The sequence below is a fragment of the Collinsella sp. TF12-2AT genome, assembly GCF_003436735.1.
In the GTDB taxonomy this organism is placed as follows: Bacteria; Actinomycetota; Coriobacteriia; order Coriobacteriales; family Coriobacteriaceae; genus Collinsella.
This window is the reverse complement of record NZ_QSQK01000001.1, coordinates 401,843-450,953: the sequence shown is the minus strand read 5'-3', so window position 1 is coordinate 450,953 and position 49,111 is coordinate 401,843. Positions and strand designations below refer to the sequence as shown.

Below are 49,111 nucleotides of genomic sequence, written 5' to 3'. Positions count from 1 at the left end.
CGGGCTGACAATTTCGACTGTAATGGACGTTCTTAAACGACTAGTCATTCAAGAACGTCCCCAATGACTACCCATGTCGTGGCTGGCCGCCGTGCGGCGCTGGTCCGTGTGGCGGCGTATAATCGGCGGCAGATGACTTGGACGTTAGGAAACCATGACCGATAGCATGCAGCAGATGGCGCTCGACACGCTCGGCGCCTATTTTGGCTACACCTCGTTTCGCCCGGGACAGGACCGCATGGTCGATGCGATTCTTGCCGGCCGCGATGCGCTGGGCGTTATGCCCACGGGTGCCGGCAAGTCCATTTGCTACCAGGTGCCCGCGCTCATGCTTCCCGGCATCACCTTTGTGGTGAGTCCGTTGCTGTCGCTTATGGAGGACCAGACCCGCGCGCTGCTCGCGGCGGGTGCGCGCCCCAGTTATCTCAACTCCAGCCTTACTCCGGCCCAGCAAAACACCGTGCTCAAGCGGGCGCGCGAGGGCCGCTACCAGCTTATGTACGTGGCGCCCGAGCGCTTGCTCGAGCCACGCTTTTTGGCCTTTGCGCAGGAGGCCGCGGCGGACGGCGGCATTGGCGTGCCGCTCGTGGCCATTGACGAGGCCCACTGCGTGAGCCAATGGGGCCAGGATTTCCGTCCCGCCTACCTGCAGATTCGTGAGTTCATCGATTCCCTGCCGCAGCGCCCCATCGTGGCGGCCTTTACCGCTACGGCGACTGAGCGTGTGCGCGCGGACATTCAGCAGATGCTCGGCCTGCAAAATCCCGCGACGGTGGTGACGGGCTTCGATCGCAAGAACCTCTACTTTGGCTGCGAGGAGATGGGCGACAAGGCCAAGGCAGCGTGGGTGCGCGACTATGTGATTGCGCATTCGGGCGAGAGCGGCATCGTGTATTGCTCGACCCGCAAGACGGTCGATGCGCTGGCAGGCGAGCTTGCCGAGGCGCTGGGCCCCAGCGGCATTCGCGTTGGCCGCTACCATGCCGGCATGGGCAATGACGCCCGCCGCCAAAGCCAGCGTGCCTTTATTGACGACGATCTTCAGGTGATGGTTGCCACCAACGCCTTTGGCATGGGCATCGACAAGCCCAACGTGCGCTACGTGATCCACAACAATGTGCCCGAGAGCATCGAGGCCTACTACCAGGAGGCGGGCCGCGCCGGCCGCGATGGCGATCCGGCCAGCTGCCACTTACTGTGGAACGGCAACGATTTTCGCATGCGCCGCTTTTTAATCGACCGCGGCGATGCGGCCGACGAGGCGCTCGACGACGAGCAACGCGCGTGGGCGCTCCAAAATCGATATCGTCTGCTCAGCCAGATGGAGGGCTACTGCAATACCACCGGCTGCCTGCGCGAATATATGCTGCGCTACTTTGGCGACGAGGCCGCGGCCGAGCATGCTGCTGCGGCTGGTGCGGGCGCCACCGCCACGGACGAAGCCGAGGGCTGCGGCAACTGCAGCAACTGCCTCACGCAGTTCGAGGTCGAGGACGTCACCGATATGGCCCGCGCTGCCGTGCGCTATGTGGCCACGCGTCCCATGCGTTTTGGCAAGTCGCTGATCGCCGACGTGCTCCACGGCGGCAACACCGAGCGCATTCGCCAGATGCATCTGGACGAGGACCGCGGCTACGGTGAGCTGTCGAGCGAATCGGTCGGGCGCATCAAGGACATCATCGGGCAGCTGTGCGGCCGCGGTTATTTGGCCACCTCGCAGGGGCAGTACCCGGTCGTGGGGCTGGGCCCGCGTGCCGGCGAGGTCGAGGACGAGGCGTTCGCCTTTACCGTTAAGCGTCGCGCGTCCAAGCGCAAGGCCTCGGCCCGCGCCCGCCGCGCGGTGGATCTGCTGCGCGAGGAGGCCGAGCTGGATCAGCGCCCGCGCGTGGGCGACGATGCCGAGCTGTTCGAGCGCCTGCGTGCCTTGCGCAAGGAGATCTCGACCGAGCTGGAGATGGCGCCGTATATGGTCTTTTCCGACAAGGCTCTGCGCGGCCTGTGCCGCCTGCGCCCTCAAACGCGCGAGGAGCTGATCCGGGTCAACGGCATTGGCGAGAAAAAGGCCGACGCCTTTGGCGAGCAGTTTATGGCGGCGATTGAAGAGTTTGAGTCCGAGCATGCACGGGATGGAGCGTAATGATGGCAGCCGATAGCAAGACCGAACGTTCCGAGCGCGCCGAGGTGTCCGCCGTGCCGCTGTACCAGCAGGTTATGGACGACCTAAAGGGCGAGATCGCGCGCGGCGTGTACGCGGCCGGCTCGCGTATTCCTTCCGAGATGGAGCTCGCGAAGTCCTACGGCGTGGGACGCATCACCGTGCGCCGCGCCATCGAGGAGCTGTCGCGTGCGGGGTATCTCAGCCGCCAGCAGGGGAGGGGTACCTTTGTGTGCGCTCCCAAGCTCAAGCGCAAGATTCGCCAGAAGGGTGACGTCCAGAGCTTTACCGAGGGTTGTGCTGCCAACGACATGGTGCCGGGTGCGCGTCTGGTGTCGCGCACGGTGGTCGCAGCGACGCACGAGGATGCGGCGTTTTTTGGGGTGGAACCCGGCTGTGAGCTTATCGTGGTCGAGCGCGTGCGCACGGCCGACGGCGTGCCCGTCATGCTCGAGAACAACGCCTTTGTGCTCGCCGACCATCCCTACCTGCAGACGCTTGCCGATAAAGACCTCGCCGATAACTCGATCTTTGCGCTCGTTGCAGAGCATTCGGGCCGCGCGCCGCTCAAGTCCGATCCCTGCACCGTGGAGATTGCGCTTGCCGATGCTCAGGCGGCCCCGCTGCTGGAGGTGCCGGTCGGCGAGCCGCTCTTTTATATGGAGGCGTACTTTACCGATGCAGACGAGCGCCCCCTGCTGCTCGGGCGCCAAAAGATCGTGGGCTCGCGCTACGTGTTCGACATCTAACATCCACGAATAGAACAATATGGAACAAATTTGCCGCAATGACTTCACCTGCGACAGCTTGCGTGCTATAAATAGGACAACATAGAACGACCGCAGGTACGAGCTGTCGTCGCTCAAAGCCGCCCCACAAGGAGGAACATCAGGATGAACGCACATGATCTGGTTCAGGAAATTATCGAGCGCAAGGGCAAGATTGAGAACGTTTTTTGGATTGCCTGCGGCGGTTCGATGATCGACCTGATGCCGGCCAACGAGCTGCTCAAGCGCGAGGCGACCACGTTTACCTCGACGGTTTACACGGCGCGCGAGTTTTGCCTGATGGCCCCCAAGAGTCTTGGCGAGAAGTCACTCGTCATCGCCTGCAGCCACAGCGGCAATACGCAGGAGGTCGTCGACGGTTGCGAGATGGCGCTGGCAGCCGGTGCCGAGGTCGTGGCCATGACCGACTGCGAGGGCTCCAAGATTGATAACGGCAAGTGGACCACCTGGGTCTACCCTTGGGGCGAGGGCGTGTCGCAGGCCGAGGTGCCGCAGGGCATCGGCGCTCTGATCGCCGCCGAACTGCTCCACCAGCAGGAGGGTTACGAGGCGCTCGCCGACATGTACGCCGGCCTTAAGCAGATGGACGCGCTGCTGCCCGCCGCCCGCGAGAAGGTCAACGCCGAGCTGGGCGATCGCTTTGCCGAGCTCTGCCAGAAGCACAAGTTCTTCTACATCCTGGGCTCGGGCCCCAACTTTAGCCAGACCTACGCCATGGCCATCTGCTCGCTCATGGAGATGCAGTGGCAGCACTGCTGCTACATCCATTCCGGCGAGTACTTCCACGGTCCCTTCGAGGCCACCGAGCCCGGCGTGTTCTACTTTGTGCAGCTCGGATCGGGTGAGTGCCGCCCCATGGAGGAGCGCGCACTTGCGTTCCTCAACACGCACACCGATACGGTCATGGTACTCGATGCGCTCGAGTACGGCCTGGGCGACGTGCCCGCCAGCGTGCGTTCGTTCTTGGAGCCGATCTTCTTCTACGCGATGAGCTGCGAGCTGCGCGCCGCCCGCGGCAAGGTGTTCGACCACAGCCCCGAGGTTCGTCGCTACATGGGCATCGAGCAGTACTAAGTAACGGGAAAACCATTCACCTTCGATTCGCAAGGGCGCAGCGCGAGTCAAAAAAGCGGGCCGAGCCGGGGATTTCCGGCGCGGCCCGCTTGGTATCGCGCTTAGATTCGCGAGGTGTCGCGGCAACCGACGCTTACTTGGCGTCGTAGGCCTCGGCATCCCACCAGTCGAGCTGGGCGATGTTGTCGCGGATGTGCTGGCAGCTCTTGTGGAAGCCCTCGAGCTCGTGCTCGGAAAGGTCGAGCGTGTAGACCTCCTCGACGCCCTCGGCGCCGATCACGCACGGCAGGGAGGTGAAGATGCCCTCCTCGCCATACTGGCCGGTCATAAGCGTAGAGGCCGAAAGCACGGCGTGCTCGTTGTGCAGCACGGCGGCACAGACGCGCGCGGCGGAGTTGGCGACGGCGTACTCGGTGCACTGCTTGCCCTGGTAGGTTACGTAGCCGCCCTTGCGTGCGAGCTCCTCGACCTCCATGTGGTCGAAGGCGTACTTGTCGGGATTCTCGGCCTGAAGCTCGTTAAGGCTCTTGCCGGCGATGGTCGCGGCCTTAAAGGCGGCAAGCTGGCTAAAGCCGTGCTCGCCGATCATGTAGGCGTCGATGGACTTGGGGCTCACGCCGACCTTCTTGGAGATCTCGGTGCGCAGGCGGGCCGAATCTAGGCCGCAGCCCGAGCCGATGATCTTCTTGGGATCGTAGCCGGTCAGGTGCCACAGCTCGGTGCACACGACGTCGCAGGGGTTGGAGATGCTCACGAAGATGCCGTCGAAGCCGGCGTCGACAATGCGCTTGGCAAAGGTGCGCGCGGCGTCGGTGGTAAAGAACAGCTCGCCGTCGCGGTTACCGGCGGCCAGCGCGACCTTGCCGGCGGCGTTGACGATGACGTCGCAGCAGGCCAGCTCCTCGTAGTGGTCGTAGCAGTTGACGATCTTGGTGTTGTACGGGACAAACGAAAGGGAGTCGCGCAGGTCCTGGACCTCGGACGTCACCTTGGCCTCGTTGATATCGCACAGGTACAGCTCATCGGCAATGCCCTGCATGAGCAGGCTGTTGGCGACATGTGCTCCTACGTGGCCCTGGCCGACCACACCGATCTTACGCGTCTGGTACATATATGTATCCTTTCGGCCGAGTTTTTCGCGTCGAACCATTGTAGCCTCCTGCCGTCACTTTGCTAGGCTAAAGCGTCGTAGATTTTTGGGACATGCTTTAATCTCTACTTTTGGAGTGATTTGGGCCGCTGGTGACATCGCCGGGCGATGTGCTCGCGCGGATGGGGCCGCTCGTTGTACCATAACTGCAACTGACTCGTAAGGAGCATCCATGCCCATTCGCATTCCCGACGCCCTCCCTGCTGCCGCGCAGCTCGAGAGCGAGAACATCTTTGTCATGACCGAGTACCGCGCACTGCACCAGGACATCCGTCCGCTGCGCGTGCTCATCCTCAACCTCATGCCCACCAAAATCGCCACCGAGACGCAGATCATGCGCAAGCTCTCCAACACGCCGCTGCAGGTGGAGGTGGACCTGCTGCGTACCAAGACGCACGAGGCCACACACGTGAGCGCCGGTCACCTGGAGACGTTCTACCGCACGTTCGACGACATCCGCGACATCCACTACGACGGCCTGATTATCACGGGCGCGCCCGTGGAGCAGATGCCGTTCGAGGAGGTCGACTACTGGCCCGAGCTCTGCCAGATCATGGATTGGTCCACCACGCACGTGCACTCCACGCTTCACATTTGTTGGGGCGCGCAGGCGGGGCTCTACCATCATTACGGTATCCAGAAGTACGACCTGCCGGCAAAGGCGAGCGGCGTATTTGAGCATTATCTGGTGAAGCCGCAAAGCCCGCTGGTCCGCGGCTTTGACGATCGTTTCTATGCCGTGCATTCGCGCAACACCGATGTGCGCCGCGAGGACGTGGAGGCCGAGCCGCAGCTTGAGGTCGTGGCCGTGTCCGACGAGGTAGGCCTGTACATCGTCAAGTCGACCGACAGCCGTCGCTTTTTTGTCTTTGGCCATCCGGAGTACGATACCGACACGTTGCGTCTGGAGTACGAGCGCGACGTGAAGCGCGGGCTCAACCCTCAGGTGCCGGCGCATTACTTCCCGGGCGACGACCCCACCGCCGAGCCGCACAACGTCTGGCGTAGCCAAGCTCAGCTGCTCTACACCAACTGGCTCAACTACTACGTCTACCAGACCACGCCCTACGACCTGGCCCGCGCCGGCGAGGAGCACTAGGCCGCTGTCGTGGCTGTGGCTGCGGCGGTGGCAGCTGCTATGGCTGTGGCGGTTGCCGTATATGTTGCCGTGACCGCTGCCGTGTCTGCTGCGTGATGAGCGTGGAAATCCGGACACACGAGCGTGGATAATCGGACGTTTGCAACGTGAGCGTGGATAATCTCCCGTTTTTGGCTCACAAGGGGTCTCAAAGCGGGAGATTTTCCACGCTCATTTTTTGCAGCTGCCGTACCGTCGGCATCATCACGCGTTGAGTACATGCGGACTACATCGCAAACTAGGTAGTTTTGATCCACGGCATATTTTCTTTCAATGAAGTCGGTGGCTTTTGAGGCTCAAAATGTGGAGACAGGGACCTCTGGACAACCGCTCTACCTGCAGATATGGAGCATTTGCCTAAAACATCCAAAACCGTCAAGCATTTGGTCAGCTGCTGGACAGCATTTGGTCAGACTTCGCATGAAACCGTCTGGTACGTTGGCGCCGTTCCAAGAGTTGGGAGGCGACATGGCAAACGCGACGGCGAATCAAAGACTTACAGGCCACATTAAAGCGTGCGAGCAGCAGATGAGCTGCGTGTACGCGCGCACGACGGCGGAGGCAAAGCAGATTGAGCGGCGGGTGGCGGCGGGAAGTCTCGAAGTGGTCATGCCGGGACTGTATGCGCGTCCGAAATACTGGTCCGAGCTCAAGTTTCGGCAGCGTTATCTGCATCGGGTGCGGGCGCTTGCGCAAAAGCACCCCGACTGGACGTTTTGCTCCTATACGGCGGCCGTTGTCTATGGTCTTTCGGTTTCGCATGCCAATTTGACGCACATCCATATCGCCGCGATGCCGGCGCAATCGACGACGCCAGGCTCTCAAGTCGTTCGCCATCGGTATGCTTATCGGACACGGGCCAGCGAGATGGATATTGCCGTGACCGTTATCGATCAAACGATTGCGGATTGCCTGGTCGATGCATCGTTTGTCGAAGGGCTGATCATTGCGGACTCGGCGCTCCATGAGCAGCTTTTGTCGAAGGAACATCTCATTGAGGCAGTTAACAAGCTCGGCTTGAATCGCCGCGGTGTTGTGACGGCGCGCAGGGTTGCACGGTGTGCCGACGGCCTGTCGGAAAGCGGCGGCGAGTCCAAGGCGCGGGCGCTGATGATCGAACGAGGCTGGCAGGTTCCGGAGCTGCAAGTTGAGCTGTTCGATCCGGTTGAGCCGGGAAGGCCGTATCGCGTTGACTATTTGTGGCGCGTGGGTGACCGGTTGATTATTGGGGAGTTCGACGGATTCGTTAAAAGCGAGAAGGCGGCGGAGGAGGGCAAGCTTGCAAAGGCGCAATTTGATGAGCGCCAGCGCGAGTCGAGGCTTTCGCTGCTCGATAACTGTAAGATTGTGCGCTTGTGCTGGGATGATCTAAGGGACCCGACAAAGCTCGATCGCAAGCTCAAGGTTGCCGGCGTGCCGCGTGCATGCTGAGGCGGTGGCAGGGCGTTAGGCTGCACGAGCGTGGAAATCCGGACGGATGAGCGTGGGAATTTAGACGCGATTTGGTTGAGCGTGGATTTTCGGACACACGAGCGTGGATTATCGGACGTTTGAATAATGAGCGTGGATAATCTCCCGTTTTTTGCCCCCGAACAGGCCCAAAGTGGGAAATTTTCCACGCTCATTTTTGTGGGGTGCAGCGTGCCAGCCGTTAGGCGCTGATGATGTGGGGTAGCGGCAGGTCGTGGACGTCGGTGGGAACGTGGTCGACACGCTGCTCGTCAAAGGCGATGCCGATGATTTGGCATGCGGGTGAGAGCATGGGCAGGTAGCGGTCGTAGCAACCGCCGCCGTAGCCCAGGCGCGCGCCGGTTTGATCGAAGGCCACGAGCGGCACAACAATCATGTCGAGTGCTTCGGCAGGCACGATAGGGAAGCGGCCGCTGTCGATGTCCGTGGCTGCGAAGGCCCGCGTAGGGTGGCCGATAAACGGGGCCGCGTCCGCGTCGCCGGCAGCAACTGCCCGCATGCACATGCGTTGGCCACAAGCTGCGGCTTCGGCTGCCGAGAGCATGCACGGATAGGCCACGCGCCAGCCGCGTTTGGCGACAGCTGCGGCAAACGCGGCAGGGTCGACCTCGGAACCCATCGCGGCATAGACGGCAACGGTGTGCGGCGCCGCGGCATCCAAGCGGCCCAGCAGCTCAACAAGCCGCGCGCAAATGACAGCAGACTTCGCCGCCCGCAAGTCCAAATCAAGAGCATCGCGCCGAGCAATCACCGCCCGCCGCAACTCAGCCTTGTCCATCCCGGCTTCCTCTCCCAAACCTACCAAAAAGGGACAGGTTTATTTTGGCAGGTTTTATCTGGGCAAACACCCAAACCACCACACAAATCATCGCAAGGGGGCAGTTCATGGAGACCTTCGTAGTGGTTTTGACGAAGAGCGGGTGTTCGCGGCGGTTTGTCTCGATCTGTAACAGTAACTCGGCAAAATTGGACTTAGATGTTACAGATTGAGACAAAGGGCCGGCGTCATCCGGAAACGTCTCGATTTGTAACATCTGGAGCCGATATTGCCGTCTAGATGTTGCAGATTGAGACAAACCGCCGCGGTGGGCTGCGCCGCCCCACTCAAGCCGCAGAAAAAGGTAGATTTTCAAGCATGTTCCAAAAATCTACCTTTGTGCGTTAGCCCATCAGGTCGACTACGTTAAAGCCGGCGTTGCTCTTGGCGATGACGTCTCGGCCGCCAAAGACGCAGGTGGGCGACTCGGCTGCGATGCGCGTTACGTCGGTGCCGAGCGAGCGCAGCTCACCGGGCGTGGCGGCGAGCATCTGGGCGCGACGCTCCTCGCGCGCATGCGGATCGAGCCCGGCCAGGTAGGTCGTGTTGCGGCGCTTGGTGAGCGCATAGGGCTTCACCGGCGCGTCCATGCCGCTCACGCAGCTCACGATAAAGCCCTCAAAGGCGGCCTCGTCGGGCTCAAAGCGGCCAAGCCATGCGCCTGCACGCTCCACGCGCTCAATCGAAGGGTCGATCGCCGGGTCGCGGTAGGTGTAGAACGCCGTCTGGCGCTCGCCGGCTGCGCGGAATCCGCAGCCGTATGCACCGCCCTTCACGCGAATCTCGTTCCACAGGTAATCGTAGGAGAGCGCGTTGGCAGCCACGGCCCAAGCGCCTGTCACGTCAAGCCTCAAGCGACGCGGATCGCACGCACGCGCGGCAAAGCAGATGTCGCTGGGGATCACGAAAGCCTCGTGGCGGTCGCACGGCGCCGGCACCGCGAGCGCGTCGCGGCCGGCACCGTCGCCCGCACCCAGCCCCAGGTCGCCCGCGGCATCCCAGTACGTGTCAAAGTCCTCGTCGCTGCCGGTAAAGCTCGCCATGCAGCCATCGGCCACAAAGATACGCTCCGCCAGCTCGGCAAGCTTGGTACGCAGCCCGTTCACGCGCTCGTCAAAGTGCTCGAGCAAATCGCGCAGGAACAGGTAGAAGTCTACGCCCGAAAGCTGCTCGCGCACCACGGCCGAAGGCGAGCTGTAGCTCATCGCGCGACCGAGCGCCGCCGAGTGGCCGTTGTTGATAAAGCCCTGCTCAAGCCCAATGCGAATCTGCGTGAGCACGTCGCGCACGCGGTCGGCGTCGGCATCGAGCAACAGCGTGCTCGACCACACCTCGCGCGGCAGGCTTGCCAGCGCATCGATTTTCTCGGACAGGGCACCGGCGCTCACCAGCAGGTAGGGGCGCACGCCGTCCACGTCGGGCTGGGTCATGACCTCGGTCGTAAAGCTCAAAAAGCCGAGCTTGCCAGCGAGCAAGTTGTCGAGTTCCTCGGCCGAGTGCTCGCGCGTGGGCAGCTGCTTAAGCAGGCGGCAGAGCAGTGTCACATAGGGCAGGTCCTCAAACGCGACGCAGCTCAGGTCGAAATACTGCATGGCGTAGGCCAAACGGTTGGTGGGGATGTCGTGGCGCAGGCAGGGGATGGGCGTGGTCGTGTCTACGACCAGCGGCGGCTCGGGGCGCGCCTCGCCAATGTCGGACACGCGCAGGCGCGGCAGCGTGGCCTTGGCCTCGGGCGTGTCTTCTGCCTCCTGCGCGGCACGCAGCGCGGCCGTGCGCTCGACCACGTCGGCCAGCTCGGCATCGGTCATGGCGTCGCGCTTGGCGGTGAGCTCGGCGGCCTCGGCACCCTCCGAACCCTCGTCGGCGTCCACCGGCACCAGCTCGACCAGTGCCATGTGATCGTTCTGCAGCACCAGCTCGCGCAGCAGGTCCTCAAAATAGCTGCCGTCCAGCTCGCTACGCAGCTCCTCGTACACCGGGCCGTACTTGAGTGCCAGCGTCGCGGCGTCGTCATCGTAGAGCCAGGTGCTCAGCGCGTCGCACGCAATGGCCACGCCGTCGGCGATGCCGTAGTCGCGCTGGCGCAGATCGTACTCGTTGCTGCTGATGATGGCTTCCAGGCGCTCGCGCGGAACGCCGTGCTCGCACAGGTCGCGACAGGCGTCCTGGAACACGCAGCGCAGCTCGCGCGCCACGCCGGGCTGCGCGTTTTGCAGCATGATGAGCTCGTAGGGCTGCAGGCTCTCGGCCGCGGTGTAGCTCACTACGTTGCCGCCCAGGCCGGCGGCCAGAATGGCCTTCTTAACCGGCGCTTCGTTGGAGCCCAGCAGCGCCTCGAACAGGATGTCCGCCGCGATCGTGCGCTTGCGGTCGAGCGCGCTGCCCAGAACAAGGCCCAGGCCCACCAGGGCGTTCTCGGGCGTAGTGGCCATCTCGACGCGCTTATACTCGCAGGTCACAGGCTCCTGCACGTCTAGCGGATTGGGTGCCAGCGCGGACGGGTCCTCGCCGGCGGCAACGGCGGCGTCCATGCGGCGGCTCGCGGCGCTCGGCTGCGACAGATAACGCTCGCCCAAAAACGCCAGCGCGCGGTCCACATCCAGGTCTCCATAGAGCGTGATGTAGGAGTTGGAGGGGTTGTAGTGGCGCGCGTGCGTATCCAGGAACTGCTCGTAGGTGAGCGCGGGAATCGCGCGCGGGTCGCCGCCGCTCTCGTGCGCATAGGCGGTGTCGGGATAGAGCGCGGCGTTGACGGCGTCGTCCAGCACGCTCATGGGATCGGACAGTGCGCCCTTCATCTCGTTGAACACCACGCCGTTATAGCGCAGCGTGCCCTCGCGCAGGCTCGCGGAGCTGTCGCCGCCCTCGCCCTCGGCGCCCTTCGGCAGATCCAGTTCGTAGTGCCAGCCCTCCTGCTCAAAAATGGTGGGCTTGGTATAGATGGCCGGGTTGAACACCGCGTCTAGGTACACGTCCATCAAGTTGTACAGGTCCTGCTCGTTGGTAGTGGCAACGGGGTAGATGGTCTTGTCGGGGTAGGTCATGGCGTTGAGGAACGTCTGCATGGAGCTCTTGATCAGGTCGACAAACGGCTCCTTGACGGGAAACTTGGCCGATCCGCACAGCACCGAGTGCTCAAGAATATGGAACACGCCGGTGGAATCGGCCGGCGGCGTCTTAAAGCCAATGGCAAAGGCCTTGTTTTCGTCATCGCACGCCAGGTACAGCAGACGAGCGCCCGAGGCGGTGTGGCGCAGCACGTAGGCGTCCGAGTCAAGCTCGGGAACGGTCTCGCAGCGCTCGACGGCAAAGCCGTGGCAGGTGGCGCCGGGCACCAGCAGCGCGGCAGCAGCGGCGCGCGGGTCGGTTGAGGTAGTGGACATATGCAGTCTCCTTTGACGCCCCAACGGGGGCGAATCGAGTCGAATCTCCGAGAGTATACCCATATGGGGCCGCGGCTCTGCGACGAACTGAAGACGATGCCAGCGGATTGGACAAAGGCCCCGCGCGTTCACCGCACGAGCGTGGAAACTTGGACGCCTATCGAATGAGAGTGGATTTTCGGACGGAATCAGCCTCAAAACGCCCAAAAACCGTCCAAATATCCACCCTCATTTCCCGACCGTCCAAAATCCACGCTCATCCGCCGCCCGCACATCTCTCATATCTCATTCGTCTCTAATACGAGAGATAACAGAAAGATGAGAGATAAATATGAGAGATAACAATGCTGCAAAGAGACAGACAACCATGGTATTGTCTCAATATAGATTGTTTTACCAGCGAAAACATGTTTAAATGAAACAGATGACAGACATCTTATCTTTCATCTCTCACTCCTCTCTAATATGAGAGATAACAGAAAGATGAGAGATAATTACGAGAGATAACTGAGAGACGAAGGAAATCTATTCGCGGCATTCTTCGCAGAACCGAGCGAAAGGACGTGCAGATGAACGAAAACGAACTGACCGGTCTGCTCGAGTCTTTAAGGCGCATGGGCTCGGACGATCTTAACGTTGAGGTCAAGGAGAGCGCCACGACGCTTTCCCGCGACGTATGGGAAACGGTCAGCGCTTTCGCAAACACCGCCGGCGGCATCATCGTACTCGGAGTGAGCGAGCGCGCGGGTTTTGTCCCAGTTGCAAACTTTGAGACCGAGAAAGTGCTCAACCAATTCGTGGCGGGCATGGGCGATGCTGGCGGTCGCGGAAAGCTGGCCAATCCGCCCAAATACACCATTGAGCGCGTGGAGCTCCAGGGCACCGTGGTTCTAGTCATCGCGATTGAGGAGCTTGACCCGTCGAGCAAGCCTTGCTATGTCATGGAGCGGGGCGCTCAAGGTGGCAGCTACAAACGCATCGATGACAAAGATGTCCCGCTTTCGTCGACCGAGGTTTTGGCACTGTCGTCATATGAACGGACGAGTCCTAGCGATCGCGATGCGGTGCCCGGCACGAGTGTGGGCGATCTCGACGAGTCGCTGGTCGACCGCACGATAGAGCGTGCCTATTCGTTGACGCCTCGAGCGATGCGCGGTGCGGCGGACAAGAAGACAAAGATGGAGCGTCTGAATTTCCTCGACTTCCAGGGCAATGTTACCAAGGCCGGCCTCCTTGCCGCGGGCGTTTACCCTCAGCAGTTCTATCCCAAGCTCTTCATTGATGTGGCTGTCCACGTGGGAACTCAAAAGGGAGCTGCGGGGCCACTAAGGTTTATGGACCGCACAATCTGTGAGGGAACGTTGGGCGAGATGATCTCGGATGCTGTCGCGGCCGTCGCCAAGAATTTGCGGCGAACCTCGACCGTCCAAGGCGTCTCGCGTGTCGACTCGCTGGAGATTCCCGAGGAGGTTCTGCGCGAGGCAATCGCCAACGCCGTAATCCATCGAGAATACGGGGATCGGTTCTGTGGACAATCGATTGCCGTCGACGTCTTTGACGATCGTGTCGAGGTGACGAATCCTGGCGGCCTTTACGGGGGGAAGACTCGCGAGAACTTGTTTGACGGCAGCTCCCGATGCCGTAACGCGACGCTCGTGAAACTCATGTCGATTGTCCCGCTGCCGGATGGCGCAGGTTCGCCGGCTGAGGGCAATGGCTCGGGCATCCCGATGATGATCGATGCCATGCGCGCGCATGGTCTGGCCGAGCCCCTGTTCTGCCCGGGGTTCGATCGGTTCAAGGTCGTACTTTACCGTCCAAAGATCGAGCCGGTCGATCATGGCGGGGACTTGATTATGACGGCACTCAAGCGCTACGGCGAATTGGGGACGCGCGAACTGGCGGAGCGCACGGGACTCACGGTTTCCCAGGTTAGGGCACGCGTCAATGCGCTCATTGAGCAGGGTGAGCTTGAGCCGACGGCGCCGTCGACAAGCCGCAACCGCAAATATAGACTGTCAGAGCGCGTGGAATAAATGCGTTAGTGGACGAGGCGACCCAATAATCGACCCTCGATTGGCGCCCACTAAGGTAAAGCGGTTGTTGCCCAGTCGACGGTGATGCTAAAGACTCGGCTTACGCCGGCATGGCCCCGAACCCGTCCATCAGGAACAGCCTGAGAACCAGCTTGATGACATTTCCCGGTTTGACTTCAGCCGTGCCAAAGACGTGGCGCTCGGCGAGCTCGCTGCAGTATGCGTAGATATCGCGGATAAGGTCCGCGCCCGAAAGCGTAAACATGTAGCCTGCGTCCGAAAGCGCATTGGGTGCGGCGGGCAACTTGGTCATGCGACAAAAGGTCAACAGGTCGGGCGCCATAGCGTCTTGGTAGCCAAGATGGCCGCTGTCTTCTTGTGCGGCGAGTTCCAGCTGGCGTACTCGATCCAGCGCCGCTGCCAGCACAAAGCTCGGTGTGGGCGCATTGACGTCTTCCGTGTTCGCCACGAGTTTGCCCGCCGCCTGTGTGACAAGCCAGGCGACCTCGCGCTGGCAACGCACGGCCTTGCGCGTAACCGGCTTGATGGACGAAGAAGAAACGCTCCCCTTAGGCGGATTCGAAGCAGCCATAAGACCCTCCCATGAACAATCCGGTCCAACAAGCCCGGATGAAACACGTGCTACATCAGTATACAGGGGAGTGGGGTAGCGGGGTACAAGCGCGCCAGCGGCAAACCGAGAGCATCAACAATGTGCCTCCGCTCTATTTGGACGATGGTACGTGGGTCATTAAGTACTCGGTTCAAGCGCCGGGTACCGTTGGTTTTCGAGACCAGAATTACAACCGTAAAATGCTCAACTGCATGGAATGTGACGTCCCAGTCGGAGTCATATTTGCAACCGAGGTGGGCTATAAGGTGCTCGGCCTTGCGTTTGTTGAGCGGTTCGAGCCCGAAAACGGATGGTTTGTTCTGCACGGTCCTGTTCATAAAGGCGGACCGGACCCTCGTTTTGCGCCCGACATGAGTTATCTGAAGCACATACCCGTCGATATTGAGTTTGCCGGACAGGGTGCGACCGACGATGAAATTTGGCTTTGGCGGTCTTTTACGATCGTGCTGTTTGATCGGATCGCGTGGCGATGCAATCTCGCACACGCCTGCCGGTGCATGCTCTTCCTGATTTGTATAGCGAGAGGGGAGCGAACGTGAGCTGGCGAGGCGATATTGCGATGGGGAAGTACGGAAAACTGCCGTGCGCCCTTATAGACAACAAAATGTTTCCGAGCGTAGAAGTTGATTGCGGGTCGTTTGTCGTCGCCTGTCCTTGCTGCGGCTCGCAAATACCGTGCCTCGACATTCGGTTCATCGATGCGTGCGACAGACTTAGCGACGAAGTGAGAAAACGGACAGGCGTTCATATGCCGGTGTATCAGGAGAAATGCCCTGTTTGTGGCCTCGATATCGTGTACGACGCCGGCGACGAGGGATAGGTGATGCGGAGGAGCTGGCTGTGAAGGCATCTCTGTCCCTATAAATAAATCCCCTCACCGAGCTGCTTGTGGAACTTGGCGTGATGGTCGCGTGCCCAGGTAAAGAGCGCCTGGTCAAAGTCGGTGCGCGTGGCCGGGACGCCAAAGACGCCGGCAACTTCGACGCGTACAAACTCCAGTGCCGGCAGCTTGTTGATGGCAGTGAGGGCAAACGGGGACGAGGGCTCCTCGAACAGATAGCGGCTGCCTTGCAGCGCGTCGCAAATGGTGCACGTGTTGCCGAGCGACGGGGCTTTGGAGGCTCGCGCGCCTACGGGCTTGTAGCCGCAGCGCTTATGAAGGTAGTCGCGGATCTCGCCCGGCACGCAGCCAAGAGCGGGCACGATGGCGAGTGCGTTGGCGTTGGCCGTGTCGATGGCAATGTGCCCGGCTTCGTTGGGCGCGTGCGCGATGGCGATGCTCTCGTCGTTATCGGTTCGATAGGGAATGCCGAAGGCCGCGACCGAGGTCTCTTTGTGACACTTCCAGCACTCGCGCTTGCCCAGTACTAGATATATATACGGCGCTGAGGGGTCGGATCGGTCAACACCGGGCAGCCACTCGGCAAAGGGCTCGGGGTTGACGCCGCTGGGTACATACCAGATCTTCTTGGTCCGGTCCCATTTGGCGCCCAGCGCTTTGGCTTCTTCTTTGTGCGAAAAGGGGACATCGAGCTCGGTGCGCATGGCGGCTCCTTGGTGCTGCAGGTGCGAGTGGCTCAAGGATACCGCAGGGCGCAGACATCGCGGCGTTTTGTTGAGAAGTTGCGGCGCGGACTGCTTGGTTACGCCGTTAGATAAATTGGCAAGTAGATGGTCGGCTTTTGACCAGTTGGGCGGTTGGAGCAGCTTGCGGCGCAGTTTTGTGCCTGGCTATTGTTGATGTTGGGGTATTGAATATATTTGGCTGCCATTCGTCAGGTGAATTGTTGTTACGTTGCGATGACGGTTGGAACTGCCAGCGGATTTAGCGACAAAAAACAAAACAGCCCAGAGTACATAGCCTCTGAGCTGCGAACATTTGGTGGGCGTTAGAAGATTTGAACTTCTGACCTCTTCCGTGTCAGGGAAGCGCTCTCCCCCTGAGCTAAACGCCCGATCAAGGGTGCGCAAGCGCGCAAGGGATAATATAACGGAGCCTGAACTCGGTGGCAAGAACATTTTTAAAAATCGCTTACATTGTGGAATTCGGGGGCTTTGTCATATCCATTTCAAAAGAGCCTGCTGCCGCGATTTGACTGTCGCATAATGCAAGGCCATTGCGGTATCGAGCTATGGAAAGACGTCTGCGGAATTGTCCTACCGATAAGCGGACAAGCCTCCAGCTGGTGCCTTCGCCGTGGTAAGGTAAGCCGAATTGTTTCCAGGCTGCTTCGAGGGAATGGAATGAGCAAAGAGCGTGTCGAGCAGGTCGAAGGCGCAGGGGCTTCGGTGCCGATGACCGATATATCGAACATTGATGTGCCCGAGGGCACCGATGAGCTCAGCCGTAGCACCCGCCGCGCTTGGCGCGAGCGCCTGAACAGCGCTTCGACGCGCAAGATGATCACGGGCGTCTTGGCTACGCTGGTGGGCGGTTCGTTTTGGGGCTTCTCGGGCACCAGCGCGAGCTTTCTGTTCGATACCTACCACGTCGACACCTTGTGGCTTATGAGCGTGCGTCAGATTCTCGCCGGTCTACTCTTTATGGCCGTGGTTGTTACGCGCGACCGCGAGCGCCTGATTAAGCTCTGGACCACACCCGCCGATCGCAAGCAGCTGCTGCTCTTTACCGCCTTTGGTCTGCTGTTCAACCAGTTTTGTTATCTTTCGGCCGTGCGCCTGACCAATGCCGGAACCGCGACGGTGCTCCAATGCCTGCAACTGGTCATCATTATGGGCTACACCTGCGTGATCGACCATCGCATGCCTCGCGTGCGTGAGGCCGTTGGCATTGGGTTGGCCCTGGGCGGCACCTTTTTAATCGCTACCGGCGGCGACCCTACCAGTCTGAGCATATCGCCGCTTGGCCTGGTCGCAGGCCTTATGTGTGCGGTCAGCGCCACGTGTATGGCGGTGATTCCCGCCAAGATCCTGCCCGAATACGGCAGCCCCATCGTCACGGGCTCGGCAATGCTCACGGCGGGCGTGGTCTCGTGCGTCTTCGTGCAGCCTTGGGCGCATATGCCGGCACTCGACGCTGCCGGCGTCGAGGCGCTCGCGGTATTCGTGGTTATCGGCTCGTTTTTTGCTTACATGCTCTATATGCAGGGCGTTAAGGACATCGGCTCGGTGCGTGCGAGCCTCATCGGAACTGTGGAGCCGGTTTCGGCGACCATCACCAGCGCCGTTATGCTGGGCACGGTGTTTTTGCCGACCGACCTTATCGGCTTTGCCATGATCATCGTGATGATGTTCCTCACGGTGTAGCTGGCGCCGCCGCCAAGACAGAAAAGGTGTTGTGCCGCATTTTCGCCAATTGACGTCCGTGTCTGGAGTTTAGCTGTCGATGCTCAAAATGCCATAAACTAGTAACGTTATGGATTTTTTCATTGCGACTCAATTGCGAGGATTTCTTTATGGCTGGTAATCACTTTAAGGGCAGCGATAACGGCCGTCCTGCAGTTCCGCCGCGTCCGAACGGGGCTGGTAAGGCCGGCACGCCGGGCGGCGCTGGACAGGGCGGTTCCGGTAAGCGCGTGTCCCCGGGCGAGACGGCGATGTTTACCGCTCTGTACGAGCAGTCTCAAAAGGCGAAAAAGACCGGCCGTGCAAGAGGGAATGTCTTTGCGGGCGGTGCAACCTCCGCGTCGCAGCCGAGCGGGGCTCCTTCGGTACCTGCGAACAACGCAGGTGCTGCCAACGCCGCAAATGCCGCCGGCAACGTTAATGCCGGCAAGGCCGCCAACAATACTCCCTCTGCCGGTGGCGCGGGGCTTACGGGTAACCTTGGCACGATTTACACCGGTGCCTCCGAGACTGGCACGTTCGCCCGCCTGGATGATAGCGGTGCCGAGTTTGCGGGCTCGGGTTCCAAGGAAGATTATTACGATTTTGGCTTGAACTACGGTAGCGACGCTTCGTCGAGTTCGACCTCTGACGGTCTGGTCCGTCATCGCCATCGCAAGGGCGAACGCAAAAAGCGTCACACCGGCGCCATTATTGCCGCTGTAGTCGCGGTGCTTCTCGTTGCGCTTGGCGCAAGCGGCTTTATGCTGCTTAACTCGGCAAAGACCGTAAAGAGTGAAGCGAAGGAGGCCGTCGAGATTGTCGGTGGCCTTAAGGACAAGGTCACGTCGGGCGATTTTTCGACGCTGCCTGACGACGCGAAGAAGATTGATGAGCTTTGCGACAGCATGAAGGCGGAGACCTCGAGCCCGCTGTGGACGGCGGCTTCGTTTATCCCGGTGTATGGCAGCGACATCAATGCGGCCCGCACCATGATCGACGCCCTGTCCGATGTCTCGAGCAATGCGCTGGTTCCCATGGCCGATAACCTTTCGCAGGCCACGCCCGGCAAGCTGTTTCAGGACGGCATGATTAACGTGTCCGCGCTGCAGGCGGTCGCCGATTCGCTTTCCAGCAGCTCGAAGGTGTTCAAGAGCGCCAACGAGAAGATCCAGGGCATTGGCGATACTCATATTTCCCAGGTAACCGAGCTGGTCGATAAGGCCAAGGACGGCTTTGCCACCCTCAACGGCGCGGTTGACGCGGCGGAGAAGGTCGCCCCCGTCCTTCCGCAGATGCTCGGCGCCAACGGCCAGACGCGCAACTACCTTGTGTACGCCATGAACAACGTCGAGATTCGTGCCTGCGGCGGCTTTGGCGGTTCGCAGGGCCTGATTTCGGTCACCGACGGCCAGATGTCGATTGGCGAGTTTGTTCCCCGCATTGGACTCAGCGAGGATGAGGCAGTCGAGAGCGTCGACGAAGAGGATGAGGCGCTGTTCGGCAACCACAGTAACCTGTACAACTCGGGCAATACCTATTCGCCTGATTGGCCCCGCAACTCGCAGCGTGTCGCAGCCCTGTGGAAATCTCAATATGGCCAGGACGTTGACGGCGTCGTGGGTATCGACCCGGTGTTCCTGCAGTATCTGCTGGGCCTGGTCGGTAACGTGTCGCTGCCCGACGGAACGGTTGTCGACGGCACCAACGCCGCAAAGGTCCTCATGCACGATGTGTACTGGAACTATCCGGTCGAGGAGTCGGACGGCATCTTTGCATCCGTCGCCAGCGCTGCCTTCGACAAGATCCTTGGCGGTATCGGCGATGTCGATGTTACGAAGCTTGTCAGCGCCGTTGAGCGCGGTGCCGAAGAGGGCCGCCTGATCGCGTGGATGAAAAACGATGACGAGCAGAACGCTATCAAGGAGATGAACATCGACGCCTCGCTGCCCGATCCGGATGACCCGAGTGAAGATCCCGTTGCTGGTGTCTACTTTAACAACCTGAGCTTCTCCAAGCTCGACTGGTACCTGAATGCCGATACGCAGATTGGCCAGGGCATCAAGAACGGTGACGGCACATGCTCGTATCGCATCACCGTTACCCTGACGAACATCATGACGCAGGAGGAGGCCGGCAAGCTGCCCGACTACGTCGCGGCGAGCGCGCCCGATGCCGCGCGCGACGACGAGCGTCTGAATGTCTCGTTGTTTGCCCCGACGGGCGGCAACATTACTGATCTGACCGTCGAGGGCACCCAGTTTGGTCTTGGCGCCGCTACGTGGCATGGAATCCCCTTCTATTCGGGCACCGTTGACCTGCATGCTGGCGAGACGACGACGATCACATATACGCTGACCACGTCAGCCGAGGCGGGGGACAAGCCGCTTACGCTGCGTCAGACTCCTACATGCCAGGCGGCTCGCGACAGCGCGTCGGCGTAGGGTTTTTCTGGTAGCGCAGATAATCGAGTACCATTTTGGGGCGGACAGGCAATCTGTTCGCCCCTATTTTGTAAGGAGAGCGCATGAAGTACTTTGGCACCGACGGCTTTCGCGGTGAGGCTAACGTTGGGCTGACGGTAGAGCACGCTTATAAGATTGGCCGTTTTGTGGGCTGGTATTACGGCGCCAACCGCGAGCGCAAGGCGCGCGTCATCGTGGGTAAGGACACGCGTCGCTCGAGTTATATGTTCGAGGCGGCGCTGGTGAGTGGCCTGGTCGCGAGCGGTGCGGACGCCTATATGCTGCACGTGATCCCCACGCCGGGCGTAGCACATCAGACCGTGGAAGGCTGCTTCGATTGCGGCATCATGATCAGTGCGAGCCACAACCCGTTTTGCGATAACGGCATTAAGCTCGTCAATAGCGACGGTTTTAAGATGGACGAGGACGTACTGGAGCTCATCGAGGACTACGTCGATGGCAAGAGCGAGGTGCCGCTGGCCACGGGCAACCACATCGGCGCCACGGTGGACTACATGCAGGGCCGCAACCGCTACATTGCCTCGCTCATCGCCAGCGCGAACTTTTCGCTGCAGGGCGTCAAGATCGGCATCGACTGCGCCAACGGCTCGGCGTCCTCGGTGGCCAAGCCGGTGTTCGACGCGCTGGGCGCCGACGTGCGCGTGATCAATGCCGCGCCTGATGGTTTTAACATCAACGTCGACTGCGGCTCCACGCATATGGAGCGTCTGCAGCGCCACGTGGTGGAGCAGGGCTTGGACGTGGGCTTTGCCTATGACGGCGATGCCGACCGCTGCCTGGCCGTGGACGAGCGCGGCCGCGTGGTCGATGGCGACCAGATCCTGTACGTGTGCGGCGTGTACCTGAACAAGCACGGTCGCCTTTCGGGCGGTACCGTGGTTCCGACGATTGCCAGCAACTTTGGCCTGATCAAGTCGTTGGAGCTTGCCGGCCTAAGTGCCGTGACCAGCGGTGTGGGCGACCGTCACGTGTATGCCAAGATGCGCGAGGGCGGTTACAGCCTAGGCGGCGAGCAGACGGGCCATACGATCTTTGGCGATATCGAGCGCACGGGCGACGGCATTATGACCTCGCTGCGCGTGATGGAAGTGATCCGCGCCGAGCGCGAGACGCTCTCGCAGCTCACGGCTCCGTGCAAGCTGCTACCGCAGGCGCGGGTGGCCGTGCGCGTGGCGGACAAGGACGCCGCGCTCGAGAACATGGGCGTGCAGAACGCCATCGCCGAGGCCGAGGCTGCGCTGGCAGGCGAGGGCCGCGTGCTCGTGCGCAAGAGCGGAACCGAGTCGGTTATCCGCGTGCTGGCCGAGGCGCCCGACCAAGCATCCGCCGATGCCGCCATGAAGCGCATCGCCAACGCACTCGAGGCTCTGTAGTTACGCGGCTTTACCAAACCGCGTAACTGCTCGACGCTGCAAACGCCCCTAAGCGGCAATCTGACGTTCAATTTCAAGGGCGCGACCAGAAGGTCAGCGCCCTTTCATTTCACGTCACCTTGCTCGCTTAGGGTCGTTTTCGCTGACGTTGCCAAGACATTGGCGTCAACATGGTTGGCGTTGGCGATGGCGTGCTGGTCAATCCTTACAGCTCGTACAGCGTGGTGAACTTGTCCTGCAGGTAGCTGCAGTAGTAGCGGGCGTCAAAATCCATGCCGCAGGCACCCTTGATGAGTACCGGCGCGTCCTTGGCGCGGCCCCACTGCCAAATGTGCTCGCCCAGCCACGCGCGGACGGGTGCCAAGTCGCCGCTCGCGCAGGCACCGGTAAGGTCGACGCCGTCGCGGCACATGGCCGGCACAAACATGGCATCGTAGGCGCTACCCAGCGCATACGTGGGGAAGTAGCCAAACGAACCGCCGCTCCAATGCGTATCCTGCAGGCAGCCGTGCGTGTCGTCGGGAACTGGAATGCCCAGGTACTCGTCCATAAAGCGATTCCAAAGCGCGGGGATGTCCTTGGCCGTAGCCTCGCCGGCAAACAGCATGCGCTCGATCTGGTAGCGCACCATAATATGCAGCGGATAGGTGAGCTCGTCGGCCTCGGTGCGGATCAACGACGGCTGCGCGATGTTCACGGCGCGGTAGAGCGTGTCTTCGTCGACGTCGCCGTAGACCTCGGGCGCGTGACGACGCAGCACCTCGAGCAGCGGGCCCATAAAGGCGCGGCTGCGACCCACGGTGTTCTCGAAAAAGCGGCTCTGGCTCTCGTGGATGCCCATGGAGGTGCCGCCCTCCAGGCACGTGCGCGCATAGGCGGGATTGACGCCCAGCTCGTACATGGTGTGCCCCGCCTCGTGGATGATGCTGTAGACGTTGGAGATGCAGTCGTCCTCGTAGATGTGCGTCGCGATGCGCGCATCGCCCACGGCAAAGCCCTCGCTAAACGGATGCTCGGTAAAGGCAAGCGCGGTGTCGTCCAGGTCCAGGCCGACAAGCTTCATAAGGTCGAAGCTCATGGCGCGCTGGGCAGCCTCGGGCACGTGGGCGTGCAAAAAGTCGGCAGCCGGCTGCTGGCCGCGCTCGCCGATGGCGTGCACGAGCGGCACGACCGTGGCCTTGACCTCGTCGCAAAACGCGTCGAAGCTCTTGGCGGAAAGGCCGCGCTCGTACTGGTCGAGCCAAACGTCGTATGGATCGCGCTTGGGGTCCATGAGCTCGGCCTGATGCTTAAGTTGGGCGACGATTCTATCCACATAGGTCTCAAAGCTCGCCCAGTCGTTGGCTGCCTTGGCCTTGTGCCACACGGCGTCCGCCTCGCAGGTGAGCCTGGTCCAGGCCTCGGCTTCTTCGGTGGGGATGGCACTGGCCTCACGTTGATCGCGGCCGAGCACACGGATCTCGTCGAGCAGCTGAGGGTCGTCGATTTTGCCGCCGGCGACGGTCTCGCGCGCTAACGAGCGTACGAGCTCAACGGACTTCTCGCTGGTCAGCAGCTTGTGATGCTCGCCGGCAAGCGTGCCCATGGCGTCGGCACGCGCTGCTGCGCCGTTGGCAGGAGCAATCGTCGCTCCATCGAACTCGGCAATCTTGAGCAGGTACTCGCGAGTCCACAGCTTGCCTTCGAGCTTGCGGAGCTTCTTGATGCTCTTGCCCGCCTTGGCCTTCTTATCGAGTTTCTTTCCCATACCTATATCCTTGATCTCGCAGGTCGAGCGCCACGGGTGGGCGTGCGGCCAGTTTGCACAGCTACCTGCCTTGTACCCAGTGCGAACAAAACGGAACGCGGCGATTCACACGCAGAATGTGTTATCCTATAGCCCAATGCGTTGACGGAGAGGGTTTTGCCCGCCGCGTCGCCGGCAAGAGAGGGAAGGTCATGGGCTGCGAGCCTTCCTGTGGTGACAAGGGCCAAGCGTTCACTCCCGAGCAGCGACCTCAACGGGCACGCGGCCAGCGGCGGCGAAGCCCCAGTAGGGAAGCCGTGAGCCTCGCGACAAGGGGTACAGAGTGGGCGCGGCGGGCCAGACATCCGCCGGGTCAAACAAGGTGGTACCGCGGAATTCAACCGTCCTTGGGCAATGCACATGCCCGAGGGCGGTTTTTTGTTACCGAACCGGGCCGCGTTTTCACAACGCCAGACGGTGGCAGCCGCCTCGGCAAACGGAGAGCGCGAGAGACGAAAGGGAAGACATGAGTCTGATTGATGATCTGGTCAAACTCGAGGAAGAGGCCAAGGAGCTCGTCGCAGGCGCCGACGACGCAGCCAAGCTCGAGGCTGCGCGCGTTGAGCTGCTCGGCCGCAAGGGCCGCATCACCGGCCTGATGCGCATGATGGGCAAGCTCGCCCCCGAGGATCGTCCCGTGATGGGCAAGCGCGCCAACGAGATGCGCCAGCTGATTGAGGGCATGCTCGACGAGCGCAACACCGAGATGAAGGCCGCCGCCCTCAAGCGCGCACTGGAGCACGACGCCGTCGACATCACGCTGCCGGGCATCCGTCCGCAGATCGGCCACCAGCACCTGATCAAGCAAATCATCGAGGAGGCCGAGGACATCTTCTGCGGCATCGGCTACACCGTCGAGTCCGGTCCCATGGTCGACACCTCCTACTACAACTTCACCGCGCTCAACGCCCCTATGGATCACCCGAGCCGCTCGGCCCGCGATACCTTCTACGTGGTCGACAATAACCCCGGCAGCGTCGCGCACCCCGAGGCCCACGCCCACGGCGAGTCCGACGTGCTGCTGCGCACCCAGACCTCGGGCGTGCAGATCCACACCATGGAGTCGCAAAAGCCGCCCATCTACATGATTTGCCCGGGCACCGTCTACCGTCCCGACACGGCCGATGCCTGCCACCTTCCGCAGTTCAACCAGATCGAGGGTCTGGTCGTCGACGAGGGCATTACCTTTGGCGACCTTAAGGGCACGCTCGACTACTTTGTTAAGTGCATGTTTGGCGAGGACCGCAAGACGCGCTATCGCCCGCACTTCTTCCCCTTCACCGAGCCCAGCTGCGAGGTGGACGTGAGCTGCCACGTGTGCGGCGGCAAGGGCTGCAACTTCTGCAAGCACAGCGGCTGGATCGAGATCTTGGGCTGCGGCATGGTCGACCCCAACGTCCTGATCAACTGCGGCATCGATCGCGAGAAGTACACCGGCTTCGCCTTTGGCATTGGCGCCGAGCGCGTCGCGGCCCTGCGCTACGACCTGCCGGACCTCAGAACGCTCATGACGGGCGATATGCGCTTCTTGAACCAATTTTAAGTTGACCTGTCCCGGCGGCTTCCCGAGCCACCGCACCTTGCCTTTCAATCGTCGGTTGCGTACCTAAGTACGCGGCCCTCCTCTTTCAAGGCAATCTGCGGCACCTCGGAAACCCGTCTCCGTAGCTGGAGTTTTCCGTCTGTTTATTGCAGGCGTTACAGATGAAAGGAGACCAGTTAGATGCGCGTTTCTTACGACTGGCTCAAGACCATGATCGATATTCCGGAGGATCCCAAGACCCTTTCGGACGAATATATCCGTACCGGCACCGAGGTCGAGGCGATCGACACCGTGGGCGAGTCCTTCGACCACGTGGTGACCGCCAAGGTGCTCACCAAGACCCCGCACCCCGATAGCGACCACATGTATGTGTGCTCGGTCGATGTGGGCGACAAGAACCTCGATGCCGACGGCAATCCCGCTCCGCTGCAGATCGTCTGCGGCGCGCAGAACTTCGAGGCCGGCGACCACATCGTCACGGCCATGATCGGCGCTGTCCTGCCCGGCGACGTCAAGATCAAGAAGAGCAAGCTTCGCGGCGTCGTGTCCATGGGCATGAACTGCTCTGCGCGCGAGCTCGGCCTGGGTGGCGACCACTCCGGCATCATGATTCTGCCCGAGGACACGCCCTGCGGTATGCCGTTTGCCGAGTACGTGGGCTCGAGTGATACTGTGCTCGACTGCGAGATCACGCCCAACCGTCCCGATTGCCTGTCCATGATCGGCATGGCCCGCGAGACCGGCGCCATCTTCGACCGCGATTTCCACGTTGAGCTGCCCGCCATCAAGGCGGAGACCGGCCGCGCGACCGACGACGAGCTTTCCGTCGAGATCGCCGACGAGGGCCTGTGCGACCGCTACGTCGCCCGCATCGTGCGTAACGTGAAGGTCGGCCCGTCGCCCGACTGGATGGTCAAGCGCCTCAACGCCCTGGGCGTGCGCCCGCACAACAACATCGTCGACATCACCAACTACGTGATGATGCTCACCGGTCAGCCGCTGCATGCCTTTGACCTGTCTACCTTTGCCGAGCGCGACGGCCACCGCCGCGTGGTGGTTCGCGCCGCCCAGCAGGACGAGAAGTTTACGACGCTCGATGGCGAGGAGCGCGTGCTCGACGCCGGCATGGGCCTCATCACCGACGGCGAGCGCCCCGTGGCGCTGGCCGGCGTTATGGGCGGCATGGATTCCGAGATCGAGGACGACACCGTCGACGTGATGGTCGAGAGCGCCTGCTTTAACGCCGGCCGCACCTCGCACACCAGCCGCGATCTGTCGCTGATCTCCGACGCCTCCATTCGCTTTGAGCGCCAGGTTGACGAGACTGGCTGCGTGGATGTCGCCAACGTTACCTGCGCGCTCATCGAGGAGATCGCCGGCGGCGAGGTTGCTCCCGGCTATGTCGATGTTTTCCCCGCGCCCAAGACCATCGACAGCATCAAGCTGCGCCTGGCCCGCGTGCATGCCATCTGCGGTGCCGACATCGAGCCCGATTTTATCGAGCGTTCGCTTACCCGTCTGGGCTGCACCGTCGAGCGCGACGGCGAGGACTTTATGGTTACCCCGCCGAGCTTCCGTCCCGACCTGCCGCGCGAGATTGACCTGATCGAGGAGGTCCTGCGCCTATGGGGCATGGGCCGTGTGACGGCGACCATCCCGGCTGCCAAGAACCACATCGGCGGCCTGACCCGCGAGCAGAAGCTCACCCGCAAGGTCGGCGAGATCCTGCGCGCCTGCGGCCTCAACGAGACCACGACCTTTGGCTTTGCCGCCCCGGGCGACCTGGAGAAGATCGGCATGCCCACCGAGGGTCGCGGCTGCCCCGTGGTGCTCATGAACCCGCTGGTGGCCGAGCAGACCGAGATGCGTCGTTCGCTGCTGCCGGGCCTGCTGCAGTCCGTGGCCTACAACGAGGCGCACGGTACGCCCAACGTGCACCTGTACGAGGTCGGCAGCCTGTTCCACGGTCGCGAGAACGCCAGCCTGCCCAAGGAGACCAAGTCCGTCGCGGGTGTGCTCTCGGGCCAGTGGAGCGAGCAGTCTTGGAACATGAAGTACCGTAAACTGCGTTTCTTCTTTGGCAAGGGTATCGTCGAGGAGCTGCTCGCCCAGCTGCGCATCGAGAAGGTTCGCTTCCGTCCCGTCGAGGGCGAGGGCTATGCCTTTTTGCAGCCGGGTCGTGCGGCCGAGGTTCTGTCCGGCGGCACCGTGCTGGGTTGGGTCGGCGAGATCCACCCCGAGGCGCGCGAGGCCTGCGGCATCGACGAGGTTGTCGTTGCCTTTGAGCTTGACCTGGACAAGCTGATCAAGGGTGCCCGCAACCAGGAGAACTACCGCGAGTTCTCGCAGTACCCGGCCGTTGAGCACGACCTTGCCATTGTGGTCGACAATGCCGTGACCTGCGAGGATCTTGAGCGCCGTATTACCAGCGCCGGCGGCAAGCTGCTCGAGGGCGTGCGCCTGTTCGATGTCTACCGCGATCCGGTTCGTATCGGCAAGGGCAAGAAGTCCATGGCCTTTGCGCTCACGTATCGCTCGGACGACCACACGCTTACTAGCGAAGAGGTCGAGAAGGCGCACCAGAAGATCGTCACCAAGGTGTGCAAGGGCGTAAACGGCGAAGTCCGCTCGTAATCTTTGCTGTTCGGAACCCGCCCCCTGCGGGGTTTTCACGGCAACGTCCTCGCCACTTCGCGGCTGCGGGATGTTGCCTTAGAAAACCCCTCTCGGGGGCGGGTTCCTGCGTTAACCTTGTTGCGAGCGGATCGCACCTTCTTCCGGGTGACCGGAAAGTTGGGAGTGCATGGGCCCTTTATTGGGCGGTGCGTGGACCTGGGCTAATAACGTACGTATTGCAAGGGCGTGCTGCGTTGTGGGCGGTGCGCCTTTTTGTTAGTATGCAGAGTCGGTGTTACGGATTGTTGGAAACGTAACACACAACGTTCTGATTGAGAGGGCTCATGCATATTCCCGATAATTATCTGTCCCCGCAGACCGATGCCGTTATGGCGGTGGCGATGGTGCCCGTATGGGTTCACTGCATCAAAAAGGTGCGCGCCACGCTCGATCGCGAGCATATGGCGTTCCTGGGCATCTGCGCCGCATTCTCCTTCTTGCTCATGATGTTCAACGTTCCGCTGCCCGGCGGTACCACTGGTCACGCCGTCGGCGGCGCACTCATCGCGCTGCTGCTGGGCCCCGAGGCCGCGGCTATCGCTGTCTCGGTCGCTCTGGCGCTGCAGGCGCTGCTGTTTGGCGACGGCGGCGTTCTGTCGTTTGGCGCCAACTGCTTTAACATGGCCTTTGTGCTGCCGTTTGTCGCTGCTATCGTGTTCCGTGCGCTCAACAGCCGTCTGCACGACAAGAGCTGGGGCACCTCGGTTTCTGCCATCGTGAGCGGTTGGGTCGGCCTGTGCCTGGCGGCCCTGTGCGCGGCAATCGAGTTTGGTATTCAGCCGATGCTCTTCACCAACGCTTCGGGCGCCCCTCTGTACTGCCCCTTCCCGCTGTCCGTGGCTATTCCGGCCATGTTGATCCCGCATATGCTGGTTGCCGGCGTGATCGAGGGCGTGGCGACGGCCGCCATCTACGGCTTCATTAAGAAGACGGCGCCGAGCATTATCGTCGGCCCCGAAGCCGCCGATGGCCAGCTTGCCGCCGATGGTACCGCCAAGAAGACTTCCCTGATTCCCACGCTCATTCTGGTCGCCGTGCTTGTCGTGGCTACGCCGCTCGGCTTGCTCGCCACCGGTGACGCCTGGGGTGAGTGGGACGCCGAGGGCGCCGCGACCGCCGTTCAGGAGGCTGGCGACGACAGCCTGCAGGCTTCGGTCGGCCTCGACACCCCGACCTTTGCCGACGCCCTGCCCACGGGCGATTATCTGCAGGCCTATTCCGAGGAGCAGGGCCTTGGCTTTGCCGGCCAGGCTGCGATGTATATTCTTTCGGGCGTGATTGGCGTGGCGGTGCTCACCATCACATTCCGCCTGGTCTCGCTGACGGTCAAGGAAAGCGGTGCTCATGGCAATAGCCGAGCTGCCTAGTTGGCTTGCGGCCGAGGAGCGATATGAGCCCGTGGGGGCTCGGCATCGTGTGATGCAAAAGAATGTCCTGCACCTGGCGAGCCTGCTTGAGCGGGTTCGCCTGGGTGGAGGCGCGCACGAGGGCGGGTCGATGGTCGACCGCGCCCTTTCTTGCGTTTCGGCTCCGGTGCGCCTGGTGGGGATGTTCGTTTGCGTTCTGTGCGTGTGCCTGACACAGAGCCCGCTTTACCTCATGTTGATGGCGGCTATCGCGCTGGTGCTCGTTGCCGTGCGCCCCGTACGCGGGCTGCGGGCAACCTTTGTGCCGGCACTTGGCGCTGCGGGGCTCGCGGTGGTTTTGGCACTGCCCGCCCTGCTGCTGGGCGCGTCTGCCACGGGCGCCATGCTCAAGATTGCGCTCAAGACGTTCATTAATGTGTCGCTTGTGCTGGGCGTTTCATGGACGCTTACCTGGAGCCGCATGTCGGCGGCGCTCAAGACGCTGCATCTGCCCGACGAGGTCATCTTTACCTTTGATATGGCACTCAAGCATATCGAGGTGCTGGGACGCACAGCGCACGATCTGTGCGAATCGGTCATGCTGCGCAGCGTTGGCCGTACGCCTGAGGGATTTTCGCGTACCGATTCGATCGCGGGTATCATGGGCATGACCTTTATCAAGGCGATGGAATGCAGCCACGCGATGGACGAGGCTATGCTTTGCCGCGGCTTTGCCGGTGCGTATCCGGCGCCCGCACGGAGCGGACTGAGCTGGCGCGATGCGGTTTATGCGGTCGCCGTGGCGCTGTTTGCGGTGCTGTGCGCTGTGCTGTAGTGCGGACGGCGGGCTGTTGATGTGAATAGGGAAGGGCGACGTTTTGACGATTGATATGAATAATGCGGCGGGCACGAACGGTGCGGGCGCCGAGGTCGCGCCGCTCATCGAGCTACGCGACGTGGTGTTTTCCTATGCGGGGCATACGGTTGTCGATGGTGTGTCGCTGCAGGTCGATCGTGGCGAGCTCGTTGCCCTGCTTGGCCCGAATGGCTGCGGCAAGACGACGATCATGCGCCTTATTAACGGTCTTGAACTCGCGGACGCAGGGGCATACCTGTTTGACGGGCACGTGATCGATGCAACATTTCTAAAGGATTCCGTGGCTTCCCAGCGCTTTCACCAGCGCGTAGGCTTCGTGTTTCAAAATGCCGATGCCCAGCTGTTTTGCGCCACGGTAGGCGAGGAGGTCGCGTTTGGTCCGGCTCAAATGGGGCTGTCGACAGACGAGCTCAAGTGCCGCGTTCGCGATGCCATGGAGCTGTTCCAGGTTGCCGACCTGGCCGATGCCTCTCCCTATCAGCTATCGGGCGGGCAAAAAAAGCGTGTGGCGCTGGCGGCCGTCGTGTCGATGAACCCCGATATCCTGGTGCTCGACGAGCCTACCAACGGACTCGATGAGGATTCGTGCGACATCGTGGTCAGCTTTTTGCTGGCTTATGTTGCTGCCGGCAAGACGGTCTTAATGAGCACACACCATCAGGATTTGGTACGACGCCTGGGTGCCCGCGCCATCTATATCGACCGATATCATCACGTGGTCGAGGCGTCCGTGCCATCGTATGGAACCGAGAGCGCCGCCGCGGAATAGTTGCTGCGTAGGGTATGTATGGCCGCCTGTGCGACTCTGCCGTGATGGTATAGTTAACCAGGTTTTATGGGGGTGGCTATGCCAAGCTGGAACATTCATATCGCTCAAACGGAGCGCTTGCTGGCACGTGCTAGCGTGCTTGCCGATAGCGTGCGCGACCGCAATGCCTTTTTGTTTGGCTGCGTGATTCCGGATATCTTCGTGGGCTATATGGTCCCTGGCATCGCCGATCCCATTCCGTATCGCATTACGCACTTTGCAAAGCCCGAGCCTATCCCTAAGCCGCGCGAGCACGAGTTCTGGGATACCTATGTGGCGCCGCTGCTTAAAGGCGCACCCGCGGGCGAACCTGCTGAGGCTACCTCGATTGTCGAGGAGCGCGAGCGACTGAACCGCGTGCACTATCCTCAGCGCTACAGGGATGCCGAGCCGGTTGTCGGTCCCGGCGCCTGTGAGTTCTCGCTTGCGTCCGAAGATGTGGCGCAGTCGCTGCTCGATTTAACGCTGGGCGTCTGGTCGCATCTGGTGGCCGACACGGTATGGAACACGCGTGTGAACCAGTATCTGGAAGCACACGGCGGCAAGCCGTGCGAGGAATTCCGCATTAAAAAGCAGGGCGATTTTGACTGGTTTGGCAAGACGCTGGGCATCGTTTCCATTCCGCGTGCGACCGATCGCCTCTATACCGCTGCGACGCGTTTTGGGCAGTATCCCATCCATAAAGAATATGTGCTCAAGACTATCGGCGTCATGCACGAGATTGTACGCGAAAACCCCGGCGAGCCCGATCATCCGCCGTATCGCCTGCTAACCGAGGAGTTTTTCGATGCAACGTTTACCGAGGTCATCGAGCTGACCGAGGCGGGATTTGCGGCTCGCGTTGCTGCTTCTGACGTTCCCGCAGTCCCCCTGATCGCTAGCTGCTAGCCGGCCGGCTTAACGGTGAACAGTTCATTCCAATTGACCAACGGCTCCCGTCGCAGGGCGTCTTCGGTGGTGCGCTCGGCATCGGAGAGGCTTGCGACTGAACACAAATCGATGATGCGGCATACGAAGAAGGTCTAAAAAGGGCCCGGAAGGCAAAGCCTTCCGGGCCCTTTTGCAATGCAAGCGTGCTTGCAAGTGCGATTTAGCGCACCTGAGCGACGTAAGCGACGTTGGTCGAGGAGACCTTGTCCTCGAGCTGAACACTCATGCGGGGATCGCCGGCGGTAGCGACGGTCAGATCGCCGGCCTCGACGTAGCCGAGCTCCTTAGCGGTCTCGATCGCCTTGACGATCGTGCCGTTGACGGTGCCCTGGGTAATCTCGGCCTGGTGCGGGATAACGCCCCAGTACATGATCATCTGCTGGACGGCCCACTCGTGGCGGGAGAACGCGCAGATCGGCATGTTGGGACGGAAGTGCGAGATCAGGCGTGCGGTACGACCGGTGGTCGTCGGCACGGTGATGCACTTGGCGCCAACGGTGGTGGCCATGTTCACAGCGGACATACCCACAACGTTGTTGACGACGCGGGTGCCGTGAGCGTCGGCCGGAACCTCGAGCGGAGCGTGGGCCGGGAGGTACTTTTCGGTCTCGAGAGCGATGCTGGCCTGCATCTTGACGGCCTCGACCGGGTACTTACCGGCAGCGGACTCGCCAGAGAGCATAACGGCGTCGGTGCCGTCGTAGATGGCGTTAGCAACGTCGGCAACCTCGGCGCGCGTCGGGCGCGGGTTCTGCTGCATGGAGTCGAGCATCTGCGTAGCAGTGATGACGGGCTTGTAGGCCGCGTTGCACTTGGCGATGATCTCCTTCTGGATGTGGGGAACGAGCTCGGGCTTGATCTCGATGCCCAGGTCGCCACGGGCGACCATGATGCCGTCGGAAGCCTCGAGGATCTCGTCGAAGTTCTCGACGCCCAGGGCGCACTCGATCTTCGGGAAGATCGTCACGTGCTCGCCGCCGTTCTCGCGGCAAAGCTTGCGGATGCCACGGACGGACTCGCCGTCACGGATGAAGGAAGCGGCGATGTAGTCGATGTTCTCGGTCAGGCCAAAGAGGATGTCCTGACGATCGCGCTCGGTGATGGCGGGCAGCGAGATGTTGACGTTGGGCATGTTGACGCCCTTGCGCTCGCCGATCAGGCCGTCATTCTTGACGACGCAGGTCATGTCCTGGCCGTCGACGGACTCGACCTCGAGGGCAACCAGGCCGTCATCGATCAGGATGAGGGAGCCCTTCTCGACCTCGGAGGGCAGAGCCAGGTAGTCGAGGGAGATGTGCTCAGCGGTGCCGTGGAAATCCTCGGACGTAGGCTGAGCGGTGACGACGATCTTATCGCCGGTCTTGACGGCAACCTTCTTGCCGTCGACCAGAAGGCCGGTGCGGACCTCGGGGCCCTTGGTGTCGAGCAGGATGCCGACAGGCAGACCGAGCTCCTTGGAAATACGGCGGACGCGCTCGATGCGACCGTGGTGCTCGTCGTAGGAGCCGTGCGAGAAGTTAAAACGGGCGACGTTCATGCCCGCCTTGATCATCTCGCGGATGGTCTCGTCGCTATCGCAGGCGGGACCCATGGTGCATACAATCTTAGTGCGCTTGTACATTCAGACCTCCATCTGACATCGTCTTGCGCTGATAGATAAACCATAAGAAATAAAACCGAGATGATTATAACGAAATGCCGACCGAATACCCCAAAAAATCGACCGTATGCCGAAATGGAAGTTCATTTTTTGCGGGAAAAACGGTATATGAAAAATCTTTACCAACCACTCCAACCGCTGCTATCTGGGCGATATGTCAGTTTGGCGATGTGCCGAAGAAAAAACGTTTTACCAATGTTGAGCATCACACGGTCTGCACCGTTGCGTGCGGACCATATTTCCAAACCGATTGTTTTGGCTAGACGCGTCGCTTTGGGGTACCATAGCTCCACTATCAACTGCCGCTCAGCACGGCAGCCTTGATGAGCCCTTGCCCTTCTCCTGGGAATTATGATCGGGCATCAATCTGCTGAGTGGCCCGAATCCCAGGAGGGGACTCTATATGCAAAAGGAATACCTGTTCGCCGCGGCGGAGGTGCTCAGCGACCAAGGTGTCGATGAGAACCTCGGCCTGAGCAACGACGAGGCGTCGTCGCGCCTCGCCAAGACAGGCCCTAACAAGCTCGAGGAAGCTGAGAAGACGCCGCTGTGGAAGCGTTTCTTTGAACAGATGGCTGACCCTATGGTCATCATGCTGATCGTTGCCGCCGTCATCAGTGCGCTCACGGGCATGGTCAAGGGCGAGCCCGACTTTGCCGATGTTGCCATCATCATGTTCGTCGTTATCGTCAACTCGGTGCTGGGCGTGGTCCAGGAAGCCAAGAGCGAGGAGGCCCTCGAGGCCCTGCAGGAGATGAGTGCGGCGCAGTCCAAGGTGCTACGCGACGGCAAGCTCGTGCACCTGCCGAGCGCCGAGCTCGTGCCCGGCGACGTGATCATGCTCGAGGCGGGCGACTCCGTTCCGGCCGACTGCCGCGTGCTCGAGAGCGCCACGATGAAGATCGAAGAGGCCGCGCTCACCGGCGAGTCCGTGCCCGTCGAGAAGCATGCCAACGTGATCGAGCTCGCCGCCGGCACCGACGACGTGCCGCTCGGCGACCGTAAGAACATGTGCTATATGGGCTCCACCGTCGTGTACGGCCGTGGTCGCGCCGTCGTGGTCGGCACCGGCATGAACACCGAGATGGGCAAGATCGCCGGCGCCCTGGCCGAGGCCAAGGAAGAGCTCACGCCGCTGCAGGTGAAGCTCGCCGAGCTCAGCCGCATCCTCACCATCATGGTGATCGTCATCTGCGTCGTCATCTTTGGCGTTGACATCCTCCGCCACGGCGTGGGCAACGTCCTTACCGATCCGACTGCCCTGCTCGACACCTTTATGGTTGCCGTCTCGCTCGCCGTCGCCGCCATCCCCGAGGGCCTTGTTGCCGTCGTGACCATCGTCCTTTCGCTTGGCGTGACCAAGATGGCCAAGCGCCAGGCGATTATCCGCAAGCTCTCTGCTGTCGAGACCCTTGGCTGCACACAGACCATCTGCTCCGACAAGACCGGCACCCTTACCCAGAATAAGATGACCGTCGTCAAGCACGAGCTCGCTGCGCCCAAGGAGAAGTTCCTGGCAGGTATGGCGCTGTGCTCCGATGCTCAGTGGGACGAGGAGCTGGGCGAGGCCGTGGGCGAGCCGACTGAGTGCGCGCTCGTCAACGATGCCGGCAAAGCTGGTCTCACTGGCCTGACTGCCGAGCATCCGCGCGTGGGCGAGGCCCCGTTTGACTCGGGCCGTAAGATGATGTCCGTGGTCGTCGAGACCCTGGACGGCGAGTATGAGCAGTACACCAAGGGCGCGCCCGACGTGGTGATCGGCCTGTGCACCCACATCTACGAGGGCGATAAGGTCGTCCCGCTGACCGAGGAGCGTCGTTCCGAGCTCGTGGCCGCCAACAAGGCCATGGCCGACGAGGCCCTGCGCGTGCTGGCGCTGGCAAGCCGCACTTACACCGAGGTCCCGAGCGACTGCAGTCCCGCTGCGCTCGAGCATGACCTGGTCTTCTGCGGCCTGTCCGGCATGATCGACCCTGTCCGCCCCGAGGTCGCCGACGCCATCCGCGAGGCCCACGATGCCGGTATTCGCACTGTCATGATTACGGGCGACCACATTGACACCGCCGTGGCCATCGCCAAGCAGCTGGGCATCGTCGCCGATCGCAGCCAGGCCATTACCGGTGCCGACCTCGACCGCATGAGCGACGAGGAGCTCGACGCGCACATCGAGGACTACGGCGTGTACGCCCGCGTCCAGCCCGAGCATAAGACCCGCATCGTCGAGGCTTGGAAGTCGCGCGACCAGATTGTGGCCATGACGGGCGACGGCGTCAACGACGCCCCGTCCATTAAGCGCGCCGACATCGGCGTTGGCATGGGCATCACCGGCACTGATGTCACCAAGAACGTCGCCGACATGGTGCTCGCCGACGACAACTTCGCCACCATCATCGGCGCCTGCGAAGAGGGCCGTCGCATCTACGACAACATCCGCAAGGTCATCCAGTTCCTGCTCTCGGCCAACCTTGCCGAGGTGTTCTCGGTGTTTATCGCCACGCTCATCGGCTTTACCATCTTCCAGCCGGTGCAGCTGCTGTGGGTGAACCTGGTTACCGACTGCTTCCCCGCGCTTGCGCTGGGCATGGAGGATGCCGAGGGCGACATCATGAAGCGCAAGCCGCGCAACGCCAAGGACGGTGTCTTTGCCGGACATATGGGTCTGGACTGCGTGGTCCAGGGCCTAATCATCACCGCGCTGGTGCTGGCGAGCTTCTTTGTGGGCGTGTACTTTGACATGGGCTACATCCACATCGCCGATATGATCGCCGGCAATGCCGACGAGGAAGGCGTGATGATGGCGTTCATCACGCTCAACATGGTCGAGATCTTCCACTGCTTTAACATGCGCAGCCGTCGCACGTCGCTGTTTAAGATGAAGAAGCAGAACAAGTGGCTGTGGGCTTCCGCCGCGCTGGCACTGGTGCTGACGGTGATCGTGACCGTGCAGCCGACGCTTGCCGAGATGTTCTTTGGCCCCGTGACGCTTGAGCTCAAGGGCGTTGTCGCTGCCCTGGGCCTGGCCTTCCTGATCATCCCGCTGATGGAGATCTACAAGGCGATCATGCGCGCGGTCGAGAAGGAGTAAGTTAACCTGTCCGGGCCCGCCCCTGCGTGTTTTCTTCTTCGCTGGTCCTCGCGCTTCGCGCTGCGGGATCGCTCAGAAGAAAACACTCCCAGGGTGGGCCCTACGGTATCCTTACTGGCTTTTCTCCCGCGCGGATGAAAAAGGGCTGAGGGAAAGAAGGTGAGCGGCCGAGCAATTGCTCGGCCGCTCGTTTTGAATAAAGGATGTGCCCTTTGGAAACCCCTCTCGGCGGGCGGGCCCTGCGGTGACGTTGCTGACTTTTCTCCCGTGTGGATGATAAAGGCTGAGGGAAAGTGTGTGAGTCGGTCGAGCATTTGCTCGACCGACTCTTTTTTGTGGGAAAATACCTGCTCAGTTGTGATTTTTGGTGCTGGGAGGCGTTTGTGGCTAAGGCTAAGGCTAAGGCGAAGAAAAAGACGACGGGGGCGCGGGCTAAGCGTGATCGTCGTCGGAAGCTCGCGACCGAACCCCCTGCATCTGCTGAGGAGTTGCTGGCGAGTGTACCGGGGCTTGACGCGCTGCAGGATGTTCCGGCGTTTGATGACCTGCCGGTCGATGAAGCTCAGCAGGCTGCCTTTGATGATTTCTGCGCACATGCCGAGGAGCCCGAGCAGATGCAGCTTGGCGCCGTGGTGCGCCTGGACCGCGGGTTTCCGCTGGTGGCGACTGCCGATGACACGTTTCGTGCCGAGCATGCCGTGGGGTTTGCCAAGTCGCGCGGCGAGGATGAGGTCCTGCTGCCTGCCGTGGGCGACCGTGTGGCGGTGCGCCGCGCTCCCGGGCACGATATGGGCGTGATTGAGTGCGTGCTGCCGCGCCGTACGAGTTTTGAGCGCTGGCGCGGACGCGCTCGCGGTGAGCGTCAGGTGCTCTGCTCCAACGTGGATAGCGTGCTGATCGTGCAGGCGCTCGGTGCCGGCGAGGTGCTGCTCGACCGCGTGGCGCGCTCGCTGGTGTTGGCGCTCGACTGCGATGCCGAACCGGTGGTGGTACTCACCAAAGCTGACCGCTGCGATGCCGGGGAGCTCGAGCGCGATCTAGACCGCGTGCGCCGCCTGGTGGGTCCGGACGTGCGCGTGATCGTGACGTCCTCTGCCGAGGGCCGCGGCCTGGACGAGGTCCGTGCCTGCGTGCCTGCCGGGAGCTGCGCCATGATTCTGGGCGAGTCGGGTGCCGGCAAGTCGACGCTGCTCAATGCGCTGCTGGGCCACGATACGTTGGCGACCGGCGGTGTGCGCGAACGCGACGACCAGGGCCGTCACACTACCGTCGCGCGCGTGATGGTAGCGCTGCCGGGCGACGCCGGCGTGATCGCCGATGCCCCGGGCCTGCGCAGCTTACCGCTCGTGGGTCACGAGCGGGGTCTGGCGCGCGCCTTCCCCGAGATTGTCGAGGCATCGCGCGCGTGCCGGTTTGGCGATTGCACGCATACCCATGAGCCGGGTTGCGCCGTTCGCGAGGCCGAGGACGCCGGGCAGATCGACAGTCTGCGTTTGGAAACGTTCCAAAACCTGGCGTCATCCATGCGCGTGAGTGCTCAAATGCTCGATCCCGATGTCCATCTGTAATTGATTTTTCCTATGACTGCCGTCTCCCAACTGTTCGGGAGACGGCTTTTTTGCTGCGGAAAAGCCTCGAAACATGCAGTTTGCTGACGTGCTGACCAAAACCTTGCCACGAGCTTGACGGGCTGGTCAGCTTTTGGTCAGCGATTGGTTTGACATCGAAAACCAAGATTGCGATTGCGCCGCTTTGCACTCTGACCGCCCAGACAATGGTGGTACGGGCATTCGCCCGGCACTGCCATGAGAGGAGCGGCCGTGAACAAGAGCAAGCGCATCGCCATCAGTCTGGTCGCGGGCGTGCTCGCTGCTCTGCTCTGCATGGTTTACGGCTCATCGATCCGCTCACAAGCCGAACAGGTCCAGGCTGAGATCTTGGCCAAGTACGGTGGCGATCGCGTCGAGGTATGCGTCGCGGCGCGCGATATCGATGTGGGCGAGACCCTCGATGAGACCAATGTCATAACCCAGGAGTGGCTGACGAGTCTGCTGCCGCGTGACGCGGCGACCGAGCTGCGCCAGGTGCGCGGCGACGTGACGACTTCGCGTATTCCCAAAAACGCCGTGATCTGCAATGTCTACACCAAGGTCGAGAGCCGCAAGCTCGAGGTGCCTAAGGGCAAGGTCGCCGTTTCGGTGGCGGTCGATGCCGAGCACTCGGTCGGCGGTGCCACGGGCGTGGGCAGCTACGTGGACGTGTACGTGCAAAAGGACGGCGTGACCGATCGGCTGTGCGGCGCGCACGTGATCGATACCAGTGAGGATTCCGGTGCCACGCGCGAGGGTAAGATCGAATGGGTGACGCTGGCGGCTGACCCCGAAGACGTCAAGGAACTGCTGGGAGCCTCGGGCAAGGGAACGGTCAGCTTGACGATTCCCGCCACGGCGCGCGGCAAAAAGAGCGGAGGCGACGAGTGATGAAGGCGATCTGGCTTGCGTGCTGCGCGTGCGGCGATTACGGGCTGTTGCAGCGGGAAGTCGAGGGCCGTGATGCGGGTGCACAGGTGCTTCGCGTGGGTGACCTGGACGGGCTGGTTTCCATGGCGCGGGCGTTTCCGTCGCGCCGCGGGGCTGCCATCATCGCGGCGTCTCTGTTTGATACCGAAGATGTGCGCAAGACTGTTGCGCGCCTGACGGCCGAAGGCCGCGTGAGTCGCGTGGTCGTGTTGATAGAAGCGCTCGATCCGTCGGATATCGAGGGGCTGTTTCGCGCGGGGGCGACCGAGGTCATCGCTGCACACAGTATATGCGGCAACGGGCGCGCGGGCGAGGGAGCGGTTGATTCCGATCGGCGCATGACGATTGAGCCCGATGCTTTTGTTGATAGGGAACCCGGGGCGCCTCGCGCTACAAGAGGCCCGCGTGTTGATGATTATGGAAAAGCGGAAGCCGAGCATGGTCGGCGCCCCCGGAACCCCCTTGTATACGATGACGCTGGAGGGCCGGCGCAGCATGCTGGCGACTCCCCGGCAGTAGATATGGGATACGTGCACGGCGTGAATCTGGCGGATGAACTCGACGAAGTTGAGGGCCTTGCCGGGTGCGGCGAGTTGTCGCTGATGCAGCATGAGCAGATTGCGCAGAACGAGCCTGCCTCGCAGACCGAACAAGCAGCCATGCCGGCTTGGACGCAGCACGTGGTTGCGGCGGGGGAGACGGGGGCGCTGCCACCGACGCCCGCCCCGCCGCCTCCGATGCCGCCGGCAGACGCTACCGCTCCGCCGCATCGAGCTCCAGTCATCTGCGCTATTTCGGGTTCGGGCGGTTGCGGCAAGTCGACGATCGTTGCCACCATGGCACACACATCGTCGCTGTTGGGCTTGCGTGCCGCCGTGCTCGACCTGGACCTGATGTTTGGAAACCTTTACGACTTGTTAGGCGTCGATGCTCCGCGCGATATGGCGGCACTTATCGAGCCGTCGGCGGCGGGCATGCTCACCGAGCCGGATATCGTAGCCGCTTCGATGCGCGTGGCGCCGGGCGTTACGCTCTGGGGTCCCGTCGCGGCGCCCGAGCAAGCCGAGCTCATGGCACGTCCGGTGGAGCTACTGCTTGATGTTCTGCGTCGCGAATCCGACGTGGTCTTTATCGATACCTCGGTCTTTTGGGGCGACGCCGTGGCGGCTGCGGTGGCGGCGAGCGACCGTTGCCTGGTCGTTGGCGATGCGGCGGTGTCGTCCGCGGCATCGGCATCGCGCGTCATTGAACTGGCAGGTCGAGTAGGTGTGCCGCGCACGCGCATGAGCGCCGTGTTCAACCGGTTCGGTGCGCGCGGGGCAGACGAGGACGTCGCCATGCGCTTTGAGATTGCCTGTGCGTTAAGCTCCAAGATTCGTATCGCCGATGGCGGGCAGGATCTCGCCGCGCTCATGGCGTTTGGGCGCGCTGACGAGGCAGTGGGGCAGACCAGCGCTTTTGCGACTAGCGTGCGCGAGGCCACGCGCGAGATGCTCGTGGAACTGGGGTGCGCCGTCGGCCCTTGGAGCGATATGGTCGCCGACCGTGCAACGCGCACCGAACGCCCGCGTATCCGCCTTCCCTGGTCGCGCGAGGGTGATCAGCGATGAGCCTGCAAACGAGGATTAAGGCTGCCGGCGCTGCGGCGGCGGCAGCGCCTGTAGATGCGGGGCGTCGCCGCGCCGTGAAACGACGCACCAAGCGCGCCGTGATGGACCGCATGGGTTACGACGAAGTGGCGCGTATCAGCGCCTATATCGACTCGGCACTTGCCCGCTCGGAATTGCGTCCTGCGGTGGAGGCGGCGCTCAATGTTGAGGAGCCGACCGATCTCGCGACGCCCGAGCGCGAGACCATCATCGACGAGATTTTGGATGACGTGGTGGGCCTGGGGCCGTTGCAGCCGCTCATCGAGGACGACACCGTTACCGAGATCATGATCAACGGCTGCCGCTCGGCTTTCTTTGAACGCGGCGGCGTCTTGTACCCCATCGAGCATGCGTTTGAGGATGATGAGCAGATCCGTGTGCTTATCGACCGCATCATCTCGCCACTTGGCCGCCGTATCGACGAGCGCAGCCCCATCGTCAACGCCCGCCTCAAAACGGGTTATCGCGTCAACGCGGTGATTCCGCCTGTGGCGATTGACGGACCGATTCTCACCATCCGAAAGTTCTCGGACCGTATCTGCTCGCTGGACGAGCTCGTGGGGTTGGGGTCGCTGCCGCTTTGGTATGCGCAGCTGCTGTCGTGCGCGGTGTCGCTGCGACAGGACCTGGCGGTTGCGGGAGGCACGGGATCTGGTAAGACCACCCTGCTCAACGCGTTGTCATGTGAGATTTCCACCGGCGAGCGCATCGTGACGATCGAGGACTCTGCCGAGCTCAAGTTTGCGCATCATCCGCACGTGGTGCGCCTAGAGGCGCGCGAGGCTTCAATTGAGGGTGAGGGCGCGGTGACGATCCGCGACCTGGTGACTAATGCCCTGCGCATGCGCCCCGACCGCATCGTGGTGGGCGAGGTGCGCGGTGCCGAGTGCTGCGACATGTTGCAGGCCATGAACACGGGCCACGACGGGTCGCTCACCACGCTTCATGCGGGTTCAGAACAGGAGACCGTGGTGCGTCTGACGTTGCTTGCACGTTATGGCATCGATCTGCCGAGCGAGCTCATCGAGGAGCAGATTGCCATGGCACTCGACGGTATCGTGATGTCCGAGCGCCACGCCGATGGCAGGCGCTTCGTCTCCTCGTATTCGGGGGTGCGACGTGCCGCATCGGGCGGCGTAGAGCTCGAGCGCTATGTGACGTTCGATGCCGCCGAGCGCACCTGGACGCTTGACCGCGAGCCGCCGTTTATCGCAGAAGGCCTGCGGTCGGGGACGCTCACACAAGAGGAGGTGGACGAATGGAGATCACTGTGTCCCTCGTCGTAGGGGGCTTGGCAGGGCTTTCTGTCGCGACGGCGTGCGGGGCGGAACCTCGTGTGCCGCAGGTACCGCCGGCGGAGCTGGCACGTCAGGCGCTCGAGACGGTGGCAGAGAAGCTGCCGCGTGAGCTGGTGGAAAACGATCTGCTGAAAAAGATCGCCCGTTCGTGGGCATCGCTGGCTCCGGCGCATCGCCTTGGCCTCGTGATCGAAGATGCTTCGGGACGTTTGGCGTTTCTGCTGCTATCGAGCGGTGTCTGCTGCGTTTTACTAACGATGGTGTCGTTATCGCCCCTCGGATTTGCCTTGGGACTTGTTGCTCCGTTTGCCGTTGGTGCCGCTCGGGATGGCTTTGAGAGCCGGCGCGAGCAACACGATGCAGAAGAGGCAATGCCCGAGGCGTTTACCGCACTTTCCATGTCGCTTGCCTCGGGACATTCGCTGGCCCAGGGCATGCGCTTTGTGGGCGCTCATGCGCAAGAGCCAGTGCATACCGAGTTTTTGCGGGTGGCGGCGGCGATCGATTGCGGCATCTCGGCGACCGACGCGCTCGATGACTTGCTCGTGCGTATCGACGCCCCCGGTCTTTCGCTTGTGACCTTGGCGCTTAAGGTGTCTCAGCGCACCGGCGCTCCGCTTGCCGACTTACTGTCCGAGGCGTCGAGCATGGTGGGGGAGCGCATTGAGCTCAAGCGCCGCCTGGATGTTAAGACGTCGCAGGCTCGCATGTCTGCGCATATGGTCGCGGCGATGCCGGCGGGCATGTGCGCGGTGTTGGCGCTGCTTTCGGCAGATTTTCGTCGCGGTCTTGCGACGCCTGCCGGCGCGGGCGCTGTGGTGCTGGGTCTTGCCCTCAACGCCGTTGCCCTGGTGGTTATCCGGCGCATTATGCGGGTGGAGCTATGAGCGCCCCGGTTGCAATTGCGGCTTGCCTGTGCGCCCTGAGTGTATTTGTCGCGACGGGTTTGGATCGGGCGGATGCACGCAAGATCGCAGGGGCCTGCAAGCGCGAGGCGGTGCTGGTCGCTGCCGCGGGTCGCTCGGTGGTCGATGCTCTGACCGCGCGAGTGAAGGGCGCGGTTGGAGCGGGCGGCCCGGCGCGAGTGTCGCTCGGCGAAGTGTCCGAGATGATCGATGTTGTGCGCTTGGGTCTTTCGGCCGGTCTTTCGTTTGATGCGGCGCTTGAGATTTTCTGCGCCAACCGCCGGTCAGTGCTGGCTCTTCGCCTTGAGCGCGCCTGCATGGCGTGGCAGGTGGGCGTGGGCACGCGTGAGGACGAGTTGTTGGCCGCCGCGCGCGACCTGGACGTGCGAGCGCTCGAGACCTTTGCCATCACGGTGGGGCAGGCGCTCGCCCTGGGTTCCCCACTTGCCGAGACACTGGCCGCTCAAAGTCGCGAGATCCGTGCGGCTCATCGCGCCGCGGTCGAGCGCGAGATCGAGCGTGCGCCCGTCAAGCTGCTGATTCCCACCGGCACGCTCATCTTGCCGGCGTTGCTTCTGTCCATATTGGGCCCGCTGCTGGGAGCAGGCGGGATGACGTAGGGAGGAATACATGAACACGATGACTGACGCTGCTGGCAAGGTCCAGGGCTGGGCGTTTTGCCGGGCGGCACATGTTCGTCAGCGCGCCAAGGAACTATTGCAGGAGGAGAGTGCACAGGGTACCACCGAGTATGCCATCTTGGTCGGCGTGCTCGTGGTGATCGCGATTATCGCCATCGTCGCATTTAAGGGCAAGGTCCAAGATCTATGGAACGCTATCAGCGAGGGCATCAACAGCCTGTAGAGGGCGAGCGCCCCATCGGGGTGCTGCTGGTGTTTGCTTGCCTGACCGTGGCGATAGCGACGGTGCTTTGGGGGCTTAACGCCGCGCGGCAGCAGCGTCCTGGGACCGCCTCCGATTTGGGCTCAGATTCGGCGGCGGCGTCTCAAAAAGATGAGATGCGAGATGCGGACGATTCGGATGTCGCTGTCACGGCGCAAAACTTTCTGCGGACGCTCGACAAGCGGTCTGGCACTGCGACGGATTCGCCTGAGGGCAACGCGATTGCGGTCCGACTTGCATGGTCCGAGGACCGACCGATGACCGAAGCGGCGGCGGATATGCTGCGTGCCTATCGCGAGGTACCCACGGCGCAACTTGCTCTGAGCGGCTATCTCGACATCAAGGGAAACGTGTGGGGCGCCATCGTGCGCGACGGACGCGGCTGGGTCGATATGGTGACAATTGCCGCGGATGCTGGCGATGCTTCGTGTCGTCTGCGCGCCGTGCGCCTGAGCCCGCAGGCAACGGACTCAAAGGAGGGATCGTGAAATGCATGATGTCCTGCGTGAGGAATCTGCCCAGGCGACGGTCGAATACGCCATCGTCACGGTGGCGCTGTTATCGATCGTGCTGGCGATCGCGGGGCTTTGGCGTGCCGGCACCGATGGGCGCTTGGCGGCGCTGGTTGAGCGGGCGGCATCCCATGGCGTTGCCTCGACGTCGGTTATCGACGCCGCTGCGGCCGCTAAGGACATCGCGTTGTATTGATGCCGCGCGCGAGGACCGGGCGCAGTCTACGGTCGAGGCCGCTTTTTTGCTGCCGACGTTTCTGACACTCATCCTTCTCGCGCTGCAACCGGTGTGCCTGCTCTATACGCGCGCGGTCATGGAGTCTGCCGCCGCCGAGACCGCGCGGCTCATGACCACGACGACGGCGGAGGACGACGATCTTAAGGAGTTCGCCCGCCGCCGACTTGCCGCAGTGCCCAACGTTTCGATCTTTCATGCCGGCGGGCCGTTGTCGTGGGATATCGAGCTTGGCCGGGCCGGTGCGGGTGGCGTCTCGTCCGTGTCCGTTTCCGGCGAGGTCAAGCCGTTGCCTGTGATCGGTGCGCTTGCGCAGGCTATGGGTGGTACCGCCGAGGGCGGCTACGTTGAGCTCAAGGTCGATGTCTCGTATCAATCGCGTCCCGAATGGCTGGAGGGAGATTATGATTCGTGGATTGCTGCATGGGATTAAGCGTTTCTGGTCTAGACGCGTTTTGACGCACCGTCCGAGCTGCCATCGCAAGCGAGGCGGCTTTATGGGTCGAGCCGGTGTCGATCTGTTTATCGAAGACGGCGCCTATACCACGCTTTCTTCTGCCGTGGTCATCCTAGTGGTGCTCACGCTGCTGTTTTCGTCGACGGCGGCGATATGGAGCATGTCGCGCGCGGGGGACACCCAGGTGGCTGCCGATAGCGGCGCGCTGGCGGGTGCCAACGTAGTGTCGTCCTATCACACGGCTGCCACGGTGGTTGATGCGAGCATCTTGAGTCTGGGGCTGGCGGGGTTTGCCACGATCGGGACGGGCCTGGTCGCCATCCTCATCCCGGGTGCCGAGCCGGTTGCCGGCAATATGGTCGACACCGGGATTGAGATCATTAAAACGCGCAACAAGTTTGCCAAAAGCGCATCGGAAGGCTTACAGAAAATCGAGACGGCCCTGCCGTATCTGATCGCCGCGCGTGCCACGCAGGCGGTGTCGGTGCAGGATACCGATAGTGTGACCTATACCGGTACGGCGCTTGCCGTGCCCAGGACATCCGAGTCTGACTTCGCTGCGCTCAAAGGATCAGAGATCTCGACCGATACCATTAAAGACACATCAGATGATTTAGAGGGTGCGGCCGAGGAGCTGCGGAAGGCTTCTGAGGACACGGCGAAGGCTAAAGAGCGTGCTTGGCTGGCGGATTGTGGTGGGTCTGACAAGGGCTCGGTCGGCAGCTGTTCTTGCATGTGGGAGCGTGCGAAAAGCCTAACGGATCTCTCCGGTGTTCAAAATCCGCATTACTCATCGAGCGTTACGTGGGAGCCCCAGGTTGCCCTTGATCGCGCGAAGGACTACTACCATTGGCGTCTGACAAATGAGAAGCCCCACGGCTCGAGTGTCGAGATGAAGGCAGAGTCTGCGGCGCGTAAGGCGTTTTATACCTATGCGAGCGCGGAGGTCGATCGGGCACATATAACCGAGAACGGAGACAGGGTTTCCTCCTATATTCCGCTGCTGCCGCGCAACTCTGATGAGGTTCGGGCGACGGAGCTCTATACCGATGCGGTGTGGCCGACGAGCGTGAACGATGACAAGGCGTATCTGCATTACGGGACGACCTGCCCTAACTATAAGAAAGGGACGCCGAGCGGATTTGCTTCGGTTGCCGATTACGATGGACAGGATAAATGCAGCAAATGCCATTTTGGCGTTTCGTCGCTTGGTGCTGTTGCGGCGCCTTCAACCTCTATCGAAAACGGCTTCGAATATCACTTCGACGAGTTCAAAAAGGCCTTGGAGGAATACGTCAAATGTCGGAACAAAGAGCTTGAGCTCATGCGTCAGACCGAGGATGAGGCCGACCGTGCGAGCAATGCGTTTGACCAGGCCATCAAAGCGCTTTCGGGCGAGCGTCCGCGTATCGCCCCACCTGGCCGCAACGGCGTAGTCGCCTTTGCAGTTTCGGGTGATATTGCCAGCCCCGATCAACTTAACTCTTCGTTTAACACGGCGGTTGAGCTTGGCAGTCGCGGTGCCATCTCTGCCGCGGTGCTGGCGCCCGATGAGGCGACGGCGCAAAACAACGTGCTTTCGCGATTTTTCTCAACATTGAAGGAACGCTCGGGTGGCGTTGCCGGCGTACTCGACGGCGTCATGGATGTTTGGGGACGGCTGCTCGTAGGATACGGTGATATCCAAGGTTCGGCCGACGAACTTATGGACGAGATGATTAAAGGCCTAGGAGGGGGCAGCGGCGCGTTGGGCTCCATCGCATCATGGCTCGGCGATACCGTTTCGGCGTCCGTGGCGGCGTTGGGTCTGGAACCGTGCGACTTGCGCCTGCGAAAGCCAGTGCTGACCGATTCCGCCAACGTCATTAAGAGCCCGGGGTCTGACATTGCCGGTCTCTCTCAAGCGCAAGACAAGCTGCGAAGTATTCCGTTGGGCGTGACCGATCCCAAGGCGCTTTGCGAGGCGTTGGAATATCAAGTCGAACGCACCATCAGCGGTACGGTGCTCACACTTGCGGAGATTCCTCTGCCCGGCGGCGGCTCCATCCCGCTTACCGTCGATGTCGCCACGCTGGTTGGCGCTCTGGGCGGTGGGTCGTAATGAGTATCCGCATGCGTCTGCGCGAGGAGCGCGCCCAAGCGACGGTGGAGATGGCAGTGGTTACGCCCGTTTTGCTGGTGCTGGCACTCATCGTATACAACGTCATGATCTTTGCCAGCGCTGTCGCGCGCTTCGACCGCGTGGTGCCCGACATCGTGTTGGCGCACGCCGTGGCGTCGGAGGGGGAGGGCGACGAAAGCTCTGCCGATGCCTCGGCGACGGTTCAGACTCAAATTCTGAATGCCATGAAAGGCTATGACTTGCAGATCGAAGTGTCGAGCGAGCAAGGCGCGGAGGCATCGGATGGTGGCCTGCTCTCCCTATCCGGTACGTTTAGGACCTACACCTGCACCATGCACTATGAGCCGTGGCCGACTTCTCTCAGCATCGCTGGCGTTCCGCTGGGGGCGCCGACAACGTTGTCGCACGAGCGCGCGGTGACGGTCGATCCATGGCGCCCGGGGGTGGTCATGTGACCGCGGTCTCGTCCTACATCGCCTACGCGCGGGCACTCAATAGGCTGGGTTGGACGCCGGCCGAGTTTGCGGTGGCGGAGTCGTTTGTCATGCGCCTGCGCGGCATGCTGGGACGGCGTCCGGTTGCCGCCAACGGCCTGCCGCTCGTCATGGCGTTTCCACGCTGCTCTTCGGTCCACACGTGTTTTATGGCCTATCCCATCGACATCGCCTTCATCGATCGCGACGGCAATATCCTCGCGCGCTACGAAAACGTATGTCCCTGGCGTATGTGTTCCTACCCCGGCGCCTGGGCCGCACTAGAACGCTCTTCAATCATTGTTTCGACCCCTGCTCTCCAACGCGTGCCGACTTAAGAATTGGCGACAGCGGACTTTCGTCATACGAAATTGGGTAAGTTTGGCAGGAGATTGAACAGGCTCGGCAAAGGGGTCGATGATGGGCAAGACGTATACGGCCGCTAATGGTCAGGTTGTAACGGATGAAATGATTGACGCGTGGTGTGAGTCGTACGAGCGCGGAGAGTTTCCGGATGGCGAACACACCGTTGGTGGGATCGTGCTTGGACGGCCCCCGCTCTCAGGTGAGGGGACGGCAACGCTGTCGGTCAAGATTCCTCTGGGAATGAAGGAGGCCATTCGTCGACGGGCGGCTGCCGAGGGGATGACGCCAAGTGAGTTTGCCCGTGCGGCTCTGAGCGAAAAACTTCTTGCTGCCGGCTGATGCCTCTGACGTGCCGATTTAAAGAACCGAGGCTGTGCTCAAAAACTTTTTTAAAATTCTCGGTTGACCGGAACGCGTCCTTGGTTATACTAATCAAGCCTTGAAACAAGGCACACCTCAAATGGCTGGGTAGCTCAGTTGGTAGAGCAGAGGACTGAAAATCCTCGTGTCAGGGGTTCGATTCCCTTCCCCGCCACCTTGAATTGACTAGGACCTCTGCAAAGGGGTCCTTTTCTTTTATGTAGCCCTCGCACGGAATCGAACCCCGTGAGGGCGCGGAGCTGAGTAAACGCGTAAGCGTTTGCCAGCGCAGCTCGCAAGGCGCGTAAGCGCCGCAGCGGTCCGTCCGCGCAGCGCGCGGACGCGATTCCCTTCCCCGCCACCTTGAATTGACTAGGACCTCTGCAAAGGGGTCCTTTTCTTTTATGTAGGGTTCTGCGGAAACTGCGTCCCAGAATAAGGGCTCAGAACGGGACACACTTTCCGGTGCCTGCCTCCGGCGCACGTACACACCTCGTCGCACCATTCCGAGTCCGTCTGCTCCCAGACATTCCTCCCACTTTCGCGTCACTTTGCAGACCGTTCGGTCGCCTGTCCGCACACGCGGGTATACTCAAAACGATACTTATCCTACGCAATACGATGCGGGTTCGACCTGCATGATCCGAAGGGGGCAGTGATGGAGAGGATACTCGGCGTTAATCTCTCTGGCTGGTTTATTCCCGAGCCTTGGGTGACCCCGTCGCTGTACGCGGCGACCGGTGCATCCAACGCGGCCGAGCTACAGGAGGCCATGGGTAGCGCCGCCTATAACGAGCGCATGCGCCGCCATT

39 protein-coding genes and 2 tRNA genes (1 of these 41 only partly in view) are annotated in these 49,111 nt (G+C 61.7%); 33 read left to right on the top strand and 8 right to left on the bottom strand.

Going from position 1 to position 49,111, the window contains the following annotated elements; translation table 11 throughout:
* The first annotated feature begins 154 nt into the window (after positions 1 to 154).
* The 3 genes from DXD24_RS01855 to DXD24_RS01845 all read left to right on the top strand — a co-directional run bounded on the left by DXD24_RS01855 (position 155) and on the right by DXD24_RS01845 (position 4,017).
* On the top strand, positions 155 to 2,137 hold the full coding sequence (locus DXD24_RS01855) for an ATP-dependent DNA helicase RecQ (protein WP_117563736.1): 1,983 nt from the start codon (positions 155 to 157) through the stop codon (positions 2,135 to 2,137).
* On the top strand, positions 2,137 to 2,904 hold the full coding sequence (locus DXD24_RS01850) for a GntR family transcriptional regulator (RefSeq protein WP_233502295.1): 768 nt from the start codon (positions 2,137 to 2,139) through the stop codon (positions 2,902 to 2,904). The genes DXD24_RS01855 and DXD24_RS01850 overlap by 1 nt, the downstream gene beginning before the upstream one ends.
* 144 nt (positions 2,905 to 3,048) lie before the next feature.
* Entirely contained in the window at positions 3,049 to 4,017 is a 969-nt protein-coding gene (locus DXD24_RS01845) for an SIS domain-containing protein (protein WP_117563735.1), read from the top strand.
* A 133-nt stretch (positions 4,018 to 4,150) separates the two neighbouring features.
* Here DXD24_RS01845 and DXD24_RS01840 read toward each other — a convergent pair whose 3' ends face one another.
* The gene (locus tag DXD24_RS01840; RefSeq protein WP_117563734.1) at positions 4,151 to 5,128 is read right to left on the bottom strand and encodes an L-lactate dehydrogenase; all 978 of its coding nucleotides are present in this window, start codon (positions 5,126 to 5,128) and stop codon (positions 4,151 to 4,153) included.
* 211 nt (positions 5,129 to 5,339) lie between these two features.
* On the opposite strand from DXD24_RS01840, the gene metA reads away from it, so the two are divergent.
* A complete protein-coding gene (gene metA / locus DXD24_RS01835) occupies positions 5,340 to 6,266 on the top strand; it encodes a homoserine O-succinyltransferase (protein ID WP_117563733.1) in 927 nt (308 codons plus the stop codon).
* A gap of 507 nt (positions 6,267 to 6,773) precedes the next feature.
* Entirely contained in the window at positions 6,774 to 7,736 is a 963-nt protein-coding gene (locus DXD24_RS01830) for a hypothetical protein (RefSeq protein ID WP_117645970.1), read from the top strand.
* A 220-nt stretch (positions 7,737 to 7,956) separates the two neighbouring features.
* On the opposite strand, the gene DXD24_RS01825 is transcribed toward DXD24_RS01830, so the two are convergent.
* Both DXD24_RS01825 and DXD24_RS01815 read right to left on the bottom strand, forming a co-directional pair.
* Complete coding sequence (locus tag DXD24_RS01825) at positions 7,957 to 8,553, bottom strand: 5-formyltetrahydrofolate cyclo-ligase (RefSeq protein ID WP_117563731.1); 597 nt, start codon at positions 8,551 to 8,553, stop codon at positions 7,957 to 7,959.
* A 383-nt stretch (positions 8,554 to 8,936) separates the two neighbouring features.
* Positions 8,937 to 11,975 carry an insulinase family protein gene (locus DXD24_RS01815; protein ID WP_117645967.1) on the bottom strand — a complete coding sequence of 1,013 codons (3,039 nt, stop codon included), beginning with the start codon at positions 11,973 to 11,975 and terminating at the stop codon, positions 8,937 to 8,939.
* A 569-nt stretch (positions 11,976 to 12,544) separates the two neighbouring features.
* Here DXD24_RS01815 and DXD24_RS01810 point away from each other — a divergent pair.
* The gene (locus DXD24_RS01810) at positions 12,545 to 14,011 is read left to right on the top strand and encodes an ATP-binding protein (protein ID WP_117645965.1); all 1,467 of its coding nucleotides are present in this window, start codon (positions 12,545 to 12,547) and stop codon (positions 14,009 to 14,011) included.
* 100 nt (positions 14,012 to 14,111) lie between these two features.
* On the opposite strand, the gene DXD24_RS01805 is transcribed toward DXD24_RS01810, so the two are convergent.
* Positions 14,112 to 14,603 carry a hypothetical protein gene (locus DXD24_RS01805; protein ID WP_117645963.1) on the bottom strand — a complete coding sequence of 164 codons (492 nt, stop codon included), beginning with the start codon at positions 14,601 to 14,603 and terminating at the stop codon, positions 14,112 to 14,114.
* Between the two features lie 11 nt (positions 14,604 to 14,614).
* On the opposite strand from DXD24_RS01805, the gene DXD24_RS01800 reads away from it, so the two are divergent.
* The gene (locus DXD24_RS01800) at positions 14,615 to 15,184 is read left to right on the top strand and encodes a hypothetical protein (protein ID WP_117645961.1); all 570 of its coding nucleotides are present in this window, start codon (positions 14,615 to 14,617) and stop codon (positions 15,182 to 15,184) included.
* A gap of 319 nt (positions 15,185 to 15,503) precedes the next feature.
* Here the strand turns inward: DXD24_RS01800 and DXD24_RS01790 are convergent, their stop codons facing one another.
* Positions 15,504 to 16,190 (bottom strand): DUF5710 domain-containing protein, encoded by a 687-nt coding sequence (locus DXD24_RS01790; RefSeq protein WP_117563722.1) that lies wholly within the window; start codon positions 16,188 to 16,190, stop codon positions 15,504 to 15,506.
* A gap of 335 nt (positions 16,191 to 16,525) precedes the next feature.
* Positions 16,526 to 16,600, bottom strand: a tRNA-Val gene (locus DXD24_RS01785).
* A gap of 289 nt (positions 16,601 to 16,889) precedes the next feature.
* Here DXD24_RS01785 and DXD24_RS01780 point away from each other — a divergent pair.
* The 3 genes from DXD24_RS01780 to glmM all read left to right on the top strand — a co-directional run bounded on the left by DXD24_RS01780 (position 16,890) and on the right by glmM (position 21,789).
* Complete coding sequence (locus DXD24_RS01780) at positions 16,890 to 17,912, top strand: DMT family transporter (RefSeq protein WP_172674587.1); 1,023 nt, start codon at positions 16,890 to 16,892, stop codon at positions 17,910 to 17,912.
* 149 nt (positions 17,913 to 18,061) lie between these two features.
* A complete protein-coding gene (locus DXD24_RS01775; RefSeq protein WP_117563721.1) occupies positions 18,062 to 20,374 on the top strand; it encodes a DUF4012 domain-containing protein in 2,313 nt (770 codons plus the stop codon).
* Between the two features lie 83 nt (positions 20,375 to 20,457).
* On the top strand, positions 20,458 to 21,789 hold the full coding sequence (glmM, locus tag DXD24_RS01770) for a phosphoglucosamine mutase (RefSeq protein ID WP_117563720.1): 1,332 nt from the start codon (positions 20,458 to 20,460) through the stop codon (positions 21,787 to 21,789).
* Between the two features lie 205 nt (positions 21,790 to 21,994).
* Here the strand turns inward: glmM and DXD24_RS01765 are convergent, their stop codons facing one another.
* Positions 21,995 to 23,536 (bottom strand): carboxypeptidase M32, encoded by a 1,542-nt coding sequence (locus tag DXD24_RS01765; RefSeq protein WP_117645959.1) that lies wholly within the window; start codon positions 23,534 to 23,536, stop codon positions 21,995 to 21,997.
* 505 nt (positions 23,537 to 24,041) lie between these two features.
* Here DXD24_RS01765 and pheS point away from each other — a divergent pair.
* The 6 genes from pheS to DXD24_RS01735 all read left to right on the top strand — a co-directional run bounded on the left by pheS (position 24,042) and on the right by DXD24_RS01735 (position 31,713).
* Positions 24,042 to 25,118, top strand: a complete 1,077-nt coding sequence (gene pheS, locus DXD24_RS01760; protein ID WP_117563718.1) for a phenylalanine--tRNA ligase subunit alpha — start codon at positions 24,042 to 24,044, stop codon at positions 25,116 to 25,118.
* Between the two features lie 180 nt (positions 25,119 to 25,298).
* Positions 25,299 to 27,752, top strand: a complete 2,454-nt coding sequence (pheT, locus tag DXD24_RS01755; RefSeq protein ID WP_117563717.1) for a phenylalanine--tRNA ligase subunit beta — start codon at positions 25,299 to 25,301, stop codon at positions 27,750 to 27,752.
* Positions 27,753 to 28,078: 326 nt separating this feature from the next.
* On the top strand, positions 28,079 to 29,161 hold the full coding sequence (cbiM, locus tag DXD24_RS01750) for a cobalt transporter CbiM (protein ID WP_117563716.1): 1,083 nt from the start codon (positions 28,079 to 28,081) through the stop codon (positions 29,159 to 29,161).
* Positions 29,139 to 29,975: an energy-coupling factor transporter transmembrane protein EcfT gene (locus DXD24_RS01745; RefSeq protein WP_117563715.1), complete on the top strand. Its 837-nt coding sequence runs from the start codon at positions 29,139 to 29,141 to the stop codon at positions 29,973 to 29,975. Before cbiM ends, DXD24_RS01745 begins: the two co-directional genes overlap by 23 nt.
* A gap of 43 nt (positions 29,976 to 30,018) precedes the next feature.
* Complete coding sequence (locus DXD24_RS01740; protein ID WP_147326342.1) at positions 30,019 to 30,786, top strand: energy-coupling factor ABC transporter ATP-binding protein; 768 nt, start codon at positions 30,019 to 30,021, stop codon at positions 30,784 to 30,786.
* 78 nt (positions 30,787 to 30,864) lie between these two features.
* Positions 30,865 to 31,713 carry a hypothetical protein gene (locus DXD24_RS01735; protein WP_117645957.1) on the top strand — a complete coding sequence of 283 codons (849 nt, stop codon included), beginning with the start codon at positions 30,865 to 30,867 and terminating at the stop codon, positions 31,711 to 31,713.
* Between the two features lie 202 nt (positions 31,714 to 31,915).
* On the opposite strand, the gene pyk is transcribed toward DXD24_RS01735, so the two are convergent.
* Entirely contained in the window at positions 31,916 to 33,376 is a 1,461-nt protein-coding gene (gene pyk / locus DXD24_RS01730) for a pyruvate kinase (protein ID WP_089572705.1), read from the bottom strand.
* Between the two features lie 442 nt (positions 33,377 to 33,818).
* On the opposite strand from pyk, the gene DXD24_RS01725 reads away from it, so the two are divergent.
* The 17 genes from DXD24_RS01725 to DXD24_RS01645 all read left to right on the top strand — a co-directional run.
* Entirely contained in the window at positions 33,819 to 36,500 is a 2,682-nt protein-coding gene (locus tag DXD24_RS01725) for a cation-translocating P-type ATPase (RefSeq protein WP_117645955.1), read from the top strand.
* A gap of 383 nt (positions 36,501 to 36,883) precedes the next feature.
* Complete coding sequence (rsgA, locus tag DXD24_RS01720; RefSeq protein ID WP_233502294.1) at positions 36,884 to 38,068, top strand: ribosome small subunit-dependent GTPase A; 1,185 nt, start codon at positions 36,884 to 36,886, stop codon at positions 38,066 to 38,068.
* A 252-nt stretch (positions 38,069 to 38,320) separates the two neighbouring features.
* On the top strand, positions 38,321 to 38,980 hold the full coding sequence (gene cpaB / locus DXD24_RS01715; RefSeq protein WP_233502293.1) for a Flp pilus assembly protein CpaB: 660 nt from the start codon (positions 38,321 to 38,323) through the stop codon (positions 38,978 to 38,980).
* Positions 38,980 to 40,629 carry a P-loop NTPase gene (locus tag DXD24_RS01710; protein ID WP_117645951.1) on the top strand — a complete coding sequence of 550 codons (1,650 nt, stop codon included), beginning with the start codon at positions 38,980 to 38,982 and terminating at the stop codon, positions 40,627 to 40,629. The genes cpaB and DXD24_RS01710 overlap by 1 nt, the downstream gene beginning before the upstream one ends.
* On the top strand, positions 40,626 to 41,954 hold the full coding sequence (locus tag DXD24_RS01705; protein ID WP_117645949.1) for a CpaF family protein: 1,329 nt from the start codon (positions 40,626 to 40,628) through the stop codon (positions 41,952 to 41,954). Before DXD24_RS01710 ends, DXD24_RS01705 begins: the two co-directional genes overlap by 4 nt.
* Complete coding sequence (locus DXD24_RS01700) at positions 41,927 to 42,853, top strand: type II secretion system F family protein (protein ID WP_117645947.1); 927 nt, start codon at positions 41,927 to 41,929, stop codon at positions 42,851 to 42,853. Before DXD24_RS01705 ends, DXD24_RS01700 begins: the two co-directional genes overlap by 28 nt.
* A complete protein-coding gene (locus DXD24_RS01695) occupies positions 42,850 to 43,491 on the top strand; it encodes a type II secretion system F family protein (RefSeq protein WP_117645945.1) in 642 nt (213 codons plus the stop codon). The genes DXD24_RS01700 and DXD24_RS01695 overlap by 4 nt, the downstream gene beginning before the upstream one ends.
* A 10-nt stretch (positions 43,492 to 43,501) precedes the next feature.
* The gene (locus tag DXD24_RS01690) at positions 43,502 to 43,735 is read left to right on the top strand and encodes a hypothetical protein (protein ID WP_089572694.1); all 234 of its coding nucleotides are present in this window, start codon (positions 43,502 to 43,504) and stop codon (positions 43,733 to 43,735) included.
* The gene (locus DXD24_RS01685; protein WP_147325415.1) at positions 43,699 to 44,262 is read left to right on the top strand and encodes a hypothetical protein; all 564 of its coding nucleotides are present in this window, start codon (positions 43,699 to 43,701) and stop codon (positions 44,260 to 44,262) included. Before DXD24_RS01690 ends, DXD24_RS01685 begins: the two co-directional genes overlap by 37 nt.
* A 1-nt stretch (position 44,263) precedes the next feature.
* Positions 44,264 to 44,482: a hypothetical protein gene (locus DXD24_RS01680; protein WP_117563704.1), complete on the top strand. Its 219-nt coding sequence runs from the start codon at positions 44,264 to 44,266 to the stop codon at positions 44,480 to 44,482.
* On the top strand, positions 44,418 to 44,954 hold the full coding sequence (locus tag DXD24_RS01675; RefSeq protein ID WP_117645941.1) for a TadE/TadG family type IV pilus assembly protein: 537 nt from the start codon (positions 44,418 to 44,420) through the stop codon (positions 44,952 to 44,954). Before DXD24_RS01680 ends, DXD24_RS01675 begins: the two co-directional genes overlap by 65 nt.
* Before the next feature lie 64 nt (positions 44,955 to 45,018).
* Positions 45,019 to 47,079: a hypothetical protein gene (locus DXD24_RS01670; RefSeq protein ID WP_117645939.1), complete on the top strand. Its 2,061-nt coding sequence runs from the start codon at positions 45,019 to 45,021 to the stop codon at positions 47,077 to 47,079.
* A complete protein-coding gene (locus DXD24_RS01665) occupies positions 47,079 to 47,555 on the top strand; it encodes a TadE/TadG family type IV pilus assembly protein (RefSeq protein WP_055250534.1) in 477 nt (158 codons plus the stop codon). Before DXD24_RS01670 ends, DXD24_RS01665 begins: the two co-directional genes overlap by 1 nt.
* Positions 47,552 to 47,911, top strand: coding sequence for a DUF192 domain-containing protein (locus DXD24_RS01660; RefSeq protein WP_055250533.1), 360 nt, complete (start codon positions 47,552 to 47,554; stop codon positions 47,909 to 47,911). The genes DXD24_RS01665 and DXD24_RS01660 overlap by 4 nt, the downstream gene beginning before the upstream one ends.
* 82 nt (positions 47,912 to 47,993) lie before the next feature.
* Positions 47,994 to 48,278 (top strand): ribbon-helix-helix domain-containing protein, encoded by a 285-nt coding sequence (locus DXD24_RS01655; protein ID WP_117563700.1) that lies wholly within the window; start codon positions 47,994 to 47,996, stop codon positions 48,276 to 48,278.
* A gap of 123 nt (positions 48,279 to 48,401) precedes the next feature.
* Positions 48,402 to 48,474 (top strand) — tRNA-Phe (locus DXD24_RS01650).
* Positions 48,475 to 48,957: 483 nt separating this feature from the next.
* A protein-coding gene (locus tag DXD24_RS01645; RefSeq protein WP_117563699.1) for a glycoside hydrolase family 5 protein crosses the window boundary here: on the top strand, positions 48,958 to 49,111 show its 5' portion. Its footprint extends 908 nt past the window's final position; 154 of the gene's 1,062 nt are visible here — the first part of the coding sequence; its start codon is at positions 48,958 to 48,960; its stop codon lies off the right edge, out of view.

What these genes read in the sequence shown, in the direction of transcription:
- DXD24_RS01855 (WP_117563736.1), top strand. Translation starts at nt 155, where the DNA reads ATGACCGATAGCATGCAGCAGATGGCGCTCGACACGCTCGGCGCCTAT.
- DXD24_RS01850 (WP_233502295.1), top strand. Translation starts at nt 2,137, where the DNA reads ATGATGGCAGCCGATAGCAAGACCGAACGTTCCGAGCGCGCCGAGGTG.
- DXD24_RS01845 (WP_117563735.1), top strand. Translation starts at nt 3,049, where the DNA reads ATGAACGCACATGATCTGGTTCAGGAAATTATCGAGCGCAAGGGCAAG.
- DXD24_RS01840 (WP_117563734.1), bottom strand. Translation starts at nt 5,128, where the DNA reads ATGTACCAGACGCGTAAGATCGGTGTGGTCGGCCAGGGCCACGTAGGA.
- metA (WP_117563733.1), top strand. Translation starts at nt 5,340, where the DNA reads ATGCCCATTCGCATTCCCGACGCCCTCCCTGCTGCCGCGCAGCTCGAG.
- DXD24_RS01830 (WP_117645970.1), top strand. Translation starts at nt 6,774, where the DNA reads ATGGCAAACGCGACGGCGAATCAAAGACTTACAGGCCACATTAAAGCG.
- DXD24_RS01825 (WP_117563731.1), bottom strand. Translation starts at nt 8,553, where the DNA reads ATGGACAAGGCTGAGTTGCGGCGGGCGGTGATTGCTCGGCGCGATGCT.
- DXD24_RS01815 (WP_117645967.1), bottom strand. Translation starts at nt 11,975, where the DNA reads ATGTCCACTACCTCAACCGACCCGCGCGCCGCTGCTGCCGCGCTGCTG.
- DXD24_RS01810 (WP_117645965.1), top strand. Translation starts at nt 12,545, where the DNA reads ATGAACGAAAACGAACTGACCGGTCTGCTCGAGTCTTTAAGGCGCATG.
- DXD24_RS01805 (WP_117645963.1), bottom strand. Translation starts at nt 14,603, where the DNA reads ATGGCTGCTTCGAATCCGCCTAAGGGGAGCGTTTCTTCTTCGTCCATC.
- DXD24_RS01800 (WP_117645961.1), top strand. Translation starts at nt 14,615, where the DNA reads ATGAACAATCCGGTCCAACAAGCCCGGATGAAACACGTGCTACATCAG.
- DXD24_RS01790 (WP_117563722.1), bottom strand. Translation starts at nt 16,190, where the DNA reads ATGCGCACCGAGCTCGATGTCCCCTTTTCGCACAAAGAAGAAGCCAAA.
- DXD24_RS01780 (WP_172674587.1), top strand. Translation starts at nt 16,890, where the DNA reads ATGAGCAAAGAGCGTGTCGAGCAGGTCGAAGGCGCAGGGGCTTCGGTG.
- DXD24_RS01775 (WP_117563721.1), top strand. Translation starts at nt 18,062, where the DNA reads ATGGCTGGTAATCACTTTAAGGGCAGCGATAACGGCCGTCCTGCAGTT.
- glmM (WP_117563720.1), top strand. Translation starts at nt 20,458, where the DNA reads ATGAAGTACTTTGGCACCGACGGCTTTCGCGGTGAGGCTAACGTTGGG.
- DXD24_RS01765 (WP_117645959.1), bottom strand. Translation starts at nt 23,536, where the DNA reads ATGGGAAAGAAACTCGATAAGAAGGCCAAGGCGGGCAAGAGCATCAAG.
- pheS (WP_117563718.1), top strand. Translation starts at nt 24,042, where the DNA reads ATGAGTCTGATTGATGATCTGGTCAAACTCGAGGAAGAGGCCAAGGAG.
- pheT (WP_117563717.1), top strand. Translation starts at nt 25,299, where the DNA reads ATGCGCGTTTCTTACGACTGGCTCAAGACCATGATCGATATTCCGGAG.
- cbiM (WP_117563716.1), top strand. Translation starts at nt 28,079, where the DNA reads ATGCATATTCCCGATAATTATCTGTCCCCGCAGACCGATGCCGTTATG.
- DXD24_RS01745 (WP_117563715.1), top strand. Translation starts at nt 29,139, where the DNA reads ATGGCAATAGCCGAGCTGCCTAGTTGGCTTGCGGCCGAGGAGCGATAT.
- DXD24_RS01735 (WP_117645957.1), top strand. Translation starts at nt 30,865, where the DNA reads ATGCCAAGCTGGAACATTCATATCGCTCAAACGGAGCGCTTGCTGGCA.
- pyk (WP_089572705.1), bottom strand. Translation starts at nt 33,376, where the DNA reads ATGTACAAGCGCACTAAGATTGTATGCACCATGGGTCCCGCCTGCGAT.
- DXD24_RS01725 (WP_117645955.1), top strand. Translation starts at nt 33,819, where the DNA reads ATGCAAAAGGAATACCTGTTCGCCGCGGCGGAGGTGCTCAGCGACCAA.
- DXD24_RS01710 (WP_117645951.1), top strand. Translation starts at nt 38,980, where the DNA reads ATGAAGGCGATCTGGCTTGCGTGCTGCGCGTGCGGCGATTACGGGCTG.
- DXD24_RS01705 (WP_117645949.1), top strand. Translation starts at nt 40,626, where the DNA reads ATGAGCCTGCAAACGAGGATTAAGGCTGCCGGCGCTGCGGCGGCGGCA.
- DXD24_RS01700 (WP_117645947.1), top strand. Translation starts at nt 41,927, where the DNA reads ATGGAGATCACTGTGTCCCTCGTCGTAGGGGGCTTGGCAGGGCTTTCT.
- DXD24_RS01695 (WP_117645945.1), top strand. Translation starts at nt 42,850, where the DNA reads ATGAGCGCCCCGGTTGCAATTGCGGCTTGCCTGTGCGCCCTGAGTGTA.
- DXD24_RS01690 (WP_089572694.1), top strand. Translation starts at nt 43,502, where the DNA reads ATGAACACGATGACTGACGCTGCTGGCAAGGTCCAGGGCTGGGCGTTT.
- DXD24_RS01685 (WP_147325415.1), top strand. Translation starts at nt 43,699, where the DNA reads ATGGAACGCTATCAGCGAGGGCATCAACAGCCTGTAGAGGGCGAGCGC.
- DXD24_RS01680 (WP_117563704.1), top strand. Translation starts at nt 44,264, where the DNA reads ATGCATGATGTCCTGCGTGAGGAATCTGCCCAGGCGACGGTCGAATAC.
- DXD24_RS01675 (WP_117645941.1), top strand. Translation starts at nt 44,418, where the DNA reads ATGGCGTTGCCTCGACGTCGGTTATCGACGCCGCTGCGGCCGCTAAGG.
- DXD24_RS01670 (WP_117645939.1), top strand. Translation starts at nt 45,019, where the DNA reads ATGGGTCGAGCCGGTGTCGATCTGTTTATCGAAGACGGCGCCTATACC.
- DXD24_RS01665 (WP_055250534.1), top strand. Translation starts at nt 47,079, where the DNA reads ATGAGTATCCGCATGCGTCTGCGCGAGGAGCGCGCCCAAGCGACGGTG.
- DXD24_RS01655 (WP_117563700.1), top strand. Translation starts at nt 47,994, where the DNA reads ATGGGCAAGACGTATACGGCCGCTAATGGTCAGGTTGTAACGGATGAA.